The following is a 51,396-nucleotide window of genomic DNA, read 5'->3' as shown; positions in this document are numbered from 1 at the left end:
TCGCCCCGCCTCTTTCTCGCCGAGGTCGGTTGATCTTACGTGCCGAGGTCGGTTGAACTTACGTGCCGAGGTCGGTGGTAGTTACATGCCGAGACCGGCACAGGAGGGTTGTTCCTCCCAGGGCGTCATGGCTTGATGTAGGTCGCCCCGGCGCGGACGTATTCCGCAATTGCAGGTATCGCGGCCGGTACGACGCGGAACCATGATGGCAGAGTCTCAACGGGGAGGGCGTGGTTGGCCACTGAACGTGAGCAAACTTCGAAGGTGACGCCGGCAGCAGCGGCCCGCTCCATTGCGGCCGTCCAATCGTTGGTGCCCTGAATCGCATAGATCGCTGTTCCATTGACCATCACCGTGATGGCGTCAGCCAAGCCGAGTTCGGTCATATTGGCCAGGTTACTCAGTGCGGCCGGCCAGCGATCGGCTTGAGAAACATGAAGAACAAAGTGACTCATCTCGGTGATGATAACTTGTTCGGAACGGCTTCTGTTTCGAATTGTAGTGTGCTCGACGTCGGACTGCTTCGGGCCGCTAGGCTGTTCAGCGTGAATTCTTCCTCCCAGGGCGGTCCACTGCTTGTCAGCGCATGCTTGGCGGGCTTCAAGTGCCGGTACGACGGCGGTGCGAAGCCGGATCGCGACGTCGCCGGCCTGGCTGCCGAGGGGCTGGCCCTGCCGTTGTGCGCCGAGTTGATGGGTGGTCTGCCCGTCCCACGGCCACCCGCCGAGATTGTGGGTGGCGACGGCGAAGACGTGCTCGACGGGCATGCGCGCGTGATCACTCGTGACGGCGAGGATGTCACCGATGCCTTTGTTCGCGGCGCCAATGCGGCCGCCGTTGTGGCGGCGCAGATGGGCTGCCCCGCCGCGGTGCTGCAGGAGCGCAGTCCGTCCTGCGGCGTGCGCACCATCTACGACGGCACTCACAGCGGCAAACTCAAGCAGGGTTGCGGTGTACTGGCAGCTGCACTGCGCCGTCGCGGGATCGCCGTCGTAACCGCGGGAGTCGCCCGGGAACGCCGCGGGTAGCCGACGCTAGGATTTGGCGCATGCGCCAGTTCGTCGTCGACGCCTTCACCGACCGTCCCTTCGCGGGCAACCCTGCCGCCGTCTGTCTGCCCGAGGCCTGGCCCACCGACGAGCTCATGCTTGCGATTGCGCGGGAGAACAATCTTTCTGAGACCGCATTCTGCGTGCGTGAGGGGGCGGCGTGGCGCCTGCGCTGGTTCACTCCGGGCGGCGAGATCGACCTGTGCGGTCACGCCACGTTGGCGACCGCGCACGTGCTGCTGGGCGAGCTCGGGGCCGGGGACGACGTCGTCTCCTTCGAAACGCTCGGCGGCCGCCTTACCGTGCGTCGAAGCGAGGGCAGGTACGAGATGGATTTCCCCGCCTACCGGCTGCGCCGCGTCGAGGTCACCGATCAGATGGAGGCGGCACTCGGTGCGCGTCCCTCTGAGGCGTGGATGGGACGCGACCTGTTGTGCGTGTTCGACGACGAGGCGACCGTCCGCGGCCTGACGCCGGACCTGGGGCGGGTCGAGTTGCTGCCGGGGCCGCTGTGCCACGCGACCGCGCAGGGGCTCGAGTTCGACTGCGTATCGCGCAGTTTCGCCCCGTCGCTAGGGATCGCGGAGGATCCGGTCTGCGGCTCCGGGCACTGCCACATCGCCCCGTACTGGGCAGAGCAGTTGGGCAAGTCGCGTATCCGCGCCTGGCAGGCCTCCGCGCGCGGTGGTGAGTTGCGCTGCACGGTCGACGGCGAGCGGTGCGCGTTGGCGGGCGCGGCGGTCACCTTCCTGCGCGGAGAGATTGTGGGGCTGTAGCGGCTTCGGATGCGGCATGCGGCCTAGACCGATCTCGGCACGTAACTTCTACCGATCTCGGGACGTAACTTCTACCGATCTCGGTGGGGTCAGTGGGTGACGCGCAGGAGACGGTAGCCCTTGGAGGAGGCCGCGCGCTCCACTTGCCAGCCCTGATCGGTAAGCCACTTGGCCAGCGAGTCCGCGCCGAGGTTCTTCTGCACCACCAGCCAGGCCTCGCCGTCGTCGGCGAGCAGCCCCAGCCAATCCGACAGCAGCGCGTGCAGCGCCGGCTTGCCGATCCGCATGGGCGGGTTCGACCAGATCAGGTCCAGCCGCGTGTCGGCACCGCGCAGCTCCGCCAGTAGCGCGTCGGCGGTCACGGCGCGCACGCGGGTATGCCCGGCGTCGGCGGCGTTACGGCCGGTCAGCTCGACGGCGCGCTCGTTGACGTCCGTGGCCAGCACGGTGGCCTGTGGGGCGGCGTCCGCCAGGGCCAGCGTCAGCGGCCCCCAGCCGCAGCCCAGGTCCAGGAAGGTGCCCGTCTGCGGCGGATGCGGCACTTGCTTCAGCAGCACGCGCGTGCCCAGGTCCAGCCGGTCGGCGGAGAACACGCCGGACGCGGTGGTCACGTCGTGCTCGGTGCCGCGGATGACGAAGTGATGGCGCCGCTCCTCGGCGGGCGCCTCGGGGGAGGCGGTGAAGTAGTGCTGCTCGCTCACGTGCCCGACCCTACCGGGCGCGCGCTCGGCCGGTCATGATCGGCCCGCTCAGGCCGCCCGGCGGGCCAGCAGCGGGGTGAGGGTGAGCGCCAGGGTGAGTATCGCCGTCGTCGGTACCAGCAGGCCCGCCTGCACGCCCGCAGCCGACGGCGCGATGAAGGCGGTGGTCAGCGTTCCCAGGGCGGCGGCGCCGGCTGCGTTCGCCACCGTCACGGAGGTGGCGATTCGTGCCTGGGAGATGTCGTCGGGCGCCCCGCCGAGGTCCTCCGGAGCGGTCACGCAGCGAATCATCGTGTCCTGGTGCGTCAGGCCCATCCCGGTTCCGGCCGTGGCGAAGCCGACGTGCAGGCACCACCAGGGTGTCACTCCGGCGAAGGTGAACGTCATGAGTGCGCCGCCGACGGCGAAGCAGGCCCCGCCCGCGCCCACACGTGCCCGGAAGCGGCGCGGCTCGCGGGCGGGATGCGCCGCCGTCCAGATGGCGATCGAGGACCAGGTAAGCCCGGCGCAGGTCAGCGCCCAGCCGACCGCCGCCGGGCCCAGGCCCAGCACGTCGTGGGCAGCGGGCGAGACCAGGTAGTCGAGCGTGAAGTAGGTGGCGCACAGCCAGGCGAGCGTGGCCAGGGCCGCCCGCCGCCCCGGCGCCAGCCGCATGGTCCCGGCGGGGAACACCCGGGCGCAGGCCCACACCACTGCCGCCAACCCGGCCGCCCCGACGGGCGTGAACCAGGCCGACGCCGCCGGCACCGCCCCGATGCCCGCCACCCCGGCCGCCATCGCCAGCGCCGGCACCAGCGGGGGGCGGGCCTCGTCGTCCTCGACGTGCAGCCCGCGGATCTCACGGGCCATCACCAGCCGTGCCGCCACCAGCAGCGGCACGTAGGCGACCAGCGCCCAGCGCCAGCCCCACGTCTGCGAGACCGCGGCCGCATAGCCCGGGCCAAGGATGGAGGACACGATCCAGGTTGCCGAGCCCGCCGCCAGATACAGTCGCCGCCACGTCTCCGGCAGCCCCGCCACCAGCACGCCCATGCTCACCGTTGCCAACGCCCCGGCGGCCAGACCGCGCAGCACCTCGCCGGCCACGTACACGCCCACGCTTGGGGCCAGCGCCCCGGTGACGGCCCCGGCCACGAGAACGGCGGTGAGCACGGTCATCAGCCGGTCGGCCCGCCAACGGGCCAGCATGCTGCCGCCCAGCGGCATGGTCAGGAAGGTCGGCACCATGGCGGCGGCCGTCACCAGCCCGTAGTGGGCGCGGGCGCCCAGATCAGTGGCCACCAGTGGCAGCACCGTCTGGTTGATGTAGGTCTGCATGCCCGCAAGCAGTTCGACCACCAGCATCGCCGTGGCCAGGTGCCCCACCGGCGTGGTCACCAGGGCACGCAGCGACGGCTGTGGGGACGACGGCACGCCCGGGACAGCGGCGCCGGCGGCGCCCGGATTGGGGCCGGCGGCGCCCGGACTGGGGCCGGCCGCGGCGGGGCCGTCGGCCGAGGTGGGGTCGCCGGTCTCCGGGACGTCGGACTCGCGGGAACTCACCGCCCGAGCGTATCGACGCGGCTGCGTTCGGCGCGACCGCCTACGGCGAACGGGGCCCCGTGGACACTCGGCAGGGAAGTGGCCAGGCAGTAGCATTTGAGTCCGCATGGAAAACACGCAGCACCACAGCCACTCCGCCGACCACGCCAACCCCGCCGTCAACGACAGCGCCGACGGCGCCGTCACCGCCGACAACGACGCCGGTCTTCCCAACGACACCGACCCCGCCGCGGCGCTCGCCTCCCGGGTCCGCTCCCGCGCCGGCACCGCCCTGGCCTCCACCTCCGGCCGCCCGCAATACCACGAGTCCGACGCCGGCGCCCTGGAACGCGAGGCCCGCGCCGGCACCCGCCGCGTAGTGGGACTGTCCACCGATCAGGAGGACATTAGCGAGGTCGAATACCGGCAGGTTCGCCTCGAGCGCGTCATCCTAGTCGGCCTCGAACTGCCCCAGCCCGGCGCGGCGGGCGGCCGCGCCGGGGCGAACGCGCATCCGGCCGGCCCGCACCCCAACGGCGCCGCGTACACCACCGCCGCCCAGGATGCCGAGACCTCCCTGCGTGAACTCGCCGCCCTGGCCGAGACCGCCGGAAGCGAGGTGCTCGACGCCCTCATTCAGCGCCGCGACCACCCCGACCCGGCCACCTACCTCGGGTCCGGCAAGGCCAAGGAGTTGGCCCAGATGGTCGCCGACTCCGGCGCGGACACGGTCATCATCGACGGTGAGCTCGCCCCCTCCCAGCGGCGCGCGCTGGAGGACGTGGTGGACGCCAAGGTCGTGGACCGCACCGCCCTGATCCTGGACATCTTCGCCCAGCACGCCAAGTCCCGGGAGGGCAAGGCCCAGGTGGAGCTGGCGCAGCTGGAGTACCTGCTGCCGCGCCTGCGCGGCTGGGGCGAGTCCATGTCCAGGCAGGCCGGCGGACGCGTCGCCAGCGGTCAGGGCATCGGCTCGCGCGGCCCCGGTGAGACCAAGATCGAACTGGATCGCCGCCGCATTCGCCAGCGCATGGCCAAGCTGCGCCGCGAGATCCGCGCAATGGCCCCATCCCGAGAGGTCAAGCGCGGCTCCCGGCGCCGCGGCCCCATCCCCTCGGTCGCCATCGCCGGTTACACCAACGCCGGCAAGTCCTCCCTCATGAACCGCCTCACCGGCGCCGACATCATGGTGCAGAACGCCCTGTTCGCCACCCTGGACCCCACCGTCCGCAAGGCGGAGGCCGCCGACGGGCGCATCTACACCCTCACCGACACGGTCGGCTTCGTGCGCAACCTGCCGCACGAACTGATCGAGGCCTTCCGCTCCACCCTGGAGGAGGTCGCCGAGGCGGACGTCCTGTTGCACGTCGTCGATGCCGCCCACCCCGACCCGCTCGGCCAGATCGCCGCCGTCCACGCCGTCCTGGCCGACATCCCGGGCGCCCTGGACGTGCCCGAACTGATCGCCTTGAACAAGGCCGACCTCGCCGACCCGGTCACCCTGGCCGCCCTGCGCACCCGCCTGCCCGGCGCCGTGGTCGTCTCCGCACGCACCGGCCAGGGGCTTGAGGAGTTGCGCAGCCGCATCGAGTCCATGCTGCCGCACCCGGACGTGGCCGTGGACGTCGTCGTCCCCTACTCGCGCGGCGACCTGGTCTCCCGCGTACACGCCGACGGCGACATCACCGCCGTCGAATACGTGGAGGCCGGTACTCACGTGGTCGCTCGCGTGGACGCCGCCCTGGCGGCCGAACTGACCGCCGTCGACGCCGGGTGAGAGCCGTGCGTGAGATGAGTGCGCCCGCCCCGGCGGACCGGGCGGAAAAGGACGCCGCCGCCCCGGCCGGCACGTCCTCGGCCGACCCGGGCGCGTCGGGTACGACGGAGCAGGCGCGCACCCGGGCCGCACTGGACGCCGCCGTGAACGCACTCGGAGGCAGCCCGCGGGAGGGGCAGATCGAGATGGCCCGCCGCGTGACCCGGGCCATCACCTCCGGCGGTCACCTGCTGGTGCAGGCCGGCACCGGCACCGGCAAGTCGCTGGCCTACCTGGTGCCCGCCATGGTGCACGCCGTCGACGCCGGCGAACGCACCGTCGTGTCCACCGCCACCCTCGCCCTGCAGCGCCAGGTGCTCACCAAGGACGCCCCGCTGGCCGCCGACGCCGTCGAGCGCACCACCGGCGTCCGCCCCAGCGTCGCCCTGCTCAAGGGCTGGCAGAACTACCTGTGCCGCCACCGCCTGGCCGGCGGCTACCCCGACGACGACGCCGACACCCTCTTCTCCGCCGCCGCGGCCACACCCCGCGCCCGCATCGGCGAGGGCGCCGAGCAGAGCCTGGGTGAGCAGGTGGTGCGCCTGCGCCAGTGGGCCGAACAGACCGACACCGGGGACCGCGACGACCTGGTGCCCGGCGTCTCCGACCGCGCCTGGGCGCAGGCATCCGTGACTGCCGCAGAGTGCCTGGGCAGCAGCTGCCCCCTGCACGACGAGTGCTTCCCCGTGCTCGCCCGCGCCGCAGCCGCGGAGGCGGACGTGGTGGTCACCAACCACGCCATGCTCGGCATTGCCGTGGCCGGCAACCCCGGTGTGCTGCCCGAGCACGAGGTGCTGGTGGTCGACGAGGCCCATGAACTGGCCGACCGGGTGCGCTCCCAGGGCACCGCCAGCCTGTCCGCGGCGGCGGTGGCACGCGTGGCCGCGACCGCCCGCCGCCACGCCGGCGTGCTGGTCAACGAACTGGAGGAGGCCGGGCAGACCCTGCAGCTGGCCCTGGCCGAACTGCCCGACGGGCGCCTGGCCGATGGGCTGCCGCCGGCGCTCGCGGACGCCCTCACCCTGTTGGAGGCCGCCTGCCGGCAGGTGCTCACCGACGTGCGCGAGGCCGCCCGCGCGGCGAACCAGGGCGGCGGGCAGGCGGGCGCCGAGGCCGGGGGAGTGGCCCTGGCCCGCACCGCGGTTGCCGACATGACGGAGGTGGTCGAGCGCATGACCTCCGACTCGGTGGCGCAGCGGCGCGACGTCGCCTGGGTGGAACGCCCGCGCATGGGCGCCGATCCGCCGCGCCTGACCCTCGCACCCATCGACGTGGCCGGGTCGGTGGCCGACACGCTGCTGGCCGACCGCGCCGCCGTGCTGACCTCCGCCACCCTGGCCCTGGGCGGCAGCTTCAACCCCATGGCGGCGGCCCTCGGGCTCACGCTGGCGGACGCCGACTGGGAGGGACTCGACGTCGGCACCCCCTTCGACTACGCGCGCCAGGGCATCCTGTACACCCCCACCCACCTGCCGCGCCCCGGGACGGGCATCTCCGCGGAGGCCCTGGAGGAGGTGGTGGCGCTCGCCGAGGCCAGTCGCGGCGGCATGCTCGGTCTGTTCTCCTCCCGGCGGGCCGCCGACGACGCCGCGGCGCTGCTGCGTGAGCGCACCGACCTGACGGTGTACGCGCAGGGGGAGGACCGGCTGCCCACCCTGGTGGAGGCCTTCGCCGCCGATGAGGACGCCTGCCTGGTGGGGACCCTCTCGCTGTGGCAGGGCGTGGATGTGCCCGGACGCACCTGCCGGCTGGTGGTGATCGATCGCATTCCCTTCCCCCGGCCCGACGACCCGGTCGCCCAGGCGCGCAGCGAGGCCGTCACCGCCGCCGGCGGCAATGGCTTCATGACCGTCTCGGCCACCCACGCCGCCCTGCTGCTGGCGCAGGGGGCGGGGCGGCTGGTGCGCCGGGCCGACGACCGTGGCGTCGTCGCCGTGCTGGACCCGCGGCTGCGCACCGCCCGCTACGGGGCGTTCCTGGCCCGCTCCATGCCGCCGCTGTGGCCCACCCGGGACCGCGACGTCGTCCTGGGGGCGCTGGGGCGGCTGGTGGTCGACAGTTGAATCCGGGGATTTTTCCGGTACCCGTGCGGCGCCGAGATCGACCGCGTACCCTAGGCCGTGGGTGGGCCAGCTCACCAACCTGACAACCGTCCAGATTCGGAGGAACACAGTGTCAGACTCCACCATCACCAACAGCGCTCAAGGTTCGTACCCGACGGCCCGCTCCGGTCGTCCCTCCAAGGTCGCCATCATTGGTGCCGGCGCGGTTGGTTCCACGCTCGCCTACGCCTGTGTCACCAAGGGCGTCGCCCGCGAGATCGTCCTGCAGGACATCGTCAAGGAGAAGGTCGAGGCGGAGGCCCTCGACATCGCCCAGGGCATTCAGTTCACCTCCGCCGGCGCCGTCTCCGGTTCGGACGACCCGGAGATCTGCCGCGGCGCGGACGTCGTGGCCATCACCGCCGGCGCTAAGCAGAAGCCCGGCCAGTCCCGTCTCGAGCTCGCGGGCGCGACCGTCGGCATCATGGAGAAGATCCTGCCCAAGCTGGTTGAGGTCGCCCCTAATGCCATCTTCCTGATGGTGGCCAACCCGGTCGACGTTGTCACCTACTGCTCCAAGAAGATCACCGGGCTGCCCGAGAACCAGATCTTCGGCTCCGGCACCGTGCTGGACACGGCGCGCATGCGCTACCTGGTCTCCCTCGAGACCGGCACCGCCACCCAGAACATCCACGGTTACATCGCCGGTGAGCACGGCGACTCCGAGGTGGCGCTGTGGTCCTCCACCGAGATCGGTGGCGTGCCGATCACCCAGTGGGGCAAGACCCTGGACGGCGGGGTGTTCGATCAGGAGAAGCGCGACCGCATCGCCCACGACGTGGTCCGTTCCGCCTACCGCATCATCGAGGGGAAGGGCGCGACCAACTACGCCGTCGGCCTGGCGGTTTCCCGCATCATCGGGGCCATCCTCAACGATGAGCAGCGCGTGCTCACCATCTCTCCGCTGCTGAACAACTGGCACGGCATCTCCGACGTGTGCATGGCGGTGCCGACCATCGTCGGCCGTGAGGGCGCCGGGCGCCGCCTGGAGCTGCCGCTCACCCTCGACGAGCGCGATCGGCTGACCGCCTCCGCCGAGCGCCTGCGCGAGGTGGCTCGCGGGCTCGGTTACTGAGTCCCCGTCGCGGCGGCCGTAGCGTCGCCTGCAAGCATGAAGGGGTCGACCCCACGGGGGTCGGCCCCTTCTGCATGGCTTTACGCGGATCGAGTCAGAACAACGTGCACGTGCACGTTTCCGCCTAGGGGCTCAGAGGGCCCGCAGGACGGTGACGACCTTGCCCATGATCGTGGCCTCGTCGCCCGGAATGGGGGCGTAATCGGGGTTGCGGGGCAGCAGCCACTGGTGCCCGTCCTTGCGGGAGAGCACCTTCACGGTGGCGGAGGCGCCGTCGACGTCCTCGACCATCGCGGCCACCACGTCGCCGTTGTCGGCATCCGGCTGGGCGCGCACGACCACCCAGTCGCCGTCGCAGATGGCCGCGTCGATCATGGAGTCGCCGTGGACCTCCAGCATGAACAGGTCGCCGTCGCCGGTCAGGCGGCGGGGCAGGGCCAGCACGTCCTCGACCTCCTGCTCGGCCAGGATCGGCGCGCCGGCCGCGATGCGTCCCACCAGCGGCACGGCCACGGCCTCCCCATCGGCAACGCCGGGCAGCACCGGCAGCGACGGCTCCAGGGCCGGGGTGGCGTGCGCAGGCGCGGAGGCGCCGGAGTCGGAGTCCGGCTCGACGGCGGGAGCCACGACCTCCAGAGCACGCGGCCGGTTGGGGTCGCGCCGCACCAGGCCGAGGCGCTCGAGCTTGTCGAGCTGGTGCTTGACCGAGGAGGGACTGGTCAGGCCGACTCGGGCGCCGATCTCTCGCATGGAGGGCGGGTAGCCGTGGGCGGCGACCGCCTCGCATACCGACTCGTAGACGGCGCGGGCGCGCGCGTCCAGGGACTCCAGGGCCTCGGCGGCGGAAAGCGCGGAATCGGCGTCGCAAACGGGTGGCGCCGCGGCGGGGGCGGCGGGGGCCGTGTCTGTGCCGCGGCGGCCCGTCCGGCGGGTGGTTGCGCTCATCGCCTGTCCCTCACTCCCCGGGCTGCCGGCGGCCCGGGGCCGGGTGCCGGTTAAGGAGCCCGAATTCATGTCGGTGGCCCGTGATGGCCTTGTCTCGTCAAGACTACGGCCGATCGTCCGGGCGATCAAACATGTGTTCGAAAACGCTCTGGACGTGTCGGACGTGAACCGGTAATCTATCGAACAGACGTTCGTCGAACGTGTGTTCTAGGAGGCTTCCATGAGTGCTCTCGCCGCCCCAGTGCCGCCGCGTCTCCGGCTGGTTTCTGCCGAGGATCACCACGGCTCGAGGCTGTTTGCGGTCGGCGCTGCCACCGACAGTGCCGCACGTTCCATCGAACCCGAAGGCGTCCCCGCACCCCGTCCGCGGCTGCGTCTGGTCACCGGCGGCGTCGAGGCCGACCCCGAGCCGACGTCGGGGTCGCCTCGCGTCGCTGCGCCGCCGGAGGTGATGCGGCGTCCGGTTGCTCCGCGGCGTCGGCGGCAGTCCCTGGAGGAGCTGGCTCCCACTCACCCGGCCGTGCGCTCGCGCAGCCGTGCGCGTCTCGGTCGCGCGGCGTCGGCTCCGCAGGCGAACGCCCTACAGTCGCAGGCTCCGGCACCGGCTGCGCGGTCTTGCGCGACGTCGGCGCAGGTGCCGGCTCGGACCCGGGCGGTACCGGCGCCGGTCGGGCGTCGTGCAGTGCCGACTGCGGCGGTACAGCGCGGGGAGGAACGCCGGCCCGCGCAGCAGGTGGCCGCTAAGCGGTCGGCCGAGCGCGCGGCCCTGCCCGTGGCTGTACGTCGCCTGCTCGTCGTCGGCGCCCTGGTGCTGGCGGCGGTCCTGGTGGTGGCCGGCGGCATCGTCGCCTCCGGCTTCAGCACCGCCCCGGCACAGACCACCACCGCCACCGTCCAGTCCGGCCAGTCCCTGTGGGATGTCGCCGTGGCCACCGGCGCCGGTGACGTCAACGAGGTCATGGCGCAGATCGTCGATCTCAACGGGCTGACCAGTTCCACCCTGCAGCCCGGACAGACGCTCATCGTCCCGGCCGGCTGAGCCGCTCCTGCACGTTTGACGGGCTCGCGCCCGGTAAAACGCTTGCGGATCCGCGCGCCGGAAGCATAACCTCCGAACCGTACGCACATTGCGGAGAACCGGAGGTGGTCGGCGTGCGCTGTCCTTTCTGCCAGCACAGTGGGTCGCGCGTAGTCGACTCACGCACGTCGGATGACGGCACTTCAATCCGCCGTCGCCGCCAGTGCACCAAATGTGGGCGGCGCTTCACCACCATCGAGGCGGCGAGCCTGTCGGTGCGCAAGCGCTCCGGCGCCACCGAGCCGTTCTCGCGTGACAAGGTGATCAACGGTGTGCGCCGCGCCTGCCAGGGCCGTCCGGTTTCCGACGACCAGCTGGCGTTGCTGGCCCATAGGGTTGAGGAGACGGTGCGCGGCAAGGGACACGCCATCGTCGACTCCCACGAGGTGGGGCTGGCGATCCTCGAGCCGCTGCGCGAACTCGACGAGGTCGCCTACCTGCGCTTCGCCTCCGTCTACTCCGACTTCAACTCCCTAGACGACTTCGAGGCCGCGATCGCCGACCTGCGCGCCTCTCATGCCTCCGCTCCCGCCCCGGCCGCCGAGATCGGCCCTGATAACCACTGAGGCCGAACGCCCTACCGGGCGTCGATCGCCTGCACGAGGCTCTCGACCAATCCGGGCCAGGTCCATTTCTCGATCATGAGGGCGCGTCCGGCTTCCCCCATGCGCGCGCGCAGTTCGGGGTCGGTCAACTGGCGCACCAGAGCGGACACAAGCGCATCCTCATCCCGGCCGTCGACGATGTTGCCGGTCACGCCCTCCGCAACCGTCTCGGGCGCCCCGCCGCTCGTCCCGGCGATCACCGGCAGGCCGGCGGCCGAGGCCTCAAGAAAGACGATTCCGAGGCCCTCGACATCGAGCCCGCCCCCGCGTGTGCGGCAGGGCATGGCAAAGACATCGCCCATGGCCACATGTCCGGGCAGCTCCTCATAGGGGACCTTGCCGGTCAGGATGATCGACTCGCGCACGGGGGAGGAGCGACGCAACAGGGCCAGTTTCTTCGCATAAGGCCCCCAGCCGACGACGACGAGTCGGGCGTCCGGAACCTGTTCCACCACCCGCGGCCAGGCGGAGATCAACGCGTCCTGCCCCTTGCGGGCGACCAGCCGGGAAACGCACACGGCGGTGGGGGCCTCGTCCAACCGGTACCGGGCGCGCAGCGCGGCGCGCGCCTCGGGGTCCGGGTGGAAGCGGTCGACGTCGATGCCGCTGGGCAGGCGCAGCACCTCCTGATCCGCGGGCATATGCGGCCGCAGCTCGCCGAGCGTGTAGTCGGATATGTAGGTGACGACGTCGGCGTCGCGGAAGATGCGGCGCAGGGCCTGGCGGGCCCCGAGCACCATGCCCCAGCCGACCTCGTGCCCGTGGGTGGTGGCGATGACCCGGGTGGCGCCGGCCTCCTTGGCGGCGCGGCCCAGCAGGCCGAGCGGGGCGGCGGCTCCGAACCAGACGGTCTCGATGCCGCGCTCACGGATGAGCTGTTGCATGCGCCGGCGCACGTCCGGAGTCGGCAGCAGCACGTGGGTGGGCATGCGCACGACGTCGAAGGTGGCTTCGCGGTCGAAGGCCGCGGCGGCGTCGGGGCCCTCGGGCGGGGTGGAAGCCAGGACGGTCAGGTCCGCGGCGGGCAGGCGCCGGGTGTAGTCGTCCAGGTAGGACTGGATGCCGCCGACGACGGGCGGGAAGTCATTGGTGACGAGCAGGGTCCGACGCATGGGGCGAGTGTACGGGTGAGCGGGGCGGCAGCCGAGGGGCGCGCGGACATTATCGGCGTCGGAGGCGGCGACCATATCGACCGACCTGGGTACGTAACTTCTACCGACCTGGGTACGTAGCTTCTACCGACCTCGGTGAGGAAGTGGGAGGGGAGGGGGGAGAGGTTCAGCCCTCGTCGTTGTTGCGCAGAACCTCCGACAGGCGGCGCGCGGCGGCGGCCACCACCGGGCCGTGCACGCGCCCGGGCTGACGGCCCATGCGTTCGATCGGCCCCGAGATGGATACGGCCGCTACCACCTTGCCGCTGGCACCGCGCACCGGCGCCGACACGCTGGCCACCCCCGGCTCGCGCTCGCCGACGGACTGGGCCCAGCCGCGCCGTCTAACCGCGGACAGCATGGTGGCGTTGAAGCGGGCGCCCACCAGGCCGCGGTGCAGCCGGTCGGGCTCCTCCCAGGCCAGCAGCACCTGCGCGCCGGAGCCGCCCTGCATGGACATGGTTGCCCCCACCGGAATCGAGTCGCGCAACCCGATGGGACGCTCGGCGTTGGCCACGCACACGCGCACGTCCCCCTGACGCCGGTACAGCTGTGCGGACTCGTGCGTCTTGTCCCGCAGGGCCGCCAGCACCGGGCCGGCGGCGGCCAGCAGGTGGTCCTCCCCGGCGGCGGAGGCGAGCTCGTTCAGGCGCGGTCCCAGAATGAACCGGCCCTGGGCGTCGCGAGCCAGCAGGCGGTGGAACTCCAGTGCCACGGCGATGCGATGCGCCGTCGGACGGGCGAGGTGGGTGGTGGTGACCAGCTGCGCCAGCGTGGCCGGGCCCGCCTCGAGGGCGCTCATGACCAGTGCGGCCTTGTCGATGACGCCAACCCCGCTGCCGCTTTCGATGTCACCCAGAGTGTCCATAATCTGATACTGCCATTCCGAGTGGTGAGACTTCAAGTAGCGTGGAGTCAGAAAAACGGCCCGGAGTTTGCCGGTTCCGCAAATGCGGGCGGCTCCGGGCCGAACGGCCCCTTTAGGAAAGGAAGTGCAGCGATGGGAATGACCCTGGCACAGAAGGTGTGGCGCGACCACGTAGTCGCCCCCGGCACCGACGGAGCCCCGGATCTGCTCTACATTGACCTGCACCTCGTCCACGAGGTCACCAGCCCGCAGGCCTTCGAGGGACTGCGCCTGGCCGGCCGCAAGGTCCGCCGCCCCGACCTGACCCTGGCCACCGAGGACCACAACACCCCCACCCTCGACATCGACCTGCCCATCGCGGACGTCACCTCCCGCACCCAGATCGAGACCCTGCGCGCCAACTGCGCCGAGTTCGGGGTGCGTCTGCACTCCCTCGGCGACGCCGACCAGGGCATCGTCCACGCCGTCGGCCCGCAGCTGGGCCTGACCCAGCCGGGCATGACCGTTGTATGCGGCGACTCCCACACCTCCACCCACGGTGCCTTCGGGGCGCTCGCCTTCGGCATCGGCACCAGCCAGGTCGAGCACGTGCTGGCCACCCAGACCCTGCCCGTGGCGCCCTTCAAGACCATGAGCGTGCTCATCGACGGCGACCTGCCCGCAGGCAGTGGCGCCAAGGACATCATCCTGGCCATCATCGCCAAGATCGGCACCAATGGCGCCCAGGGGCACGTCATCGAGTACCGTGGCCGCGCCATCGAGCAGCTGTCGATGGAGGCCCGCATGACCATCTGCAACATGAGCATCGAGGCCGGCGCCCGCGCCGGCATGATCGCCCCCGACGAGACCACCTTCGCCTACCTGGAGGGTCGCCCGCACGCCCCCCTGGGCAAGGACTGGGATGACGCCGTCGCCTACTGGCGCTCGCTGCGCACCGACGACGACGCCGTCTTCGACACCGAGGTCGTCCTGCAGGCCGCCGACATCGAGCCCTACGTCACCTGGGGCACCAACCCGGGACAGGGCCTGCCCATCTCCGGCGCCGTCCCCAACCCCGAGGACATCGCGGACGAGACCGGCCGCCGCGCCGCCGAGCGCGCCCTGGAGTACATGGATCTCAAGCCCGGCACCCCGCTGCGCGACATCAAGGTCGACACCGTCTTCCTGGGCTCGTGCACCAACGGTCGCATCGAGGACCTGCGCGCCGCCGCCGCCGTCATCAAGGGCCGCACCAAGGCGCCCGGCCTGCGCATGCTGGTGGTGCCGGCCTCCGCCCGCATCCGCCTGCAGGCTGAGGCCGAGGGCCTGGACCAGGTGTTCAAGGACTTCGGCGCCGAGTGGCGCAACGCCGGCTGCTCCATGTGCCTGGGCATGAACCCCGACCAGCTCTCGCCCGGGGAGCGCTCCGCCTCCACCTCCAACCGCAACTTCGAGGGACGGCAGGGCAAGGGCGGGCGCACCCACCTGGTCTCGCCCGTCGTCGCCGCCGCCACCGCCGTGCGCGGCACCTTGTCCACCCCCGCGGACCTGCCGGTGCTCGCCGCCTGAGTCGCCCGCGCCGTCCGCCGCCAGCCCGAGAAGGAAGCCACCCATGGAGAAGTTCATCCGCCACACCGGCATCGGCGCCCCGCTGCGCCGCAGCGCCGTCGACACCGACCAGATCATCCCCGCCGTCTACCTCAAGCGCATCACCCGCACCGGCTTCGAGGACGCCCTGTTCGCCTCCTGGCGGGCGAATGAGGCCGACTTCATCCTCAACCAGGACGCCTACAAGCACGCCAGCGTGCTGGTGGCCGGCCCCGACTTCGGCACCGGCTCCTCCCGCGAGCACGCGGTGTGGGCGCTGAAGGACTACGGCTTCAAGGTGGTGCTCGCCCCCCGCTTCGCCGACATCTTCCGCGGCAACGCCGGCAAGCAGGGGCTGGTGGCCGGCGTCATCAGCCAGGAGGATGCCGAGCAGCTGTGGAAGATCCTGGAGACCGAGCCCGGCACCGAGATCACCGTGGACCTGGAGCAGCGCACCGTCGAGGCGGGCTCCTTCCGCACCGTCTTCCAGATCGACGACTACGTGCGCTGGACTCTCATGGAGGGCCTGGACGACATCTCGCTGACCCTCACCCACGAGGACGCCATCCGCGCCTATGAGGACGCCCGCCCCGCCTACAAGCCGCGCACCCTGCCGGCCCGCCACGAGCCGGACGCCCGGGTGGTCCCTGCCCGCTCCGCGGATATGCCCGTGCCGGTCGGCTACCCCTTCCTCCGCCCGGGAGCCTGAGTATTCCCGCTGCGCCGTCCTACATCGCCACATCGCTGAGTTGAAGGACACGTCACCGTTCGCTGTGAGCGGGCTGCGGCATCTTCCGTTCCTGCCCGGTCCGCCTATGCTGAGGTCACCCGCGTCCGGCGCGGGTGACGCCGTATCCCCGCGGCGCCCGATCTTCACGCGAACACTCGGAGGTACGCATGGTCGACGGTCTGCTTCAGGTCGAGGGCGGGCGCCCGCTCAACGGTGAAATCACCGTCCGGGGCGCCAAGAACCTCGTCCCCAAGGCGATGGTCGCCGCCCTCCTGGGCACCACGCCGTCGGTGCTGCACAACGTGCCGCTCATCCGCGACGTCGACGTCGTCTCCGGGCTGCTGTCCCTGCACGGGGTGAGCGTCGACTACGACCAGGCCGAGGGCATCCTGCGCCTGGACCCCTCCAGCGTCGAGAGCGCCCACATGGCCGACATCGACGCCCACGCCGGCTCCTCCCGCATCCCGATCCTGTTCTGCGGGCCGCTGCTGCACCGACTCGGTGAGGCCTTCATCCCCGACCTGGGCGGCTGCCGCATCGGTGACCGCCCCATCGACTTCCACCTGGACATCCTGCGCAGCTTCGGCGCGATCGTTGACAAGCAGCCCCAGGGCATCCGCCTGACCGCTCCCGATGGGCTGCACGGCACCGTCATCGAGCTGCCCTACCCGTCCGTCGGCGCCACCGAGCAGACGCTGCTCACGGCCGTGCGCGCCGAGGGCCTGACGGAGCTGCGCGGCGCCGCCGTCGAGCCGGAGATCATGGACCTGGTGGACGTGCTGCAGAAGATGGGGGCCATCATCTCCGTGGACACCGACCGCACGATCCACGTCGAGGGCGTGGACGAGCTGGTCGGTTACAACCACCGCGCCCTGCCCGACCGCATCGAGACCGCCTCCTGGGCTGCGGCCGCCCTGGCCACCCACGGTGACGTGTTCGTCCACGGCGCCCACCAGAGCGACATGACCACCTTCCTGAACATCTTCCGCAAGGTCGGCGGCGCCTTCGACGTGCGCGACGACGGCATCCGCTTCTACCACCCGGGCGGCGACCTGAAGAGCATCGTGGTGGAGACCAACGTTCACCCCGGCTTCATGACCGACTGGCAGCAGCCGCTCGTCGTCGCCCTGACCCAGGCGGAGGGGCTGTCCATCGTGCACGAGACCGTGTACGAGAACCGCTTCGGCTTCACCGGCGCCCTGCGCAAGATGGGCGCCACCATCCAGGTGTACCGCGAGTGCCTGGGCGGTACCGCCTGCCGTTTCGGGCAGCGCAACTTCTACCACTCCGCCGTCATCTCCGGGCCCACGCCCCTGCACGGGGCCGACATCGTGGTGCCCGACCTGCGCGGTGGTTTCTCCCACCTGATCGCCGCACTCGCCGCGGAGGGCACCAGCCGCGTGGAGGGCGTGAACCTCATCGACCGCGGGTACGAGCACTTCATGAGCAAGCTCGCCGCGCTCGACGCCAACGTCACCCGCCTGGCCTGACCTGGTCCGGCGCCGGTCGCCCCGCGGCGCCGGAGCGTCCCGGCGGGCCGCCCGCATACCCGCGCCCGGGTCGGCCCGCGGTCATTTCGCGCCCGCGGCGCACGCCAGTGGGTAGAGTGCCGATGTGGCGAACACACGACGCATGACCCCGTTCTACCGGTTCGCGGCCAGGGGGGCGATCATTCCGTTCCTCAAGGCGGTCTCCAAGCAGCATGTGACCGGCGTGGAGAACATTCCCCGCGAGGGCGGCTTCATCGCCGTCGCCAACCACCTGTCCAACCTGGACCCGCTCACCGCCATGCGCGCGCTCGTGGATGCGGACGTGCCCATCTACTCGCTGGCAAAGTCCCAGCTGTTCGAAATCCCCATCCTCGGCCACGTCTTCAGCGCCGGTGGTCAGATCCCCGTCTACCGCGGCTCCACCCACGCCGGCGATTCCCTGGTGGAGGCCGAGCGGCGTCTGCGCGCGGGCGACCCGATCATGATCTTCCCCGAGGGCACGCTGTCCCGTGACCCGCTGCAGTGGCCCATGACCGGCAAGACCGGCGCCGCCCGCCTGGCCATGCGCACCGGCGCGCCCCTGCTGCCCATCGGCCAGTGGGGCGCCCAGAACGTGCTGGGCGCCTACGGCAGCGGTTTCCGCCCCTTCCCCCGCAAGGACGTGGACGTCCTGATCGGGAAGCCCTTCGACCTGGCCGAATTCGGCACGGACACCTCCGATCACGCTGCAGTGCGCGCCGCCACCGCCGAGATCATGCGGCATATCACCGAGCTGGTGGAGCAACTGCGCGGCGAGAAGGCGCCCCGCCCCTTCGACATGAAGTACGACGGCGATCCGGGCAAGGGCAACATCGGCGTGCGTCGGCCTGACCCGCCGGCGCCGTCGGAGTACGAGCACCTCTCCGGGCCGGGCACGCCGCCCGACAACCCGGGTGACGACGAGGGCGACGACGAGCCCGAAACCGCCCCGGAGCAGCAGTCATGAGCCCGGCAGTCGTCGGCAAGGCCGCCGTCATCGGCGCGGGTGCCTGGGGCACCACCTTTGCCCGCCTGCTCGCCCAGGCCGGCACCCCCACCGTCATCTGGGCGCGCCGCCCGGAGATCGCCGCCGAGATCAACGCCGGCACCAACAACCGCTACCTGCCCGGCATCACCCTGCCCGAGACCGTCACCGCCACCACGGACATCCGGGAGGCCGTCGCCGGGGCGGGGCTCGTCGTCGTGGTGGTGCCCGCCCAGACCGCACGCGGCGTGCTCGCCCCGCTGCGCGGCGCCCTGGACGACGACGCCATCGTCGTCTCCCTGATGAAGGGGGTGGAGGCCGGCACGGGCTTGCGCATGAGCCAGGTCATCGCCGAGGCGCTCGACCTGCCCGCCCGGCGCATCGCCGTGGTCTCCGGCCCGAACCTGGCCGATGAGATCGCCGCCGGTCAGCCCACCGCCACCGTGGTGGCGGCGCAGGACGAGGCGGTGGCCGCGCGCGTGGCCGCCCTGTGCGCGACCGGCACCTTCCGTCCCTACACCAACACCGACGTGCTCGGTGTGGAGCTGTGCGGCGCAGTCAAGAACGTGATCGCCCTGGCGGTCGGCATCACCGCCGGACGCGGCTTCGGGGACAACTCCAAGGCCACCATCATCACCCGCGGACTGGTGGAGATCACCCGGCTGGGGCTGGCGCTCGGGGCGAACCCCGAGACCTTCGCGGGGCTGGCCGGCATGGGTGACCTGGTGGCCACCTGCTCCTCGCCACTTTCGCGCAACCAGACCTTCGGACGGCGCCTGGGTGAGGGCATGAGCGTGGCGGAGGCCGCCGCCGCCTCGCGTGGTGTCGCCGAGGGCGCCAAGTCCGCGCGCGCCGTGCTCGACCTGGCCGCCGCGCACGGAGTGGACATGCCCATCACCGCGGGGGTGGTCGCCGTCGTCGAGGGGACCGCCACCGTGGAGGAGATCAACGACGCCCTGCTGTCCCGTCCTCGCAAGGCGGAGGGCGTTAACGCGGCACCGTTGACCTGAGCCGCCCCTCTCGCCGAGTTCGGTGGAAGTTACGTGCTGAGATCGGTTGAAGTTACGTGCTGAGATCGGTCGTAATGGCGTGACCGGGTTTAGGGCTCCGTCTGCCCAGTTGCGCAAAAACAGAGTTCCCGTGTCCGGGCTTCTTCGGTCGATGACGACGGTTCGTGCCTTCCGGTAGAAGCTCGCCATTTCCTACGGCGGTTCGTCACCAACGACGACGGTTCGTACTTTCCGGTCGGCGGTTCGTACCTCCTTACGACGGTTCGGCACCTACGGGTACGAACCGTCACAAGAAAGTACGAATCGCTGACCAGAACATACGAACCCTGATGCGAAGGTACGAACCGTCGTCGCAACTCATGAACCGTCGTTCGCCGCGAACCAGGGGGAGTGGCGCCTGAACACGCTCGTGCTATATGCCCTCATTGCCGACCACGAGCCGGCCGATTGGGCCACCCCGTTGCAGTGTTGCGGCGACACCCTCGGGGCGCACATCGAGCGTAGAGAGCATGGACACCGGGAACCAGCGGAAGGTCAGATGATCCTCCACGGCACCGACCTCGCCGTGTGGAGAAGCCTGGATCAAGACGTTCACCTCATGATGGCTGCCGGTGTCGTCTGTGTATGAATGCTCAATGAAACCGAGCCCGTGCAGATCGGTGACTTCCAACTGAGCCTCCTCGATGAGCTCGCGCACCAGGCACTGCGACAGGCTTTCGCCGCTCTCAAGGTGCCCGCCGGGGAGGAACCACCAGGAAGCGACCGTGCTTTGGACAAGGAGGACCTCGTCCCCACGACGAATCACCCCGCGAACGATGATCTCCGCCGCGAGAGGTCGAAGCGGTATGGGCCCGTCGTCAGTCGTCGTTGGCGTCATCGTCGGCGACGTCGATCACCAGACGGGTGGGGTTGGTGAGCGTGAAGATCCGGAACTGCTGCGAGTCGGTGCCGAGCACCACCTGGAACTGGTCTTCGAAGGCGAGATCCAGGTAGGCCTCCTCAATGCCCTCGTCGTCGTCGCGCCCGACGGCGTCGAAGTCGAAGCGCACCGGCTCGGTGTAGGCCACGGCCTGCTGCTCCTCGCTGATCGGCATGGTCACGCCGGTGCCGATGACTACCAGGGTGAAGTCGCCCTCCACGGTGATGGGGTCGCCCTTGCCCTGGGTGTGAGCCTGATCGGTCCACTGTGCCGACCAGCCCGGCGTGCCTTCACCGGAGAACTCGACCACGAAGCGGGAGTAGTCCTCATCGTCGTGGGAGCCGATGCGCACGTCGGAGATGACCAGTGCCGAGCCGTCGGACGCCGCCTGGCCGTCGGCGCCGGTGCCCCAGGCGGGCGCTCCGGACGGGTTGGTCTCCTGCTGGGTGAGCGAGCCGGTACTGGTGGGCGCCTGCGAGGCACCGGAAGACTCCGGTGCCGAGGCGTCATCGGTGGACGCGGCGGAGGCAGTGCTGTCGGCCGACTCGGCGGATGTGGCCGGCGCGGACGCCTCCTCGGATGCGGCGCCGCCGCCGGAGCCCGAGCCGCAGGCGCTCAGTGCGAGTGTGCCGGTCAGCAGCAGGGCCAGGGCGGGGACGAGTGTGCGGGGGAGTGGGCTTGGGCGTGTCATGACGTCTCCTGACCTCGAGTGAACCACGCGTGTGACGTCAATCATACGAGGGAGGGGCTGGTGGTGCATAGGAACAGATACTTCGGTACCGGCCGACGGCGCGCCCGACGTCGAGCGGTGACTTGACACTCGATCCGCCCGGGTAGCGGTAGCGTTGCCACCATGTCGGCCCCTCATGCCTCAAACGCAGTAAGCACCGGCGCAAGCACGGATTCCGGTCTCTTCACCTCGTCGGCCCCGGCCCCCTCAACGCAGGCCCCGGCCGCCGCACGGCCGCACAAGCCGAGGGTCGCTGTCGTCTTCGGGGGCCGCAGCGGCGAGCACACCATTTCCTGTGCCACCGCCGCCGGCGTGCTGGACGCCATTGACCGGGACCGCTACGACGTCGTGCCCATCGGCATCACCCGCCAGGGCCAGTGGGTGCTGGTGGACGACGATCCCGACGCCCTGCGCCTGGACGACGCCCGTCCCCCGGTGGAGATCACCACCGACGGGCTCGGTCGCGGCGAACTGGCCATGCGGCTGGGGGGCGGGAATCTGACCGCGATCACCCCCGCCGGCCCAGAGGTTCTCGGCACCGTCGACGTCGTCCTGCCGCTGCTGCACGGCCCCTACGGCGAGGACGGCACCATCCAAGGGATGCTGGAGATGCTGGGCCTGCCCTACGTAGGCTGCGGCGTGCTCGCCTCCGCCGCCGGCATGGACAAGCAGGTCACCAAGGTGCTGCTGCAGGCCGCCGGTATTCCCACCGCCCCGCATGTGCTCGTCGAGCCGCATCGTTGGCGCCGTGACAAGGCCACCATCCTCGCCCAGTGCGCCGACCTGGCCCGCCCCCTGTTCGTCAAGCCCGCCCGCGCCGGCTCCTCCCTGGGCATCAGCCGGGTGGAGGATCTTTCCGACCTGGACGCGGCCATTGAGGCTGCCCGCGAGGTGGATCCGAAGGTGCTGGTCGAGTCCGGCGTCGTCGGCCGCGAGATCGAGGTGGCGGTGCTCGCCGGACACGGCGACGCCGCCCCGCGCGTGGCCGAGCCCGGCGAGATCGTCATGGACGCCGCTAACGGCGCCGGCGAGTTCTACGACTACGAGACCAAGTACCTGGCCCACGACGCCGTCGCCATGGTCTGCCCCGCCCACATCGCCCCGGCCGAACGCGAACTGCTCATGCGCCGGGCCGCAGAGGCCTTCATCGCCATCGGCGGGGAGGGCCTGACCCGCGTCGACTTCTTCCTCACCCCGGACGGCGAGGCGATCGTCAACGAGGTCAACACCATGCCCGGCTTCACGCCCTTCTCCATGTACCCCTACATGTGGCAGGTATCCGGGCTGGCCTACCGCGACCTGGTCACCGAGCTGATCGAGCTGGCGCTCGAGCGTCCCAGAGATGTCAACCGCTGAGGCCGACGACGTCGGGACGCCCCCGGCCGGCCGCGGCGTCGAAACCGTCGATTCCGATGGTGCTGCCGCCGGCGACTCCGTTGCCGGCAGTGGTGCCGCAACCACCGTCGCCGACCTGGGGGAGGAGGCGCTGCTGGCCGCCTTCACCCCGCTGCTGCCGCAGGCGGCCCGCGTGGAGGTGCCCAGTGGGGACGACAGCGCCGTGGTCGCCGCCCCGGACGGGCGCTACTGCGTGAGCACCGACGTGCTCGTCCAGGGCGAGCACTTCCGCCCCGACTGGTCCACCGCCCGCGACGTCGGGGCCCGCGCCGCCGCCCAGAACCTCGCCGACATCGCCGCCATGGGGGCGCGCCCGACGACGCTGGTGGTCAGCCTGGTGCTGCCGCGCACCACCCCGGTCGCCTGGGTGCAGGACCTGGCTCGCGGCTTCGCCGACGCGTGTGCGGGCACGGATGCGGGCGTGGTCGGCGGCGATCTGAGTGTCGGGGACCGGGTGGTCATCGCCGTCACCGTCCACGGCGACCTGGATGGCCGCCGCCCGGTGCGGCGCTCGGGCGCGCGTCCCGGCGACCTCGTCGTCCACTGCGGCACGCTGGGACGTTCGGCGGCCGGGCTCGCACTGCTGCAGGCCGGTCTGGATGACCGCTCGAACAGGTGGGATGACGCCGTCGCTGCCGCCCACGCCGGTGCGCGGGGCGACGCGGGCGAAGACGGCATGACGATCAACGACGGCGCTGCCGCGGCCGCCGCGCAATGCCTGCGCATCTACCGGGCGCCGAGCCCGCCGCTGGCTGCAGGTCCCGCCCTGGCCGACGCCGGAGCCAACGCCATGCTGGACGTGTCCGACGGGCTGCTGCGCGACGCGGATCGGATCGCCCGGGCCAGCGGCGTCGTCGTCGAGATCGCCGACCCGGACGGCGACCCGGAGGCCGGGCTGACGCATGACCTCGCCGCGTTGGCGCCGGTCGCCGGCTTGCTTCGCCCCGACGCCGTGGCCGCGCGTGACCTGGCGCGGGCCTGGGCGTTGACCGGGGGAGAGGACCACGGCCTGCTGGCCACGCTGCCGCCGTCGGCGGTCGAACGGCTGCCGGAGGGCGCCCGGGTGATCGGAGCCGTGCGCGCCCGGCACGCGGGCGAGCCGGCGGCCGTGCTGCTCGGCGGGCGCGTGCCCGAGCGCCTCGGCTGGGACCACTTCATGGCATAGATGCACGGCCCGTCGCCATATCTACCGATCTCGGTACGTAACTTCTACCGATCTCGGTACGTAACTTCTACCGATCTCGGCACGTAACTTCTACCGATCTCGGTGAGGGGGGTGCCCCTATGTGGTTTGTCAAGCGGCGGCGGGTAGTTGCTGGGTTGGTTGGGGGTCGTAGAGGGAGCCGTCTCGGATCATGGCGTATAGGGTCAGGATGCGGCGGTGTGCGAGGGCGAGTACGGCCTGGTTGTGGCGCTTGCCCTGGGCGCGTTTGCGCTCGTAGTACGCCCGGGATGCGGGGTCGGACCGCAGTGAGGCGAAGGCTGACAGGAACATGGCGCGTTTGAGGCGCTTGTTGCCCGCGTGGGAGACATACTCGCCCCGGATGGAGGAGCCCGACCGCCGGGTGACTGGTGTCAGGCCGGCGTATGAGGCCAGCTGGGCGCCGGTGGGGAAGGTTCTGCCCGCGGTTTCGGCCAGGAACACGGCGGCGGTCCTGACCCCCACCCCGGGCATGGAGGTCAGGACCGGGTAAAGAGGGTGGGCCACCCGTCAGGGCCTCAACCTGGGCGGCGACATCGTCGCGTTGGGCGTGCAGGGCGATGAGCCGGCCGGTGTCGGGTGGGGCAGCACCACCCCGGCCGCGTCGGTACCAGCCACGACCACGCTCTGACGTGCAAGGGCGTCGGTGATGGCCTGCGCCCAGGCGGCATGGCGTCTGCACCCGTTGGATTTGAGCTTGGCGTCGATCCGCGCCCGCCCGGCCTTGCGCAGGCGGGCGGGGGTGGGCCAGGCGGCGATCACCTCCAGCACGCTGTCGTGTTCGAGCCACTTGCCCAGCACAGTCTCGAGGGCAGGGTGGATCTGGGTGCACACGGGCCCCGGATACGGCCCCTCGGTCTGGCTGGTCCTGACGGGCCAGGTCCAGGCCCGAAGCCGGTGAGCATGCTCAACGCGGCCGCGTCCTCGTCCGAAGTGCTGATGGACCTGAGCGTGTGGGGCATGGTGCGGGCCGCATCGGCGATCACCGCGGCGTCCTTCGCGTCGGTCTTGGCACTGCCCGGGGTCAGGTCCGCGATACGCCGCATCGACAGGCCGGGCAGGTAGCCCACAGTTATGTCCATGACCTGAGCGACCGCCACCGCCAGGGCGCCGATCGTCGCCGGCTGATCCACGACCACCAGGACCCGGCCATGCTCACCCAGACGCTCATACAGGTCCCTAAGCCTGGATTCGTCGTTGGGTAGGGCCTTGTCGAACAGCTTCTTCCCGCCGGCGGTCAGGGCCGTGGCCCAGTGCTCGGCTTTGCCGACGTCGATACCGACGAAGACCTCCACGTCCTCGATATCCATCTTCCCGCGCGCCTCTCTCGTGCGTTGGTGGGTCAGCCTGTCAGACAGACGGCCCCGCACCCACGTTACGAAAGGACTCTAAGGCTAAGGCGCCTTGGTCCGTTCCCCTAATCAGCGCATCCCCCCGCCCGCCACCATGGGTGACAACACCCCCCGGATCATCAAACGACAGGGGCAAGACACCCGTGCCCACAGCGGCTGGCCCAGCCACCGGCACTCCTTCACCGGCGACCACAAACAAGGTAACGGGGAGCCGGAGCCAAGGAAAAGGCCGCCGTCCGCGGGTGCGGGACGGCGGCCTTGAGTGCCCTGCAGGCGGGCGTGGCGCGCTCAGATGTTGCGCGTCACCTTGCCGGCCTTGAGGCAGGACGTGCACACGTTGAGGCGCTTGGGGGTGCCGTTCACGAGAGCACGTACACGCTGAATGTTCGGGTTCCACCGGCGGCTGGTCCGCACATGGGAGTGCGAGACGCTCTTGCCGAAGACGGGGCCCTTGCCGCAGACGTCGCACACAGCAGCCACGGTTCCACTCCTGAATCTTCTTGGTGTAAGCGCGCGGGCCTTTTGCCCGGCGCCGGGTCTACCGCCCGGCGACACGGGTCGCGGGCAACCCCAGCACCTTATCGGAAACGGCCCGCCACCCCAAGTGGAGCGGGTATGGGCTCGCGCACACGCCGCACCGCCCGCGGCAGCACAAAACCCCGTAAACCACTAGTCTGAGCTTAAGTTCGCAGTCGCCGGTGCGCCAGCCCCGGCGGGCGGCCCGCCGACGCGATTCGGCATCGCGTGAGCACAGGCAACGAGCACAGGAAGGGAGCGGCGTGGCAGATCGCACAGACGCCCCCGGCGTCCCCGTCATCACCGCCCCGCTGCTGCACGCCTGGCTGAATGCGGCCCGGGCGGTCGCCGAGTCCACCCGCGAGCTGGTCAACTTCCTCAACGTCTTCCCGGTCCCCGACGCCGACACCGGCACCAACGTCCTGCTTACCGTCCGCTCCGCCTGCGACGCCCTGGCTCTCCTGCCTCCCGGCGCGGACCTCGCCCAGACCGCCCGTGCCGCCGCCGACGGGGCCGTCCGCGGCGCCCGCGGCAACTCCGGACTGCTCATCTCCCAGGTGTTGGCCGCCCTGGCGGACGTGTGCGCCGAGGCTCCCGACCCCACGGCGCTGCGGCCGGTCGAACTGGTCCACGCCTATGAGCGGATCGCCACCACCACCTGGGCCGCCGTCTCCCGGCCGGTCGCGGGCACCCTGCTCACCGTCGCCCAGGACGCCGCCACCGGCGCGCGCACCGCCTTCGAGGAATCCACCGCCTCCGCACCGCCGAGTGTCTCCACCGTCGCCGCCTCCGCCGCCTTCGGCGCCCAGGAGTCCGTGGTGGAGACCGCGGGGCTGGGCCATGGCGCCGTCGACGCCGGCGGGGCCGCCCTCATGCTCATGTACACCAGCCTGTCCGACACCATCGACGCCGGTCACGCAGACGCCGCCCCGGGGGCACTGCCCGTCTCCCCGAGCGCGACCGCCACGTCGACGCCGTCCACCCTGCCCTGCACGGACGTCGCGCGGCAGATGCTCGACGATCTGGTCGCCGCCACCACCCACGGCGCCGGGGCACGCGAGAACGCCGGCCCCTTCTCCACCGGTGAGTTCGAGGTCATGTACCTGCTGGAGGCCACCGCCGCCCAGGCCGCCGCCCTGCGCCGCGATCTGGAGCCGATCGGCGACTCCGTGGGTGTGGTCGGCACCCCCGACGCGCTCGGCGTGGGCATGTTCCAGGTCCACGTCCACACCGACACCCCGCGCGCCGCCCTGCCCCGCAGCGGCCGCGCCCGCCAGGTATGCATCCACCATCTGCACCCGACGGCGCTCGCGCTCGCCCCCGCATGGGAGGCCGACGAGCCGCCGCTGCCCACCTCCGCCCCCGCCGACGGCCGCGTCGTCTCCTTTGAGCGCCTCGCCGCCCGCCGCGCCCAGCACGACTCGCAGGCCGCCCCCGCGGCCGCCGGCAACGGTTCGCACGCCGCCGCGAACTCCGCCCCCCGCCGCGTCGGCGTCATCGCCTGCACCCGCGCTCCCGGCCTGATCGAGCAGTTCGCCCGCACCGGCGCCGTCGTGGTGCTGGACCCCGAACGCGACGGCATCGTCCGCGCCGCCGGCGACCTCGGCGCCGCCCAGGCCGTCGTCCTGCCCTGTGACCCGCAGGCCGCCGCCAGCGCCCACGCCGCCGCCCGCTTCCTCGCCGCCCGTTCAGCCGTCTCCTCCGTGCGCGGCGCCGGGACCGGCGAGGCCGCGCGCACCATCCCCGAGGGGGTACGCCTGCTCGTATGCGACACCGATGACGAGGCCGGCGTCCTGGCCGCCGCCGTCGCCGTGGCCGGGCAGGGCGAGCACGCCGAACTCGGCGAGCTGGCCACCCGGGCGGGCAGTGTCGCCGCGGCCGTGCGCACCACCGCCCTGACCGGCCCGGACGCCGAAACCGACGCCGTCGCCGCCGCCCTGACCGCCGCGCTGCGCCCCGACGACGAACTCGTCACCGTCATCCTCGGCCGCGACGCCCTGCCCGACGTCGGCGCCGTCGCGGCCGCCACCGTCGCCCGCTACGCCGAGCAGCAACTCGACAGCCCCGACGCCATCGAGGTCGTCATTCACGCGGGCGCCCAGCCGACCCCCGACGTCCTGCTCGCCATCGGGTGAGCCCCCATGACCACCCCCAGTAGTGCCCGCCGCCCGCGCGGAGCCGTACCCCTACTCGACCGGCCCCTGGACCGACTGATCGGCAAGACCACCGCCACCCAGCTCGCCAAGCAGGGCATCACCACCCCACGCGGGCTGCTGCGCCTGTTCCCGCGCCGCTACGACACCTGGGGGGACCTGACCGACCTGCGCACCCTCAAGGACGGCGAGCAGGCCACCATCCAGGCGCAGGTGGTGCGCGCCGCCGCCCGCCGTACCCGCTCCGGCCGGCCACCGGCCCTGATGGAGGCCACCGTCACCGACGGGGCGACCACCATGGGCCTGGTGATGTTCGGCAATCCCGGCCAGATGCACCACCACGCCGAACAGCTCGCCCCCGGCACCACCGTGCTGCTGTACGGCAAGGTCGGGCTGCGCCACGGCCGCCTGCAGCTGGCCAGCACCCGCTTCCAGGTCCTCGACGAACTCGACGACGCCGAGCGCGAGGCGCTGCTGGCCCGCCCCATGCCCATCTACCCGGGCACCGAGTCCCTGCCCTCCTGGCTGGTGGGACGAGCCGTGCGCACCATCCTGGACCAGATCGGCCCCGCGGACATCCCCGAGCCGCTGCCAGAGCCGGTGCGCACCACCGAGCACCTGGTGGACGCCTACACCGCCTACCGGTGGGTACACACCCCCGAGGACGCCACCCAGTGGCGTGAGGCCCGCCGTCGCCTGCGTCACGAGGAGGCCTTCGTACTGCAGGCCGCCCTGGTGCAGCGGCGCGTCCAGCACGCCGCCGAGCACACCGCCGTCTCCTGGCCCATCCCCGGCGAGGAGTCCCTCCTGGCGGACCTGGACGCCGCCCTGCCGTACCCCCTCACCGCCGGGCAGGTGCGCGTGGGCGGCCAGATCGCCGACGCGCTGAACTCCACCGTCCCCATGCAGCTGCTGCTCCAAGGCGACGTCGGCTCCGGCAAGACCCTGGTCGCCCTGCGCGCCATGCTGCAGGTGGTCGATGCCGGTGGACAGGCCGCCCTGCTCGCGCCCACCGAGATCCTGGCGGCCCAGCACCGCGCCTCACTGGAGGCCCTGCTGGGTCCGCTCGCGCACGCGGGCATGCTCGACGGCGCCCAGCGCGCCACCCGCGTGCGGCTGCTGACTGGCTCCACCCCGCCCGCGCAGCGCCGCCAACTGCTGGCCGACCTGGCCGCCGGGGAGCCGACCATCGTGGTGGGCACCCACGCCCTGCTGTCCCAGACCGTGCAGATCCCCTTCCTCGGGCTGGTCGTGGTGGACGAGCAACACCGCTTCGGCGTCGCCCAGCGCGACGCCCTGCGCGAGCGCGGTGGCGTCACCGACCCGGCCACCGGCGCCCAGCGCACCCCACACCTGCTGGTCATGACCGCCACCCCCATCCCGCGCACCATTGCCATGACCATCTTCGGGGACCTGGACACGGCCGTGCTCGACGAGCTGCCCGGCGGTCGCCGCCCGGTCGCCACCAGCCTGGCGCCCTGGGCGCGCGAGCCCTGGGTGGAGCGCATCTGGAAGCGCGCCGCCGAGGAGGTGGCCGCCGGCGGACGCGTGTACGTGGTATGCCCGCGCATTGACGCCGACGACGCCGCCGGAGCCGATCAGGAGGAGCCGGAGCTGCCGGGCGCGCTCCTCGACGAGGGCGGGGAACTGCCCCAGGAGGCGGCCCCGACCCGGCCGCCGGCCGCCGTCGTCGACTGGGCGCAGCAGCTGGCCGCCGAGCCGGCGCTCGCGGGCGTGGGGGTCGGCATCCTGACCGGCCGGATGAGCGCCGCGGAGAAGGACGCCGCCATGGTGGACTTCATCTCCGGGCGCACCCCCGTGCTGGTGTGCACCACCGTGGTGGAGGTGGGCGTGGACGTGCCGTCCGCCTCCATGATGGTGATCCTGGACGCCGACCGCTTCGGCCTGTCCCAGCTGCATCAGCTGCGCGGACGCGTCGGGCGCGGTGAGCGGGAGTCGGTGTGCGTGGCGGTGACCGGCGTGGAGGTCGGGTCGCCCGCCTACCACCGGCTCAAGGCCTTCGGGGATATCAGCGACGGCTTTCAACTGGCGGAGGCCGACCTGGAACTGCGCAGCGAGGGCAATGTGCTCGGCGCCGCCCAGTCGGGTCGGCGCAGCGACCTGGATCTGCTGCGCGTGAGCCGTGACGGCGCGCTCATCGCCCGGGCGCGGAAGCAGGCGGAGACGGTCATTGCCGCCGACCCGACCCTGGCCGAGCACCGGGACCTGGCAGCCGCCATCGCCGACCGTCTGGATGAGGAGGCGGGCGCCTACCTGGAGCGGTCATGACGCGTCGGGCGCGCACCGATGCGGGTCGGGCGGGCCGGATCCGCCAGGCCCACGGCTCGGGAGGGCCGATTCAGTGCGCGGCGGGTTCTGCGTCGGCCGCAGCGCCGTCGTTGGAAGGCGCGCCGTCGTCGGGCTCGGCGAACCAGAGCGTGGTCTCCCCGTACTTGCGCATGGAGAACCGGCGCAGGCCCGCGGGCCAGGACGGCTCGGGGGAGCGCGAGGAGCGCTCAACCACGACCACCGCGCCCGGCGCCAGCCACGGGTCTTGGCGGCGGGGGAGCGGGGCCAGCATGGCCGCCAGGGTGGTCTCGTCGACGTCGTAGGGCGGATCGAGCATGACCAGGTCCACGGGCGCACCCGCCGGCCCGGCCAGGAAGGCCTCCACCTTCGCGGTGGCGCTGCGCACCCCGCGCAGGCCGAGGGCGCGAATGTTGGCATCGCACACGCGGGTGGCGCGGCGGGAGGCGTCCACCAGGGTCACGTCGGTGGCGCCGCGGCTGGCCGCCTCCAGACCGAGTGCGCCCGAGCCCGCGCACAGGTCCAGCACGCGCGCGTCGGCGATGACACCGTAGTGCTCGAGCCGGCCGAACAGGGCTTCACGCACCCGCTCGGAGGTGGGGCGGGTGCCGGCCGCGGGCACGTCGATCCGGCGCCCGCCGGCGCTCCCGGCCACGATCCTGGTCATGGGGCGAGCCTAGAGGATTGGGCGCCGCGGGCCGAGCGCCGCTTGTCCCGGGAAAATGTCCAAATCCGGCAGAAACACCCTCGACGCTTCGCCAAATCGGTTGCAGATCCGCATGATTCCAGCGTTCCGTTAAGCGTGCTCTCGCGGCCGCCAGCGCGTTCGTGCCGATCTTGGACATTCCTGCGGTTTCGGCGCGTGACCGCGCCCGACGGCGGCGCCAGAGCTGAGGGTGTGGGGCCAGTGGCGGCCACTAGCCCCAGTGCCACTAGGCTTGAGGCGGACACGCGAAAACCGGGGTGGCACCGCAGACGCTCAGCCGGGATCGGGAGGAAGACACATGCCGCGCACCGTCATCGGACCCGCTTACGCCGATCAGGGCCTGCAGCTCGAGGGCGGGGCGGGATACAACACCACGCCCCTCTGGCTGCTCCCCACCGCGCCCGGACCCGGCCGTGGACGCCACCTGCCACCGCGCGCCTGGGTCGCCCCCGAAAACACCAGCGCCCCCAGCCTGAGCCTGAACGGCACCTGGGCCTTCCGCCTGTATCCGCAGGCGCACCCCGAAGGGCTTGATGAGCGCGGCGAACCCATTGCCCCGGTCTTCGACACCGCCGACGCCTCCCTCGGCCCCTGGGGCGAGATCGACCTGCCCGCCCACTGGGTGCTCACCGGCGACGGCCGGCGCGGCCTGCCCTGGTACACCAACGTCCAGTACCCGATCCCCGTAGACCCGCCGTACGTGCCCGACGAGAACCCCACCGCGGACCACGTGCGCACCTTCACCCTCCCGGCCGACTGGCCGCTGGACCAGGCCGGTGCCCGCCAGGTGCTGCGCCTGGACGGGGTGGAGTCCTTCGCCTCCGTGTGGGTGAACGGCACCTGGATCGGCACCACCCAGGGCTCGCGCCTGCCCTCCGAGCTGGACGTGACCGGCCTGCTGCGAGTGGGGGAGAACACCGTGGCCGTGCGCGTGTCCCAGTGGTCGCCCGGCACCTACGTGGAGGACCAGGACCAGTGGTGGCTGCCCGGTATCTTCCGTGACATCACCCTGCTGCAGCGGCCCGCCGGCCGGATCGACGACGTGTTCGTCCGCACCGACTACGACCCCGCCACCGGCGCGGGCGCCCTCGAGGTCGACCTGGACGCGCCGGCCGCCGCCTTCCCGGTGCGGGTCGAACTGCCCGAACTGGGACTGAGCGCCGAGCTGGCCGGCCCCGGCACGGCCCGCCTGGTCGCGCCCGCGGTCGAGCCCTGGAGTGCGGAGGTGCCGCGCTTGTACGAACTCGTGGTCACCGCCAGGGAGGAGACCGTGCGCCTGCGCACCGGCTTCCGCCGCCTGGAGGTCGTCGACGGTCAGGTGCGCGTCAACGGCACCCGCCTGATCATCGCCGGCGTCAACCGCCACGAGGTCAACGCCCACCGCGGCCGCGTATTCGGCGCGGACTGGGCCAGCGCCGACCTGGCCGCCATGAAGGCCCACAACGTCAATGCCATCCGCACCTCCCACTACCCGCCCCACCCGCGCCTGCTGGACCTGGCCGACGAGATCGGCCTGTGGGTCATGGACGAGTGCGACCTGGAGACCCACGGCTTCGAGGCCCACGGCTGGCGGGGCAACCCCACCGACGACCCCGCCTGGCGCGACGCCCTGGTGGATCGTGCCCGCCGCATGGTCGAGCGCGACAAGAACCACCCGGCGATCCTCTTCTGGTCCCTGGGCAACGAGTCCGGCACCGGCCGCAACCTGGCCGCCATGAGCCAGTGGATCAAGCACCGCGACCCCGGCCGCCTGATCCACTACGAGGCCGACTTCGCCGGCGCCTATACCGACGTCCACTCACGCATGTACCCGACCCTGGAGGAGGTCGAGGCCGTCGTCGGGCGCGGCGCGGAAGCCGCTGCCGTCGACGGCGCTTCCGCCGCCGCTCCCGCCAGCACGCCGGTGGCGGTGGCCGGACACGCCGCCGCCCGGCTCACCCCCGCCCGGAACGCGCATGTGCGCACCCTGCCGTTCATCATGTGCGAGTACCTGCACGCCATGGGCACCGGCCCCGGCGGCATCGAGGACTACACCGCGCAGGTCGAGCCCAATCCCCGCCACCTGGGCGGATTCGTCTGGGAGTGGCGCGACCATGCCCTGGTCGACCCCCGCCCCGAGGCGGCCGGCGCCCTGCGCTACGGCGGCGACTTCGGCGAGAGCGTGCACGACGGCAACTTCGTGTGCGACGGGCTCGTCTCCGCCGACACCACCCCCAGCGCCGGCACCACCGCCTGGGCCAACGCGGTCGCCCCGGTCCTGGCCACCTGGGTCGGCGACGCCGTGAGCCCCGGCCGAGGCAACGGCACGGTGCGGGTGCGCAACCGCTTCCACACGCGCACCACCGCCGGACTCACGCTCGCCTGGCAGGTGACTCTGGAAGCCTCCACCGCCGACGGCGATACGGCCACCGCCGGGACCGACCCCGCCGAAGCCGCTGGCGCCGCTACCTCGCCCGGGATCACGCGCCTGGGTGCCGCCGACTCCGGCGAGTACCCACTGCCCGAGCTCGCCGCGGGGGAGGAGAGCCTGCTCGACGTGCCCGGACTGGCCGACGCCGTCGCCCGCGCCCGCGCCGCCGGCCGCGCCGTCCACGTGCTCACCGCCGTGCTGGACCCGCTCATCCCCGGACTGGCCGACGCCGGCCCCCGCCAGATCAACCCGGCCGACGGCGCCCCGCTGCTGCCCCAGGTCGCCTGCGCCGACGCCTCCGGGCGCCGGGTCATGTCCACCCGGGAGGTGGCGGCTGCGGCCCCATGGGTTATGCCCACTCCGACCGGGCCGGCACTCGGGAATGCGCCTGCGGGCGGCCACGCCGAGGCCGCGAGCGCCCCGGGCCGGGAAACGGCCACTCATGGCGAGGCGCCGGTGCGCGTGCGCGGCGGCATCCAACTGGGTCCCGCCCGGCTGGACGAGCGGGGCCGGCTCGTCGACCTGGGTGGAATCGACGTCGTCGGCCCGCTGACCACGATCTGGCGTGCCCCCACCGACAACGACGAGGGGCACGGGCCCATCGACTACTGGCACGTGCCCCCGAGCCGCGCCAACCTCGGTGCGGGCGCCGGCCGTCCCGGCCCCTCCGCGGCCGACCGCTGGCGCGAGGCCCGCCTGCACCTGATGAGCGAGCGCCATGTGGCCACCGCCGTCACGGGTGATGCCGTCGTGGTGCGCACCCATTGCGGTGCGCCGGAGATGGCCTGGGCGCTGGAGACCACCACCACGCTGACCGCCGAAGCCGGTGGACTGCGGCTGCGCACCGAGATCATCCCCACCGGGGACCTGCCCGCCGTCCTGCCCCGGCTGGGTGTACGGCTGGGACTGCCCACGGGGCTGACCCGTGCGGTCTGGGCCGGCACCGGCCCCGCCCCCGCCTACGCGGACCTGTCCGGGGCCATGCGTCACGGCGTCTTCACCGGCGACGTGCCCGCGCTGTGGCAGCAGCCGGTCCGGCCCCAGGAGGGCGGTACCCGCCCCGGCCTGCGCCGCCTGCACCTCGACGGCGACGCCGGCCGTCTGAGCGTCGTGATCCCGCCCGCGGCCCCGGCGGCCTTCTCACTGAGCCCATGGAGCCTGGAGAATCTCGCCGCCGCCGAGCACGTGGAGGAACTGCGCCCGGACACCCGCCTGTGGCTGCACCTGGACGCCCTGCACCACGGCATCGGCACGCGCTCCTGCGGCCCGGACGTGCGCCCGGAGGCCGCCGCCGCACCTCGGCAGGTAGTCGTGGAGGCCTGGCTGGGCGTGCAGCCCGCCTGATCTCGGCGCCCCGGTCGCCGGCCGAGCGCCGCGGCGTCCCGGCTGCCGACGCCTCGGCTGCGGTCTCCGGCTGTCGGCGGCGCGCTCGTGTCGGCATCCCGGCCGCGGCGCGCGTCCCCACCCGCCGGGGTCGTTCCGCTAGCCTCACAGCGTGACGCTCGCCGTATACCCCGGAACCTTCGACCCGATCACCCTCGGGCACGTCGACGTCGTGCGCCGCGCCGCCACCCTGTTCGACCGCGTCATCCTCGGCGTCGCCCACAACGCCGCCAAGGACTCCTCCCGCCTGTTCACCATTGACGAGCGGGTCGCGCTGGCCCGCGCCGCACTGGCGCACATCCCGGGGGCGGAGGTCGCCGTCATCCCCGGTCTGCTCGCCGACTTCTGCGCTCAGCGGGGCGCCGACGCCATCGTCAAGGGCCTGCGCAACGGCACCGACTTTGATGCCGAGGTCCCCATGGCGCTGCTCAACCGGGAGCTGGGCGCCCCCGAGACCTTCTTCCTGGCCGCCGCCCCCACGCACGCACACGTATCCTCCTCGCTGGTCAAGGACGTCGCCCGCCACGGCGGGGACGTCTCCGCGCTCGTGCCCGCGGGCGTCGCGGCCGCGCTAGCCCGCGCCTTCGCCACCCCGGCACCCGGCACGGCGAGCGCCCCGGCCCCCGCGGCGACCACCGCGCCGGCGGCCGACCCCAGCACCGCAACCCCTAACCCGCAGAACCGAAGGACGAACCCGTGACCACCCGCGCCGACGCCGGAGACGACCTGCTACGAATCCTCGATGAGCTGGACGAACTCGTCTCCACCGCCCGTTCCCTCCCCATGAGCTCCTCCGCGATCGTGGGCCGTCAGGAGGCCCTCGACCTGATCGACCGCGCCCGCGAGGCGGTCCCCACCGCCGTGCACCGGGCCGAGGAGATCGTCGCCGACGCCGACGCCGTCCTCGCTCAGGGCCGGGAGGAGTCCCAGCGCATCCTCAACCATGCGCAGGAGGAGGCCGAGCGGCTCGTCGCCGGGGAGAACATCGTGCGCATGGCCAACGATCGCGCCGACGCCATCATCTCCACCGCCGAGGAGCGCGCCGCCCGGCTGCGCCACGGCGCCGACGACTACTCCGACCGCTCCCTGGCCGCCCTGCAGGCCGAGATCGACAAGCTCGCCGAGCAGGTGCAGGCCGGCCGCGACGCGCTGGCCGCCCGCCTGGAGACCGCTGCCAACGATGCCGCCGACGCCGAGCGGGAGCAGCAGGAGGCCAACCGCCACTTCGCCGGCTGGTCCGTGGACCCGGCCGCCACCCGCAACTGGTCCAAGGGCGGCCGGTAGGGCCGACCGTTGGGCTGCGGGCAAGGTCTCCGCGCGCCCCCCATGAGCGGCCGGTGGGCCCTTCTCATAGCAGCCGGGTGGGCCGGTCGCCGGGGCCGCCGCTAGGCTGAAGTGCCTGCCCGCGAGTAGATTCGCCTGCGCTGCGCCGCTTCGAGTGCGCGGCCCTGCGACTTCAGACCATCCAGGAGGAATGCCATGGCCCCCACGGCCGGACTCGTCGTCGACATCATCGACCTGCCCCAGCAGGTCGGGTCGATCAAGAACATCCATCTGGAGACCCCCGCCCCCGCCGACCTCGGCGCCGAAATGATCGGCGCCCGCGAGGGCAGCCCGCTGGTGTTGGACGCCGAGCTGACCAGTCTGGACAACGGCATCCTGGTACGCGGACACGCCGACGTCCACCTGGCCGGCCAGTGCGTGCGCTGCCTGCGCGACCTCGAGGATGACACCACCATCTCCTTCGACGAGCTCTACTTCACCCCCGAGGCCGCCCGCGCCCAGGCCGCCGAGGGCGATGAAGAGGCCGACGAACTGTTCATCCTCGGCGATTCCACCCTCGACCTCGAGCCCGCCCTGCGCGACGCCCTCGTGCTCGCCCTGCCGTTCCAGCCGCTGTGCCGCGAGGACTGCGCGGGGCTGTGCCCGCAGTGCGGCGAGCGCCTGGACGATCTTCCCGCCGACCACCACCACGAGCAGCTCGACCCGCGCTGGTCCGCCCTGGCGAGCCTGCTGCCCGACGGCGCGGACACCGATGCGGCCGACTCCGAGGCCCCCGGATCCGCCGTCGACGACGAGGGGGCGCAGCGCTGATGAGCTCGCGGCGCAAGCACAAGCAGAAGCGTGCCGTATCCGCGGCGCGCGAGGACGTGGACACGCTCGTCTTCCGCTGGGGCGAACGCATCGACGCCGACCTGCTCGATCTGGCGCTGACCCACCGTTCCTGGGCGCACGAGCACGGCGGCCTGCCCACCAATGAGCGCCTGGAGTTCCTGGGGGACTCGGTGCTCGGCATCATCGTCACCGAGAACCTGTACCGCACCCACCCGGATCTGCCCGAGGGGCAGCTGGCCAAGATGCGTGCCGCCACCGTCTCCGAGCCGGCCCTGGCCGCCGTCGCCCGCGACTTGGGGTTGGGCGAATTCATCAAACTCGGTCGCGGCGAGTCGCTGTACGGCGGCCGCGACAAGGACTCCATCCTGTCTGACACCGTTGAGGCCCTCATCGGCGCCACCTACCTGACCACGGGCCTGGAACCGGTGCGCGTGGTGGTGGAGCGCCTGGTGTCCCGGTTCCTCAACGACGCCTCCATGCGCGGGGCGGGCCTGGACTGGAAGACCAGCCTGCAGGAGCTGACCGCCGTGCACGGCCTGGGCAACCCCAGCTACGAGGTGGAGAGCACGGGCCCCGACCATCAGCGCGTGTTCTCCGCGCGCGCCCACGTGGACGGCCGCGTGTACGGGGAGGGCTCCGGCTCCTCCAAGAAGATCGCCGAGCACGCCGCGGCCGAGGCCGCCTACGCCGCCATCCTGGCCGAGCGCGGCGACGGCGGACTGAGCCTGCCCGGGGTCAACGACGCCCTGCGCGCCGACCTCGGCGCCGCCGCCGATGTCCCCGGAGCGGAGGCCGCCGGGGATACCGCGGACTCCGCGGCGACCGGTTCCGCCGACGCCGCGACGAGGGCCTGAAACCTTGCCGGAACTACCCGAGGTCGAGACCGTCCGCGCCGGCCTGGCCCGCCACCTGACCGGCCGCATGGTGGAGCGCGTGGAGATCTTCGATCCGCGGCCGCTGCGTCGGCAGGAGGGCGGCGCGGACGCCTTCGTGCAGCGGCTGACCGGCCGCACCTTCACCGCCGCGGTGCGCCGCGGCAAGTTCTTGTGGCTGCCGCTCGACGACGGGGCCGCCCTGGTTGCCCACCTGGGCATGAGTGGGCAGCTGCTGGTGCACGGCACCCCCGGCGCGCTCGCCGCGCGTGAGTCCGGCGACGACGCCCACGCCTTTCTGGGCGACCCCGACGCGCCCCGCGTGGACCTGACCGCCACGCGCGCCCCGCTCCCGGCGGAGGATCCCGACGCCCGCCCACGGCACCTGCGCGTGCGCCTGCACCTGCGTCCCATCGCCGGTGACGCGGCCAGCGGCGCGGTCCTGGACCTGGTGGACCAGCGCATGTTCGGCGGCCTGCGGGTGACCGACATGGTGTCCACCGCCGACGGCGCCCCCGGGGGCGCCGGTAGTCCCGCGCCACTGATACCGGCCGATGTCACCCACATCGCCCGCGACCTGCTCGACCCGCACCTGGACCGTCCCGCCGTCGTCGCCAAAATGCGCCACTCCAACCGGGCGGTCAAGACCCTGCTCCTGGACCAGGGCATCGTCTCCGGCGTCGGCAACATCTACGCCGACGAGGGACTGTGGGCCGCCCGCGTGCACGGCCTGCGCCGCGGCAGTGCGCTGGGACCGCGGGTGACCGCCCGCCTGCTGGATGCCACCGGGGAGGTCATGGAGCGGGCCCTGGCCGCGGGCGGCACCAGCTTCGACGCCCTGTACGTGGACGCCGACGGCGCCGCCGGCTTCTTCGCCCGCTCCCTGGCGGTCTACGGGCGGGCCGGACAGGAGTGCCGACGCTGCGGCGCGCTCCTGCGCGCCGAGACGATCGGGGGCCGCAGTCACGTGTTTTGCCCGCGCTGCCAGACCCGTCCGCGTCTGCCGCGCAACTGCCCCGCCTCCGTGCCACCACGGCATCCCCGGCGCACCCGCCCGGGGGCTATCCCCGGCCGGTGCCGCCCGCCAACCGGGCACGTGTGACGTAGGTCCCCGCTGCTGCTAGTCTCCGGTATATGCAGAGTGCCCCCGCGCCCGAAACGGTCCGCGTCATGATCGTGGACGACCACGAGATCGTCCGCCGCGGCATCGCCGAGATCATTGAGCGTGCCGACGGGCTCGACGTGGTCGCCGAGGCCGGCTCCAAGGCGGAGGCGATCCGCCGGGCGGAGCTCATGCGCCCGGACGTGGTACTGGTGGACCTGCAACTGCCCGACGGCACCGGCATCGAGCTGATGCAGGCGCTGCGCGAGTCCGTGCCCGAGGCCCTGCCGATCGTGCTGACCTCATTCGACGACGACGAGGCGCTGGCCGAGTCCCTGGACGCCGGCGCCCGTGCCTACTTGCTCAAGACCGTCCACGGCGCCGAGATCAGCGACGTGGTGCGGGCGGTCGCCTCCGGGCGGGTCCTGCTCGATGAGCGCACCGTCACGCGCCGTCGCGCGGACCACGACGATCCCACCGCCGACCTGACCAATGCCGAGCGCAAGGTGCTCGAACTCATCGGCGACGGCCTGTCCAACCGGGAGATCGGCGAGCGGCTCGGGGTGGCGGAGAAGACCGTCAAGAACCACATCACTTCCCTGCTGGCCAAGATGGGCCTGCAGCGGCGCACGCAGGTGGCCGCCTGGGTGGCCGGGCAGCGCGCCTCCGGCTGGCGACGTAAATAGCGGGCGCCAGCGGGCCGCTCGTGGGCGGGTCCTGCCAGATCGACCGACGTCGGTGGTAGCCCTGACCGATCTCAGTACGTAACTTCAACCGATCTCGGCACGTAACTTCAACCGATCTCGGTGATTTGGGCGGTCAGGCGCCGAGGCTCAGGTCCAGTCCGGGGATCACCCGCGGCCGCTCCAGCGGCACCCGCCAGGTGAAGCAGGTGCCCCGCCGTTCGCCGTCGGAACGGGCCCGCGGGCCGATCACGAAACTGCCGGCGTGGCGGCGGGCCCGCTCGGCCATGTTCGCGGTCCCCGAGCGGCGCGTCACCCGCGGGTCCACACCCACGCCGTCGTCCCGGCACACCACCTCCACCACCGGCGCGCCCTGGAAGGGCTCGGCATCCCCGGAGGCCGCCCCGTCCTGCCCGGCGGGCGGCTGGGAGGCGAGCAGCCCCTCCACCTTCACGTCCACGGTCACCGAGGAGGCCTTGGCGTGGCGGGCAACATTCGACAGGCCCTCCCGCACCACGGCCACGATGTCGTCGGCCAGATCCGGCTCCACCGCCGCGTCGATGACGCCGATCAGCTCGTCCTCCCGGTCCCGTTCCGCCTGCGCCAGGCCGTGGCCGTCGACGGTGAGGATCAGGGACGGCGCGAAGCCGAGCGAGGTGCGGGCCAGGGAGGCCTCCCGCCGCAGCCGCTCCACCAGGCTGACGTCCTCATCCCGGTCGCGCAGTGAGCGCACGATCGAGCGGATCTGCCGCACCGAGTCGTCCACCGCCGCCAGGGAGGCGTCCAGCGCCTGGCAGGCCACGGACATGTCGGTGCCGGAGGCGGCGCCCTCGGCCTGCAGCCGGTCGCGGGCGGCGGACAGCTGCATCCCGGTGGCGAACAGCTGCTGGATCGCCAGGTCGTGCAGGTCGCGGCCGATGCGGGCCCGCTCATCCAGGAGCGTGGCCATCTCCTCGGCGTGCTGGGCGTCGGCCAGCTCGAAGGCCATGGTCGCCTGCCCGGCCACCAGCTCCGCGATCTCCAGGTCCTGCTGGGTGAAGCGCTCCGCCCCCTGTTCACGCAGCAGCAGCATCACGCCCACGCCACGGCCGCGGTGAATCATGGGGGCGTACAGGGCCGGGCCGAACTGGGACAGCTCCTCAACCAGCAGGTCGGAGGCACCCCAGGCGTCGGCCAGCGAGTCCTCAATCAGCCCGGTGCGGCGCGCCAGCGTCTTCAGGGCTCGGCCCTCGGGCGGGAAGAACGTGCCGATCAGCTCGTCGGCGTGCTTCCCGTCCGCAATCTCGCAGATCCAGGTGTCGCCCACGCTGGGCAGCACCAGGGCGGAGGTGTCCGCGTGGGCGACCTCGCGCACGCGGCGGGCGATCAGGGTCAGCGCGTCGCCCTCGTCGGCCCCGGACAGCAGCATGGTGGTCAACTCCTGGGACACCGCCATCCACTGCTCACGGTCGCGGGCCTCCCGGTACAGGCGGGCATTCTCCAGCGCGACGGCCGCGGCCTCCGCGAGCGTGAGCACGGCGGTGACGTCCGCCTCGGTGAACCCGCCCTGCTTGTCGCACAGGAACAGCCGGCCGTAGACCTGCCCGTGCACCCGCAGCGGGGCGGACAGGATCGAGCCGCAGCGCTGCCCATCGCCGGCGGGCGTGTTGCGGACGACGACGCCGCAGTCCTCCGGTCCGGCCTCCGGCGCGCCGGCGACCAGGGTGGCCAGCTCGTCGGTGGAGACGGTGGCGGTGCCGGTGGTCAGCGCGGCGGCGGTGGCGGGGTCGGCGGCCCCGGGGGCGGCGATCGTCCCCCAGGCCGCCCCGGTCAGGGCGCAGGCGGAATCGACCAACCGGTTCAGTGCCTCCGGGACCTTCAGCGAGCTCGTCAGCCGCAGGGCGGCGCGGAACAGTCCGACGGTGCTTCCCGTCGGCGCGGAGGCGGCGCTGTGGCCGGGGCTGCCGGGGTAGGACGGCGTGTTAGACATGAGTCTCCTGCTCCTGCTGAAGGGACCAGCGGTAATCGGGGTCGACGGCGGTCAGGTGCGCGTGGGTGCCGCGCCGGGTCACGACGGCGGGGGTGCCGGCCGGGGAATCGTCGGTGCCGTCGACGCCGCCCGTTTCGTCTGGGCGCGCGGCGGCGTGCGAGTGGCCCAGGATGAGTACTTCGTCGGCGCCGGCCAGGGCCGACAGGCGGTGAGTCACCAGCAGTACGCCGCGGGCCTCGGCGGCCGGGCCGGTCGCGTCAGCGTTCGAGGCTTCCGGACCGGCGGCGGGCGCGGTGCCGGCGTGCAGCAGGTCCCCGACCAGGCGATCGGCCGTGGCGGCGTCCAAGTGCTCGCCGGGCTCGTCCAGCAGCATCAGCGGCGCGGGCGCGGCCAGGGCGCGGGCCAGCAGCAGGCGGCGCCGCTCCCCGCCGGACACGGCCGTCGCACCCGCCCCCAGGCGCGTGTCCAGTCCGTCGGGCAGTCGGGCCAGCCAGTCGCCCAGGCCGGCCCGTGCCAGCAGGGCGGCGGCCCGCTCGCGGGTGAGCGCGCCGTCGGCCACGCGCAGGTTCTCCAGCACGGTGGTGTCGAAGACGTGGGCGTCCTCCGCGGTCAGGCTCACCCGCGCGGCGGCCTCCGCCCGTTCGGCCCCCCATGGCGGCGCCCCATCCAGCGTGAGTTCACCGGCGCGCGGCTCCAACAGTCCGGCCAGGGTCAGCAGCAGCGTGGTCTTGCCGATGCCGGAGGGACCCACCACGGCCAGGCGCCGCCCCGGCTCCAGGTCCAGGTCCACGCCGTCGATCAGGACCGGTCCGCCCGGCCAGCCCACCGCCAGCCCCCGGGCGCGCAACCGCGGCCCGGAGGCGCTCGCAGCCGGCAGCGGACGCGGCGTGGGTACGCGGGCGGCGGAGGCGGCGGCGTCGTCGAGCAGGTCCACGATGCGCACGGCCGCGCCGGCCGACGTGACCAGCTGGACGGAGGCCGGACCCAGGGCGGCGGAGGCCTCGAAGGCGCTCAGCGGCACCAACACGATCACCGCCAGCCACACCGGCGCCAGGCGCCCGTCCGCCACGGCCGGGACACCCACGAGTATGTTGCCGAGTACGGCCAGTCCCATGGCGGTGGTGTCGATGACGGCGGCCAGTGCGGCGGGCCGGGCCGCCCGGTCGCGGGTGGCGGCCAGGTGCGCCTCCAAGCCCGCCAGGTCGCTCATGGCGCGCGGCATGCGGCCGGACACGCGCAGCTCGTCGGCGCCGTCGAGAAGGTTCATGACGGCGGCCGACAGGTCGGTGGCCTGTTCCTGACGGGCCAGCTCGGCGGCACGGGCCGAGCGGATCGTCACCAGCGGGCCGGCCACGCCCGAGAGCAGCAGACAGACCGCCAGGATCGCGCCGGCCGGGGGATACACGAGGGCCGCCCCCAGGCTGGTGGACACCCCCAGCACGGCGGCCACCGCGATCGGCAGCAGTGAGCGCACCACCAGGTCGCCGACCGCATCCACGTCGGCCCCCACCCGCGCCAGGACGTCCCCGCGCCGCAGTCCGGCGACCGTGTCGGTGCGGGCGGCGGCCAGGATCTCGTACAGGCGGGTGCGCAGGGAAGTCATGCCGCGCAGCGCCGTGTCGTGGGACAGCAGGCGCTCGCAGTAGCGCATCACGGAGCGGGAGATGCCGAACAGGCGCACCGCGACGGGGGCCACGCCGAGTGCGGCCACCTCCGAGGCCTGGGCGGCGCGGGCGATCATCCAGGCGGCCACGGCGGACAGGCCGACCGCGCTGGCCAGTCCCAGGGAGCCGACGATCACGGAGGCGGCGAAGCGGGTGCCGTCCAGGTCGAGCAGGGTCACGGCGCGGCGCAGGGCGCGGCGTTCTGCGGTGGTAAGCGCGGCGCTCATCGGTCGCCCTCGGAGAATACGAGCGCGTCCATGGCGTCGGCGGGGCTCGCAGCGGGGGAGGCTCCGCTCGAGTCCGCCCCGGGGGTGGGGCGCGAGGCCACCTCGACGACGTCGTCCGCCAGGGCCACCAGTGCCGCCCGGTGAGCGATTACCACGACCGTGCGGCCGGCCGCGCGCAGGGCGTTCACGGCGTTCAGCACCCGCGCCTGGCTGGCCGCGTCCAGGTGGGCGGTGGGCTCGTCCAACAGCACCAGGGGCGCGTCGGTGACCAGGGCGCGGGTCAGGGCCAGGCGCTGACGCTGCCCGACCGACAGGCCCACGCCGCCCTGACCCACGCGCGTGCGCCAACCGTCCGGCAGGGCGGCGACCACGGCGTCGAAGCCGGTGGCCGCGGCGGCATCCGCCAGGGCGGGCGGGACCTGGGCGGTGGCGTCGGTAGGGGTCTGGCCGATGGTGTTCTCCAGCAGCGTGCCGGGCACGATCACGGGTCGCTGCGGCACCCAGGCGATCTGCTCCCACCAGGAGGCGGGGTCGACGTCGGCCAGGTCCATTGCCGGCCCGTCGGCGGCGATGACCCGCACCCGACCCCGGTCGGGGGGTAGCAGGCCGAGCAGCAGCTGCGCGGCGGTGGTCTTGCCGGTGCCGGACGCTCCGGTCAGCGCCACCACCCGGCCCGGGCGAATCGTGGCCGTGAGGTCGGCGGGCGCCCAGGCGCCACGGGCGGCCACGGACACCTGCGCGAACTCGATGCGGGCCGTGCGCAGGTCGGGGGCGGGGGCGGTGCCCGGCGTCGGCGCGGGCTCCTGAAGCACCGCGAAGACGGCCTCGGCGGCGGCCACCCCGTTGGCGGAGGCGTGGAACTGGAGGCCGACCTGGCGCAGCGGCTGGTAGACCTCCGGGGTGATCATGATGACCAGCAGACCGGTGGCCAGGTCCATGCGGCCGTACAGCAGCCGGAAGCCCACCTCCACGGCGACAATCGCCACCGACAGGGTGGTGATGAACTCCAGCACCGCCCCGGACAGGAAGGCCACTCGCAGCGTGGACATGGTCGTGGCGTTGTAGGCGCGGCCGAGCTCGCGCACCCGCCGGGCGGGACCGGCCTGGCGTCCCAGTGCCTTGAGGGTGGGCAGGCCCGCCAGCAGGTCCAGCAGTTGACTGCCCAGGCGTTCCATGGTGCGCAGTCGGGCCTCGGAGTGGGCCTGGGTGAGGCGGCCAATCAGGATCATGAAGATCGGGATCAGCGGGATCGTGCAGGCCACCGCGATCGCGGACGGCAGGTCCTGGGTGAGTAGCACCAGACCGGTGGCGGGGGTGACGGTGGCGGCCAGCAGCAGCTGGGGCAGGTAGCGGGTGAAGTAGGGCTCGAGGTCGTCCAGGCCGCGGGTGAGCAGGGTGGCGGTGTCGGCGCCGTGGACGGCCCGCCAGCGTGGCCCCAGGGCGGCGGCGCGCAGCAGTACTTGGCGGCGCAGGTCGATGGTGACGTCGGTGGCGGCCCGGTGGGCGCGCGACTCCTGCACGTACAGCACCAGCGCCCGGGCCATCACCACTCCGGCCAACGCCGCGATCACGGGCCGCACGGTGCTGGGGGCAGCGCCCCCGGTGATGACCGGGGAGATGGCCCGGGAGATCAGCCAGGCCTGGGCGACGACGAGCAGCGCGGTGAGCGCGCCCGTGACCGCCGTCGTGGCGATGTAGCGCCGGGCCGCGGCTGCGTACCGCATGAGTCGGGGGTCCAACGGCTTCACCCAAACAGCATAGTGCCGGATTGGGACCGTAGTCCCGGCAGCGGGCTCTCGGTGGGGGTGGCAGGGCATCCACAAGGACACCAATGGCCCGGATCAGATGAGCGAGAGATTCGAGTACTTCGCTCACCTGCCGGGCCATTCCCTTGCCCTACGCCTCCCCGCGACGCGTGTGTATGTGCTGCACGACCCCGGGCCGCGTTCCACGACCCTGGTGTGCGTTGCACGACCACCCCGGGGTCGTGGAATGTGCACCAAGGTCGTGCAGTGTCGCCCAGGGTCGTGCAACAACACCGCCCCCGCACGCCGCCGGGCCAAAACACACGTTCGCGCCGATAGTGCGCCTAAAACAGCACGTTCTAGCTGCGTGCAGACACTCTCGACTTCGACATAAACGACGAGCTCATGGAGGCCCAGGAGGAGGCCCGCAGGGCCACGGGCCCGCCAACGTCGGAGGGGTGAGCGCGCCTCAGTGATCGACGGGCGCGGGCTGGGCGTTGTCACGCACTCGCGTGGGGTGAAGCCCACCGGCGGCGGGGTCGATCCGCTCGGCGCTGATGCGCGCGGAGAAGGTCCGGTACCCCCAGATCGTGTAGAAGAGCACGACCGGCAGGAAGACGACGGCGGCAACCGTCATGATCGCCAGGGTGGCGTCGGCGGAGGTGGCCTGCGCGATGGTCAGGGAATACGCGGGATCGATCGAGGACCGCATGACGTCGGGCGTCATGGCCGTGAAGATGAGCGCCCCGACTCCGGCGATACCGGCGAAGTGCAGGCCGAAGGCAAGCCCCTGCCGGCCGCGGAACGAGGCCACCAGGGAACCGACGAGCGCCAACGCCGCCACCACCAGTGGCAGCCAGACCCAGGCGGTGGCCGAGAAACTGGTCGCCCACAAGCCCCAGATGGCGGCGACCGCCGTCGAGGCGACCCCGCAGCGACGGGCGAAGGTTCCCGCCCGCACGGACAGGTCACCGGCCGTCTTCAGCGCGGTGAACAGGGCCCCGTGTGTGAGGAACAGCAGGCAGGTGGCCGCGCCGCCCAGCAGCGTGAAGGGTGAAAGCAGACTGAAGAACCCTCCGGTGAGCAGGTGGGAAGCACCTACGACAAGCGCGTCTGCGGGTACTTCGGCGGCCGGCACGGGCGCGCCGCTGGCGGTGTCTACCACCTCGATCTCCATGCCCTGCACCATGTTCGCGAAGGCCGCCCCCCAAAGAATCGAGGGCACCCAGGCGGCGATGGTGTGTGCCCAGTCCCACCGGTCGCGCCAGGCCTGGTCGTTGATCCGGCCACGCCACTCGATGGCGCATACGCGCACGATCAGGCACAGCAGGATGAGGAACAGCACCAGGTAGGCGCCGGAGAACAGGGTGCCGTACCACTCGGGGAACGCGGCGAAGGTGGCGCCGCCGGCGGTCAGCAGCCACACCTCGTTGCCGTCCCAGTGGGGGCCGATGGTGCGCACCATGGCGCGCCGCTCCCGCTCGTCCCGGCCGAGGATCTTCAGCAGCATGCCCACGCCGAAGTCGAAGCCCTCCAGGGTCAGATAACCGACCCAGAGGATCGCAATGAGGATGAACCAGAGGACGGAGAGTGTCACGGCGGGCTCCACGGGCTAGTCGAGTTGGGCGGTGGTTGGTGGCAGTGTCGGCGGGCGACGGCGTCGGCCGGTGTGGGCCTCGGCGGCTGCTTCGGTGGGCATCGGGTGCGGCTAGTACTGGAAGGACAGCGGTGCCTCGGCGTCGTCACTCGGGCGCCGGGCAGCGTCGACGACGTCGGGCACCTGGGCGCGCACGCCCTCGCGGACGTAGCGGCGCAGCAGCAGGAACCACACGACGCCGAGGGCGGCGTACAGCAGCGTGAAGCCGATCAGCGACGCCAGCACGGTGCCGGAAGCGACGGTGGGGGAGACGCCGTCGGCGGTGAGCATGTAGACCTGGGAGACGGGGTCGGCGAGGTTGGGCACCACCACCCAGGGCTGGCGGCCGATCTCGGTCATGATCCAGCCGAAGGAGCAGGCCACGAAGGGCAGCCACATGCTCCACAGGGCAATCTTGCCCAGCAACGGGGAGTCGACCAGCCGGCCGCGGCGCGTCAGCCACAGGGCGACGACGCCGATGCCTATGGCGAGCATGCCCAGGCCGATCATCAGGCGGAAGGACCAGAAGGTGACCATCTCGTTGGGGGTGTAGTCCACGCCGTCGCCGTAGCGCTCCGCGTAGAGCTCTTGGGCGTCGTTCAGGCCCATGATCTCGGCGGTGGGATCGTTGGTGGCCATGAAGGAGTACACGTAGGGGACGGTGATCAGGTGCTTGGCGGTGCCGTCGGCGCAGGAGCCGAAGGCGGCCACGGTGAAGCCCGCGCCCGACTCGGTCTCGCACAGCATCTCGGCGGCCGCCATCTTGGCGGGCTGCTCCTCGGCGACCAGTTGCCCCTGGATGTGGCCGGAGCCGGCGGTGAAGATACCGGCGATGATCATCGTGACCGCACCGAAGCGAGTCATGCGGCGCCACAGTCGGCGCGCCTCGAAGTCCTGGCCGGCGCGGGCGGCCTTGATCATCCACCACGCGGCCACCCCCAGGATGAGCGTGCCCGCCACCAGGAAGGCGGAGGCGATCACGTGGGCCACGGTGACCCACAGGATCTTGTTGCCGAGCACCTCGAAGAATCCGCCGACCCCGTCCAGCTCCGCCCGGCCGGTGTCCGGGTTGACGACGGCGCCGACCGGGTGCTGCATCCAGGAGTTGGCGGCGAGGATGAAGAAGGCGGAGAGGTTGGTGCCCAGGGCGACCATCCAGATGCACAGGTTGTGCAACTTGGGGGACAGGCGGTCGCGCCCGAAGATCCACAGGCCCAGGAAGGTGGACTCCATGAAGAAGGCCAGCAGGGCCTCGAAGGCCAGCGGCGCCCCGAAGATGTTGCCGACGAACCGGGAGTACTCCGACCAGTTCATGCCGAACTGGAACTCCTGCACGATGCCGGTGGCGACGCCGAGCGCGAAGTTGATCAGCAGAAGGTTGCCGAAGAACCGGGTGGCCGTCCGCCACTGCTCGTTGCCGGTGCGCAGGTGGAGGGTCTCCATCAGTGCGACCAGTGGAGACAGTCCGATCGTGAGCGGGACCAGGATGAAGTGGTAGACCGTGGTGATGCCGAACTGCCATCGAGCCACGTCGAGGGAGTCGAGCGCCATGGGTGCGAGGCTCATCTGCGCCGCCTTTCGCGAGGGCCACGGGAAATATAAGAGGAACCTTATAGGGGCTCCCCGGGAGATAGGCCAAGTATAGGCGGCGGGTGACGGCGTGTCGTGAAAAGATGCGACTCGTTATGCGGCTGTGTGGGGCTGTGGGTGCGGCTGGTGGCCCGCGGGTCTCTGTGGCGTCGGTGGCCTGTCCGCCGTTGGCGAGACGACGGCGCCACCAGCCCGACTGCCACCCGGTGGGGCTACACCTGTGGGATACTGCCCCTGGCACCGGCGGTCCCGTACCGGCAGTCGGTGTCCGACCCTCGGCCGAGACCGCCCGGAAGAATTGCGCCGCCCAGAGCGCCGCCGCACTTCCGCAACGTGCGAGTTCCGCCGCAGGCCGGCGCCGCAAGGCGCATACGTAGGCTTTTAGCTCCCCGCCAGGGGAGCGCGACCGCGCCATGGCGCCGCGGGTACGGCGGAGCTATAGCGTCCGAAAGTGCAGATAGACCCATGTCCCCCTCGTCATCGCGCTCACACGACTCCCACGCTCAGGGCTCCGAGGAGACAAGCGCCTCCAAGCGGCCTGCCCGTCGGCACCGCCGAGTCACCGCCGCTGTAACTACGCCCGAGGCTGCTCCCGACGCGCCGAGCAAGGTTCCCGACGCCGCAGACGCCGAGGCGCAAGAGGCTGCGGCCCAGGCTGAGGGCATCGCCGCGCCTGACAGTGCCGCTTCCGCGGAAACGCCCGAGGAAACCGACGCCGCGGTGGTCGACGCCGCCGACGACGCTGCGCAGGCGGAAGCCTCCGATGCTGCGGAGAGCGAAGACGCTGAGGGCGCAGCTGATGCGGAGACCTCGGAGGCCGAGGACGTCGAGGATGCAGAAGACGCCGAAGCCGCCGACGCCGAGCCCGGCGAGTCTGAGGCCAGCGAGTCCGAGGCCGCCGAGGCTGAAGGTGGCGACGCCGCGGCAGACGCTGAACCCGAGCCCGAGTCAGGCGCCGACTCCAACGCCGACGCGTCCACGCCGGTGCTGGAGGAGGACCTGCCGGAGCCGGAGGAGCCGCAGCTGCCCGCCGCGTCGCTCCTGTTCCAGGCCCCCGATCCGGCGTTGGCCCGGCGGCGGCGCCGCAAGGTGAAGGTCGCCGCCACCACCCCCGCCCAGGCCCAGCCGGCCGAGTCGAACCCCGAGTCCGCCTCACGCCGGGACCAGGATGCCCCGGCCGCCAAGCCCGACGCGGCTGTGTCCGCTGGCGCCGGCTCCGGCGGTACCGACGCCTCCGCCGACTCCGACGAGGCCGCTACCGGCACCCGCGGTGGTCGCCGGCGCCGTCGTCGCGCGACCGCCGCCTCCACCGCGCCCGAGCACGTGGAGGAGGCCGCCCCCGCCAAGCGCCGCGGCCGCAACGCCGGCCCGGCCCGGGACGCCGACGAGGCCGCCTCCGCCCAGTCGGCCCCGACGGAGGACGCTGAGGGCGCAGAAGACGCCGAGGGCACTGAGAGCAACAAGGAGGCCGCCACCGGCCGCCGCAAGCGCCGCCGCGGCGGACGCGGGCGGCGTGCCCGCTCCCGCGCCGAGGGCCGTGGCGCCACGGTCGAGAGCGCCGACGACGCCGACGAGGCCAACGAGACGCCCGCCGACGCCGCGGACAGTGTGCAGACGGACCGGTCCTCCGCCGAGACGCCGGAGGAGAGCGCCGGCAGTTCTCGTCGTCGCCGTCGTCGTTCTCGCAGCCGCTCCGACGCCTCCCGGGACGAGATCACCGCGCTCAAGGGCTCCACCCGTCTGGAGGCCAAGCGCCAGCGCCGCCGCGAGGGGCGCGCCGCCGGGCGCCGCCGGCCCATCATCACCGAGGCCGAGTTCCTGGCCCGCCGCGAGAGCGTCGACCGGCAGATGGTGGTGCGCGAGCAGGACGGCCTGAACCAGATCGCCGTCCTGGAGGACGGGCTGCTGGTGGAGCACTACGTCGCCCGGCACACCCAGACCTCACTGGTCGGCAACGTTTACGTCGGCCGTGTGCAGAACGTGCTGCCGTCCATGGAGGCGGCCTTCGTGGACATCGGCAAGGGACGCAACGCGGTCCTGTACGCCGGCGAGGTCAACTGGGACGCCGCCGGCATGGAGGGCAAGCCGCGCCGCATCGAGGACGCCCTGGCCAGCGGCGACACCGTGCTGGTGCAGGTCACCAAGGACCCCATCGGTCACAAGGGCGCCCGCCTGACCAGCCAGATCACCCTGGCGGGCCGCTACCTGGTGCTGGTGCCCGGCGGCACCATGACCGGCATCTCCCGCAAGCTCCCGGACACCGAGCGCAACCGTCTGAAGAAGATCCTCAAGCGGATCGTCCCCGACGACGCCGGCGTGATCGTGCGCACGGCCGCGGAGGGCGCCGGCGAGGAGCAGCTCGCCGACGACATCAAGCGGCTGGTGGCGCAGTGGGAGTCCATCGAGAAGAAGTCCTCCCAGGTGCTCAAGGGCTCCGGGAAGGCGCCCGTGCTGCTGAAGGAGGAGCCCGAGCTGGCCGTGCGCGTGGTGCGCGACGTGTTCAACGAGGACTTCCGCAAGCTCATCGTGCAGGGCCCCGACGCCTGGAAGACCATCTCCACCTACGTGTCCGACCTCAGCCCCGAGCTGACCGACCTGCTGGAGCACTGGGTCAGCCCCGAGGACGTGTTCACCGCCCACCGCATCGACGAGCAACTCGCCAAGGGCTTCGACCGCAAGGTCTGGCTGCCCAGCGGCGGCACGCTCATCATCGACCGCACCGAGGCCATGACCGTCATCGACGTCAACACCGGGCGCTTCACCGGCGGCGCGGACGGCACCCTGGAGGAGACCATCACCCGCAACAACCTCGAGGCCGCCGAGGAGATCGTCCGCCAGCTGCGGCTGCGCGACATCGGCGGCATGGTGGTGATCGACTTCGTGGACATGGTGCTGGAGTCCAACCGCGACCTCGTGCTGCGCCGTCTGGTGGAGTGCCTGGGCCGCGACCGTACCCGCCACCAGGTCACGGAGGTCACCTCGCTGGGCCTGGTGCAGATGACCCGCAAGCGGGTCGGTCAGGGGCTGGTGGAGGCCTTCTCCACGCCCTGCGAGTGCTGTGGCGGGCGCGGCTTCATCGTTCACGAGCACCCGGTGGAGAACCAGGCGGTGGACATGTCCGCCTCCGCGGCGCGCAGCGCCGGCTCCGGCCGGGGTCGCCGCGGTCGCGACGACGACGGCGCCAAGGCCGAGGGGAAGTCCGCCAAGGGTTCGGGCAGGTCGGGCAAGTCCTCCG

39 protein-coding genes and 1 pseudogene are annotated in these 51,396 nt (G+C 72.2%); 24 read left to right on the top strand and 16 right to left on the bottom strand.

Translation table 11 applies throughout. The annotated features are described in order from the left end of the window. Window positions 1–125 precede the first annotated feature (125 nt). Entirely contained in the window at window positions 126–455 is a 330-nt protein-coding gene (locus tag BN1056_RS10930; RefSeq protein ID WP_210581169.1) for a DsrE family protein, read from the bottom strand. A gap of 90 nt (window positions 456–545) precedes the next feature. Here BN1056_RS10930 and BN1056_RS10925 point away from each other — a divergent pair, with 90 nt between their 5' ends. Beyond that, the gene (locus tag BN1056_RS10925) at window positions 546–1,028 is read left to right on the top strand and encodes a 2-thiouracil desulfurase family protein (RefSeq protein ID WP_244671668.1); all 483 of its coding nucleotides are present in this window, start codon (window positions 546–548) and stop codon (window positions 1,026–1,028) included. A gap of 20 nt (window positions 1,029–1,048) precedes the next feature. After that, window positions 1,049–1,825, top strand: coding sequence for a PhzF family phenazine biosynthesis protein (locus tag BN1056_RS10920; RefSeq protein ID WP_244671667.1), 777 nt, complete (start codon window positions 1,049–1,051; stop codon window positions 1,823–1,825). An 89-nt stretch (window positions 1,826–1,914) separates the two neighbouring features. On the opposite strand, the gene BN1056_RS10915 is transcribed toward BN1056_RS10920, so the two are convergent. Beyond that, window positions 1,915–2,526 carry a class I SAM-dependent methyltransferase gene (locus tag BN1056_RS10915; protein ID WP_210581165.1) on the bottom strand — a complete coding sequence of 204 codons (612 nt, stop codon included), beginning with the start codon at window positions 2,524–2,526 and terminating at the stop codon, window positions 1,915–1,917. 48 nt (window positions 2,527–2,574) lie between these two features. Next, window positions 2,575–4,068 carry an MFS transporter gene (locus tag BN1056_RS10910; protein ID WP_244671666.1) on the bottom strand — a complete coding sequence of 498 codons (1,494 nt, stop codon included), beginning with the start codon at window positions 4,066–4,068 and terminating at the stop codon, window positions 2,575–2,577. Between the two features lie 106 nt (window positions 4,069–4,174). Here BN1056_RS10910 and hflX point away from each other — a divergent pair, with 106 nt between their 5' ends. From hflX to BN1056_RS10895, 3 genes are all read left to right on the top strand, one after another. After that, window positions 4,175–5,824, top strand: a complete 1,650-nt coding sequence (hflX, locus tag BN1056_RS10905; RefSeq protein ID WP_210581162.1) for a GTPase HflX — start codon at window positions 4,175–4,177, stop codon at window positions 5,822–5,824. Between the two features lie 14 nt (window positions 5,825–5,838). Then, window positions 5,839–7,926 (top strand): ATP-dependent DNA helicase, encoded by a 2,088-nt coding sequence (locus tag BN1056_RS10900; protein ID WP_210581201.1) that lies wholly within the window; start codon window positions 5,839–5,841, stop codon window positions 7,924–7,926. Between the two features lie 109 nt (window positions 7,927–8,035). Next, a complete protein-coding gene (locus BN1056_RS10895; RefSeq protein WP_210581160.1) occupies window positions 8,036–9,040 on the top strand; it encodes an L-lactate dehydrogenase in 1,005 nt (334 codons plus the stop codon). Between the two features lie 132 nt (window positions 9,041–9,172). Here the strand turns inward: BN1056_RS10895 and lexA are convergent, their stop codons facing one another. After that, window positions 9,173–9,985 (bottom strand): transcriptional repressor LexA, encoded by an 813-nt coding sequence (gene lexA, locus BN1056_RS10890; RefSeq protein WP_210581158.1) that lies wholly within the window; start codon window positions 9,983–9,985, stop codon window positions 9,173–9,175. Window positions 9,986–10,667: 682 nt separating this feature from the next. Here lexA and BN1056_RS14800 point away from each other — a divergent pair. Both BN1056_RS14800 and nrdR read left to right on the top strand, forming a co-directional pair. After that, entirely contained in the window at window positions 10,668–11,024 is a 357-nt protein-coding gene (locus BN1056_RS14800; RefSeq protein ID WP_244671665.1) for a LysM peptidoglycan-binding domain-containing protein, read from the top strand. Window positions 11,025–11,137: 113 nt separating this feature from the next. Beyond that, entirely contained in the window at window positions 11,138–11,629 is a 492-nt protein-coding gene (gene nrdR / locus BN1056_RS10880) for a transcriptional regulator NrdR (protein WP_210581156.1), read from the top strand. Window positions 11,630–11,640: 11 nt separating this feature from the next. On the opposite strand, the gene BN1056_RS10875 is transcribed toward nrdR, so the two are convergent. Both BN1056_RS10875 and BN1056_RS10870 read right to left on the bottom strand, forming a co-directional pair. Then, a complete protein-coding gene (locus tag BN1056_RS10875; protein ID WP_210581154.1) occupies window positions 11,641–12,780 on the bottom strand; it encodes a glycosyltransferase family 4 protein in 1,140 nt (379 codons plus the stop codon). Window positions 12,781–12,946: 166 nt separating this feature from the next. Then, entirely contained in the window at window positions 12,947–13,687 is a 741-nt protein-coding gene (locus BN1056_RS10870; protein ID WP_073327279.1) for an IclR family transcriptional regulator, read from the bottom strand. A 132-nt stretch (window positions 13,688–13,819) separates the two neighbouring features. On the opposite strand from BN1056_RS10870, the gene leuC reads away from it, so the two are divergent. The 5 genes from leuC to BN1056_RS10845 all read left to right on the top strand — a co-directional run bounded on the left by leuC (window position 13,820) and on the right by BN1056_RS10845 (window position 19,486). Beyond that, a complete protein-coding gene (gene leuC / locus BN1056_RS10865; protein WP_210581151.1) occupies window positions 13,820–15,235 on the top strand; it encodes a 3-isopropylmalate dehydratase large subunit in 1,416 nt (471 codons plus the stop codon). 43 nt (window positions 15,236–15,278) lie between these two features. Then, on the top strand, window positions 15,279–15,962 hold the full coding sequence (gene leuD / locus BN1056_RS10860; protein ID WP_210581149.1) for a 3-isopropylmalate dehydratase small subunit: 684 nt from the start codon (window positions 15,279–15,281) through the stop codon (window positions 15,960–15,962). Window positions 15,963–16,150: 188 nt separating this feature from the next. Further along, window positions 16,151–17,473, top strand: a complete 1,323-nt coding sequence (gene murA / locus BN1056_RS10855; protein WP_210581147.1) for a UDP-N-acetylglucosamine 1-carboxyvinyltransferase — start codon at window positions 16,151–16,153, stop codon at window positions 17,471–17,473. Window positions 17,474–17,615: 142 nt separating this feature from the next. Next, window positions 17,616–18,458, top strand: a complete 843-nt coding sequence (locus BN1056_RS10850; RefSeq protein ID WP_210581145.1) for a lysophospholipid acyltransferase family protein — start codon at window positions 17,616–17,618, stop codon at window positions 18,456–18,458. Next, complete coding sequence (locus tag BN1056_RS10845; protein WP_210581143.1) at window positions 18,455–19,486, top strand: NAD(P)H-dependent glycerol-3-phosphate dehydrogenase; 1,032 nt, start codon at window positions 18,455–18,457, stop codon at window positions 19,484–19,486. Before BN1056_RS10850 ends, BN1056_RS10845 begins: the two co-directional genes overlap by 4 nt. 412 nt (window positions 19,487–19,898) lie before the next feature. Here the strand turns inward: BN1056_RS10845 and BN1056_RS10840 are convergent, their stop codons facing one another. After that, a complete protein-coding gene (locus BN1056_RS10840) occupies window positions 19,899–20,363 on the bottom strand; it encodes an NUDIX domain-containing protein (protein ID WP_210581141.1) in 465 nt (154 codons plus the stop codon). Further along, entirely contained in the window at window positions 20,344–21,096 is a 753-nt protein-coding gene (locus BN1056_RS10835) for an AMIN-like domain-containing (lipo)protein (RefSeq protein ID WP_210581139.1), read from the bottom strand. Before BN1056_RS10835 ends, BN1056_RS10840 begins: the two co-directional genes overlap by 20 nt. Window positions 21,097–21,258: 162 nt before the next feature. On the opposite strand from BN1056_RS10835, the gene BN1056_RS10830 reads away from it, so the two are divergent. Together BN1056_RS10830 and thiL are read left to right on the top strand one after the other, a co-directional pair. Then, the gene (locus BN1056_RS10830; protein WP_210581137.1) at window positions 21,259–22,491 is read left to right on the top strand and encodes a D-alanine--D-alanine ligase family protein; all 1,233 of its coding nucleotides are present in this window, start codon (window positions 21,259–21,261) and stop codon (window positions 22,489–22,491) included. Continuing rightward, window positions 22,478–23,695, top strand: coding sequence for a thiamine-phosphate kinase (gene thiL / locus BN1056_RS10825; protein WP_210581135.1), 1,218 nt, complete (start codon window positions 22,478–22,480; stop codon window positions 23,693–23,695). Before BN1056_RS10830 ends, thiL begins: the two co-directional genes overlap by 14 nt. A gap of 129 nt (window positions 23,696–23,824) precedes the next feature. Here thiL and BN1056_RS10820 read toward each other — a convergent pair. Next, window positions 23,825–25,041, bottom strand: a pseudogene (locus BN1056_RS10820) (IS110 family RNA-guided transposase). 330 nt (window positions 25,042–25,371) lie between these two features. Continuing rightward, entirely contained in the window at window positions 25,372–25,563 is a 192-nt protein-coding gene (rpmB, locus tag BN1056_RS10815) for a 50S ribosomal protein L28 (protein ID WP_073327266.1), read from the bottom strand. 299 nt (window positions 25,564–25,862) lie between these two features. On the opposite strand from rpmB, the gene BN1056_RS10810 reads away from it, so the two are divergent. After that, entirely contained in the window at window positions 25,863–27,734 is a 1,872-nt protein-coding gene (locus tag BN1056_RS10810) for a DAK2 domain-containing protein (protein WP_210581133.1), read from the top strand. A gap of 6 nt (window positions 27,735–27,740) precedes the next feature. Continuing rightward, on the top strand, window positions 27,741–30,041 hold the full coding sequence (locus BN1056_RS10805) for an ATP-dependent DNA helicase RecG (protein ID WP_244671664.1): 2,301 nt from the start codon (window positions 27,741–27,743) through the stop codon (window positions 30,039–30,041). A 70-nt stretch (window positions 30,042–30,111) separates the two neighbouring features. Here BN1056_RS10805 and rsmD read toward each other — a convergent pair whose 3' ends face one another. After that, a complete protein-coding gene (rsmD, locus tag BN1056_RS10800) occupies window positions 30,112–30,726 on the bottom strand; it encodes a 16S rRNA (guanine(966)-N(2))-methyltransferase RsmD (protein WP_108966483.1) in 615 nt (204 codons plus the stop codon). Window positions 30,727–31,063: 337 nt separating this feature from the next. Between rsmD and BN1056_RS10795 the strand changes: the two genes are divergently transcribed. The 7 genes from BN1056_RS10795 (at window position 31,064) to BN1056_RS10765 (ending at window position 39,333) form a co-directional block, all read left to right on the top strand. Further along, entirely contained in the window at window positions 31,064–34,519 is a 3,456-nt protein-coding gene (locus BN1056_RS10795; protein WP_210581131.1) for a glycoside hydrolase family 2 TIM barrel-domain containing protein, read from the top strand. 151 nt (window positions 34,520–34,670) lie between these two features. Continuing rightward, window positions 34,671–35,258 (top strand): pantetheine-phosphate adenylyltransferase, encoded by a 588-nt coding sequence (gene coaD / locus BN1056_RS10790; RefSeq protein ID WP_210581129.1) that lies wholly within the window; start codon window positions 34,671–34,673, stop codon window positions 35,256–35,258. Next, window positions 35,255–35,842, top strand: a complete 588-nt coding sequence (locus tag BN1056_RS10785; RefSeq protein ID WP_210581127.1) for an ATP synthase subunit B family protein — start codon at window positions 35,255–35,257, stop codon at window positions 35,840–35,842. The genes coaD and BN1056_RS10785 overlap by 4 nt, the downstream gene beginning before the upstream one ends. Before the next feature lie 195 nt (window positions 35,843–36,037). Further along, window positions 36,038–36,652 carry a YceD family protein gene (locus BN1056_RS10780; protein WP_210581124.1) on the top strand — a complete coding sequence of 205 codons (615 nt, stop codon included), beginning with the start codon at window positions 36,038–36,040 and terminating at the stop codon, window positions 36,650–36,652. Continuing rightward, window positions 36,652–37,527: a ribonuclease III gene (rnc, locus tag BN1056_RS10775; RefSeq protein ID WP_210581122.1), complete on the top strand. Its 876-nt coding sequence runs from the start codon at window positions 36,652–36,654 to the stop codon at window positions 37,525–37,527. The genes BN1056_RS10780 and rnc overlap by 1 nt, the downstream gene beginning before the upstream one ends. Before the next feature lie 4 nt (window positions 37,528–37,531). After that, window positions 37,532–38,647 carry a bifunctional DNA-formamidopyrimidine glycosylase/DNA-(apurinic or apyrimidinic site) lyase gene (mutM, locus tag BN1056_RS10770; protein ID WP_210581120.1) on the top strand — a complete coding sequence of 372 codons (1,116 nt, stop codon included), beginning with the start codon at window positions 37,532–37,534 and terminating at the stop codon, window positions 38,645–38,647. A 32-nt stretch (window positions 38,648–38,679) separates the two neighbouring features. Continuing rightward, on the top strand, window positions 38,680–39,333 hold the full coding sequence (locus BN1056_RS10765; protein WP_244671663.1) for a response regulator: 654 nt from the start codon (window positions 38,680–38,682) through the stop codon (window positions 39,331–39,333). A 133-nt stretch (window positions 39,334–39,466) separates the two neighbouring features. Here the strand turns inward: BN1056_RS10765 and BN1056_RS10760 are convergent, their stop codons facing one another. From BN1056_RS10760 to BN1056_RS10740, 5 genes are all read right to left on the bottom strand, one after another. Next, entirely contained in the window at window positions 39,467–41,299 is a 1,833-nt protein-coding gene (locus BN1056_RS10760) for a GAF domain-containing sensor histidine kinase (RefSeq protein WP_210581118.1), read from the bottom strand. Beyond that, a complete protein-coding gene (gene cydC, locus BN1056_RS10755; protein ID WP_210581116.1) occupies window positions 41,292–43,190 on the bottom strand; it encodes a thiol reductant ABC exporter subunit CydC in 1,899 nt (632 codons plus the stop codon). The genes BN1056_RS10760 and cydC overlap by 8 nt, the downstream gene beginning before the upstream one ends. Next, complete coding sequence (gene cydD, locus BN1056_RS10750) at window positions 43,187–44,938, bottom strand: thiol reductant ABC exporter subunit CydD (protein WP_210581114.1); 1,752 nt, start codon at window positions 44,936–44,938, stop codon at window positions 43,187–43,189. Before cydD ends, cydC begins: the two co-directional genes overlap by 4 nt. A 466-nt stretch (window positions 44,939–45,404) precedes the next feature. Next, window positions 45,405–46,532: a cytochrome d ubiquinol oxidase subunit II gene (gene cydB / locus BN1056_RS10745; RefSeq protein ID WP_210581112.1), complete on the bottom strand. Its 1,128-nt coding sequence runs from the start codon at window positions 46,530–46,532 to the stop codon at window positions 45,405–45,407. 111 nt (window positions 46,533–46,643) lie between these two features. Then, on the bottom strand, window positions 46,644–48,137 hold the full coding sequence (locus BN1056_RS10740; protein ID WP_210581110.1) for a cytochrome ubiquinol oxidase subunit I: 1,494 nt from the start codon (window positions 48,135–48,137) through the stop codon (window positions 46,644–46,646). 489 nt (window positions 48,138–48,626) lie between these two features. On the opposite strand from BN1056_RS10740, the gene BN1056_RS10735 reads away from it, so the two are divergent. Then, window positions 48,627–51,396, top strand: a 2,770-nt coding sequence (locus BN1056_RS10735; protein WP_210581108.1) for an Rne/Rng family ribonuclease, incomplete at its 3' end; no start/stop codon positions are given.

This window comes from Actinomyces succiniciruminis (genome assembly GCF_900002405.1).
Taxonomy (GTDB): domain Bacteria; phylum Actinomycetota; class Actinomycetes; order Actinomycetales; family Actinomycetaceae; genus Actinomyces; species Actinomyces succiniciruminis.
This window is presented reverse-complemented; position numbering and strand designations above follow the sequence as displayed.

Excerpts from the sequence above, each read along its gene's own strand:
- BN1056_RS10930 (WP_210581169.1), bottom strand. The coding sequence starts at position 455 with ATGAGTCACTTTGTTCTTCATGTTTCTCAAGCCGATCGCTGGCCGGCC.
- BN1056_RS10920 (WP_244671667.1), top strand. The coding sequence starts at position 1,049 with ATGCGCCAGTTCGTCGTCGACGCCTTCACCGACCGTCCCTTCGCGGGC.
- hflX (WP_210581162.1), top strand. The coding sequence starts at position 4,175 with ATGGAAAACACGCAGCACCACAGCCACTCCGCCGACCACGCCAACCCC.
- BN1056_RS10900 (WP_210581201.1), top strand. The coding sequence starts at position 5,839 with ATGAGTGCGCCCGCCCCGGCGGACCGGGCGGAAAAGGACGCCGCCGCC.
- lexA (WP_210581158.1), bottom strand. The coding sequence starts at position 9,985 with ATGAGCGCAACCACCCGCCGGACGGGCCGCCGCGGCACAGACACGGCC.
- BN1056_RS10875 (WP_210581154.1), bottom strand. The coding sequence starts at position 12,780 with ATGCGTCGGACCCTGCTCGTCACCAATGACTTCCCGCCCGTCGTCGGC.
- BN1056_RS10870 (WP_073327279.1), bottom strand. The coding sequence starts at position 13,687 with ATGGACACTCTGGGTGACATCGAAAGCGGCAGCGGGGTTGGCGTCATC.
- leuC (WP_210581151.1), top strand. The coding sequence starts at position 13,820 with ATGGGAATGACCCTGGCACAGAAGGTGTGGCGCGACCACGTAGTCGCC.
- leuD (WP_210581149.1), top strand. The coding sequence starts at position 15,279 with ATGGAGAAGTTCATCCGCCACACCGGCATCGGCGCCCCGCTGCGCCGC.
- murA (WP_210581147.1), top strand. The coding sequence starts at position 16,151 with ATGGTCGACGGTCTGCTTCAGGTCGAGGGCGGGCGCCCGCTCAACGGT.
- BN1056_RS10850 (WP_210581145.1), top strand. The coding sequence starts at position 17,616 with ATGACCCCGTTCTACCGGTTCGCGGCCAGGGGGGCGATCATTCCGTTC.
- BN1056_RS10845 (WP_210581143.1), top strand. The coding sequence starts at position 18,455 with ATGAGCCCGGCAGTCGTCGGCAAGGCCGCCGTCATCGGCGCGGGTGCC.
- BN1056_RS10840 (WP_210581141.1), bottom strand. The coding sequence starts at position 20,363 with ATGACGCCAACGACGACTGACGACGGGCCCATACCGCTTCGACCTCTC.
- BN1056_RS10835 (WP_210581139.1), bottom strand. The coding sequence starts at position 21,096 with ATGACACGCCCAAGCCCACTCCCCCGCACACTCGTCCCCGCCCTGGCC.
- BN1056_RS10830 (WP_210581137.1), top strand. The coding sequence starts at position 21,259 with ATGTCGGCCCCTCATGCCTCAAACGCAGTAAGCACCGGCGCAAGCACG.
- thiL (WP_210581135.1), top strand. The coding sequence starts at position 22,478 with ATGTCAACCGCTGAGGCCGACGACGTCGGGACGCCCCCGGCCGGCCGC.
- BN1056_RS10805 (WP_244671664.1), top strand. The coding sequence starts at position 27,741 with ATGACCACCCCCAGTAGTGCCCGCCGCCCGCGCGGAGCCGTACCCCTA.
- rsmD (WP_108966483.1), bottom strand. The coding sequence starts at position 30,726 with ATGACCAGGATCGTGGCCGGGAGCGCCGGCGGGCGCCGGATCGACGTG.
- BN1056_RS10795 (WP_210581131.1), top strand. The coding sequence starts at position 31,064 with ATGCCGCGCACCGTCATCGGACCCGCTTACGCCGATCAGGGCCTGCAG.
- BN1056_RS10780 (WP_210581124.1), top strand. The coding sequence starts at position 36,038 with ATGGCCCCCACGGCCGGACTCGTCGTCGACATCATCGACCTGCCCCAG.
- rnc (WP_210581122.1), top strand. The coding sequence starts at position 36,652 with ATGAGCTCGCGGCGCAAGCACAAGCAGAAGCGTGCCGTATCCGCGGCG.
- BN1056_RS10765 (WP_244671663.1), top strand. The coding sequence starts at position 38,680 with ATGCAGAGTGCCCCCGCGCCCGAAACGGTCCGCGTCATGATCGTGGAC.
- BN1056_RS10760 (WP_210581118.1), bottom strand. The coding sequence starts at position 41,299 with ATGTCTAACACGCCGTCCTACCCCGGCAGCCCCGGCCACAGCGCCGCC.
- cydC (WP_210581116.1), bottom strand. The coding sequence starts at position 43,190 with ATGAGCGCCGCGCTTACCACCGCAGAACGCCGCGCCCTGCGCCGCGCC.
- BN1056_RS10740 (WP_210581110.1), bottom strand. The coding sequence starts at position 48,137 with ATGAGCCTCGCACCCATGGCGCTCGACTCCCTCGACGTGGCTCGATGG.